This is a genomic window from Mesorhizobium sp. B2-1-8, from assembly GCF_006442545.2.
Classification (GTDB): Bacteria; Pseudomonadota; Alphaproteobacteria; order Rhizobiales; family Rhizobiaceae; genus Mesorhizobium.
In genome coordinates this window covers 1,723,454-1,779,251 of the sequence record NZ_CP083952.1, presented here as the reverse complement: position 1 = coordinate 1,779,251, position 55,798 = coordinate 1,723,454, and the positions used below count along the sequence as shown (strand labels likewise).

General features: G+C 63.6%; 56 protein-coding genes and 1 pseudogene (2 of these 57 cut by a window edge). 24 read left to right on the top strand and 33 right to left on the bottom strand.

All coding sequences use genetic code 11. From position 1 onward, the window contains the following. Both FJ970_RS08740 and FJ970_RS08735 read left to right on the top strand, forming a co-directional pair. Positions 1-736, top strand: partial view of a PAS domain-containing hybrid sensor histidine kinase/response regulator gene (locus FJ970_RS08740; protein WP_140756280.1) — the 3' portion only. The gene continues 1,559 nt to the left of window position 1, outside the view; the window shows 736 of its 2,295 coding nt (coding positions 1,560-2,295); its start codon lies beyond the left edge, outside the window; the stop codon is at positions 734-736. A 240-nt stretch (positions 737-976) separates the two neighbouring features. Beyond that, positions 977-1,852, top strand: coding sequence for a GNAT family N-acetyltransferase (locus tag FJ970_RS08735; protein ID WP_224613688.1), 876 nt, complete (start codon positions 977-979; stop codon positions 1,850-1,852). 100 nt (positions 1,853-1,952) lie between these two features. Here FJ970_RS08735 and FJ970_RS08730 read toward each other — a convergent pair whose 3' ends face one another. Then, positions 1,953-2,585 (bottom strand): trimeric intracellular cation channel family protein, encoded by a 633-nt coding sequence (locus FJ970_RS08730; protein WP_140756284.1) that lies wholly within the window; start codon positions 2,583-2,585, stop codon positions 1,953-1,955. A 99-nt stretch (positions 2,586-2,684) separates the two neighbouring features. Beyond that, complete coding sequence (gene grpE / locus FJ970_RS08725) at positions 2,685-3,317, bottom strand: nucleotide exchange factor GrpE (RefSeq protein WP_140756286.1); 633 nt, start codon at positions 3,315-3,317, stop codon at positions 2,685-2,687. Between the two features lie 239 nt (positions 3,318-3,556). Here grpE and FJ970_RS08720 point away from each other — a divergent pair, with 239 nt between their 5' ends. Next, on the top strand, positions 3,557-3,766 hold the full coding sequence (locus FJ970_RS08720) for a hypothetical protein (RefSeq protein WP_140756289.1): 210 nt from the start codon (positions 3,557-3,559) through the stop codon (positions 3,764-3,766). Between the two features lie 78 nt (positions 3,767-3,844). Beyond that, positions 3,845-4,867, top strand: coding sequence for a fatty acid desaturase (locus FJ970_RS08715; protein ID WP_140756292.1), 1,023 nt, complete (start codon positions 3,845-3,847; stop codon positions 4,865-4,867). 169 nt (positions 4,868-5,036) lie between these two features. On the opposite strand, the gene FJ970_RS08710 is transcribed toward FJ970_RS08715, so the two are convergent. The 6 genes from FJ970_RS08710 to cysG form a co-directional block, all read right to left on the bottom strand. Further along, positions 5,037-5,657 (bottom strand): DJ-1/PfpI family protein, encoded by a 621-nt coding sequence (locus FJ970_RS08710; RefSeq protein WP_140756294.1) that lies wholly within the window; start codon positions 5,655-5,657, stop codon positions 5,037-5,039. Positions 5,658-5,901: 244 nt separating this feature from the next. After that, on the bottom strand, positions 5,902-6,435 hold the full coding sequence (locus FJ970_RS08705) for a DUF934 domain-containing protein (protein ID WP_140756296.1): 534 nt from the start codon (positions 6,433-6,435) through the stop codon (positions 5,902-5,904). 170 nt (positions 6,436-6,605) lie between these two features. Then, positions 6,606-7,370 carry a phosphoadenylyl-sulfate reductase gene (locus FJ970_RS08700; RefSeq protein ID WP_140756298.1) on the bottom strand — a complete coding sequence of 255 codons (765 nt, stop codon included), beginning with the start codon at positions 7,368-7,370 and terminating at the stop codon, positions 6,606-6,608. Beyond that, entirely contained in the window at positions 7,345-9,015 is a 1,671-nt protein-coding gene (locus FJ970_RS08695; protein ID WP_140756300.1) for a nitrite/sulfite reductase, read from the bottom strand. Before FJ970_RS08695 ends, FJ970_RS08700 begins: the two co-directional genes overlap by 26 nt. A gap of 35 nt (positions 9,016-9,050) precedes the next feature. Then, the gene (locus FJ970_RS08690) at positions 9,051-9,344 is read right to left on the bottom strand and encodes a DUF2849 domain-containing protein (RefSeq protein WP_140756302.1); all 294 of its coding nucleotides are present in this window, start codon (positions 9,342-9,344) and stop codon (positions 9,051-9,053) included. Next, a complete protein-coding gene (gene cysG / locus FJ970_RS08685; protein WP_140756304.1) occupies positions 9,341-10,789 on the bottom strand; it encodes a siroheme synthase CysG in 1,449 nt (482 codons plus the stop codon). Before cysG ends, FJ970_RS08690 begins: the two co-directional genes overlap by 4 nt. Before the next feature lie 382 nt (positions 10,790-11,171). Here cysG and FJ970_RS08680 point away from each other — a divergent pair, with 382 nt between their 5' ends. After that, entirely contained in the window at positions 11,172-11,621 is a 450-nt protein-coding gene (locus FJ970_RS08680) for a host attachment protein (protein ID WP_140756306.1), read from the top strand. A gap of 102 nt (positions 11,622-11,723) precedes the next feature. Beyond that, a pseudogene (locus FJ970_RS08675) lies at positions 11,724-11,948 on the top strand (NAD-binding protein); the annotation flags it as partial. Positions 11,949-11,973: 25 nt separating this feature from the next. Here the strand turns inward: FJ970_RS08675 and FJ970_RS08670 are convergent. Beyond that, positions 11,974-12,783: an AraC family transcriptional regulator gene (locus tag FJ970_RS08670; protein ID WP_140756308.1), complete on the bottom strand. Its 810-nt coding sequence runs from the start codon at positions 12,781-12,783 to the stop codon at positions 11,974-11,976. A gap of 96 nt (positions 12,784-12,879) precedes the next feature. Here FJ970_RS08670 and FJ970_RS08665 point away from each other — a divergent pair, with 96 nt between their 5' ends. After that, positions 12,880-13,800 carry a zinc-binding dehydrogenase gene (locus FJ970_RS08665; RefSeq protein WP_140756310.1) on the top strand — a complete coding sequence of 307 codons (921 nt, stop codon included), beginning with the start codon at positions 12,880-12,882 and terminating at the stop codon, positions 13,798-13,800. A gap of 27 nt (positions 13,801-13,827) precedes the next feature. On the opposite strand, the gene FJ970_RS08660 is transcribed toward FJ970_RS08665, so the two are convergent. The 3 genes from FJ970_RS08660 to FJ970_RS08650 form a co-directional block, all read right to left on the bottom strand. After that, the gene (locus FJ970_RS08660) at positions 13,828-14,580 is read right to left on the bottom strand and encodes an SDR family NAD(P)-dependent oxidoreductase (protein ID WP_140756313.1); all 753 of its coding nucleotides are present in this window, start codon (positions 14,578-14,580) and stop codon (positions 13,828-13,830) included. Positions 14,581-14,658: 78 nt separating this feature from the next. Next, positions 14,659-16,932: a transglycosylase domain-containing protein gene (locus tag FJ970_RS08655; protein WP_140756316.1), complete on the bottom strand. Its 2,274-nt coding sequence runs from the start codon at positions 16,930-16,932 to the stop codon at positions 14,659-14,661. 116 nt (positions 16,933-17,048) lie between these two features. After that, a complete protein-coding gene (locus FJ970_RS08650) occupies positions 17,049-17,300 on the bottom strand; it encodes a hypothetical protein (protein WP_140756318.1) in 252 nt (83 codons plus the stop codon). Positions 17,301-17,391: 91 nt separating this feature from the next. Here FJ970_RS08650 and FJ970_RS08645 point away from each other — a divergent pair, with 91 nt between their 5' ends. After that, complete coding sequence (locus FJ970_RS08645) at positions 17,392-17,931, top strand: inorganic diphosphatase (RefSeq protein ID WP_140756320.1); 540 nt, start codon at positions 17,392-17,394, stop codon at positions 17,929-17,931. A gap of 42 nt (positions 17,932-17,973) precedes the next feature. Here FJ970_RS08645 and FJ970_RS08640 read toward each other — a convergent pair whose 3' ends face one another. From FJ970_RS08640 to FJ970_RS08615, 6 genes are all read right to left on the bottom strand, one after another. Next, complete coding sequence (locus FJ970_RS08640) at positions 17,974-18,984, bottom strand: lactonase family protein (RefSeq protein ID WP_140756322.1); 1,011 nt, start codon at positions 18,982-18,984, stop codon at positions 17,974-17,976. A 166-nt stretch (positions 18,985-19,150) separates the two neighbouring features. After that, positions 19,151-19,297, bottom strand: coding sequence for a hypothetical protein (locus FJ970_RS08635; protein WP_140756325.1), 147 nt, complete (start codon positions 19,295-19,297; stop codon positions 19,151-19,153). A gap of 25 nt (positions 19,298-19,322) precedes the next feature. After that, positions 19,323-19,577, bottom strand: a complete 255-nt coding sequence (locus FJ970_RS08630) for a GlsB/YeaQ/YmgE family stress response membrane protein (RefSeq protein WP_140756328.1) — start codon at positions 19,575-19,577, stop codon at positions 19,323-19,325. A 109-nt stretch (positions 19,578-19,686) separates the two neighbouring features. Then, positions 19,687-19,887, bottom strand: a complete 201-nt coding sequence (locus FJ970_RS08625) for a hypothetical protein (protein ID WP_140756330.1) — start codon at positions 19,885-19,887, stop codon at positions 19,687-19,689. A 41-nt stretch (positions 19,888-19,928) separates the two neighbouring features. Then, positions 19,929-20,549: a ribonuclease D gene (locus FJ970_RS08620; protein ID WP_140756332.1), complete on the bottom strand. Its 621-nt coding sequence runs from the start codon at positions 20,547-20,549 to the stop codon at positions 19,929-19,931. A gap of 148 nt (positions 20,550-20,697) precedes the next feature. After that, complete coding sequence (locus FJ970_RS08615) at positions 20,698-22,083, bottom strand: M20/M25/M40 family metallo-hydrolase (RefSeq protein WP_140756334.1); 1,386 nt, start codon at positions 22,081-22,083, stop codon at positions 20,698-20,700. A 434-nt stretch (positions 22,084-22,517) separates the two neighbouring features. On the opposite strand from FJ970_RS08615, the gene polA reads away from it, so the two are divergent. Then, complete coding sequence (polA, locus tag FJ970_RS08610; protein WP_181178343.1) at positions 22,518-25,475, top strand: DNA polymerase I; 2,958 nt, start codon at positions 22,518-22,520, stop codon at positions 25,473-25,475. 15 nt (positions 25,476-25,490) lie between these two features. Here the strand turns inward: polA and FJ970_RS08605 are convergent, their stop codons facing one another. The 8 genes from FJ970_RS08605 to FJ970_RS08570 all read right to left on the bottom strand — a co-directional run bounded on the left by FJ970_RS08605 (position 25,491) and on the right by FJ970_RS08570 (position 33,559). Further along, complete coding sequence (locus FJ970_RS08605; RefSeq protein ID WP_140756338.1) at positions 25,491-25,895, bottom strand: Fur family transcriptional regulator; 405 nt, start codon at positions 25,893-25,895, stop codon at positions 25,491-25,493. A gap of 237 nt (positions 25,896-26,132) precedes the next feature. Further along, a complete protein-coding gene (mgrA, locus tag FJ970_RS08600) occupies positions 26,133-27,179 on the bottom strand; it encodes an L-glyceraldehyde 3-phosphate reductase (RefSeq protein ID WP_140756340.1) in 1,047 nt (348 codons plus the stop codon). Between the two features lie 132 nt (positions 27,180-27,311). Beyond that, a complete protein-coding gene (locus FJ970_RS08595) occupies positions 27,312-28,469 on the bottom strand; it encodes a Gfo/Idh/MocA family protein (RefSeq protein WP_140756342.1) in 1,158 nt (385 codons plus the stop codon). 11 nt (positions 28,470-28,480) lie between these two features. Continuing rightward, complete coding sequence (locus tag FJ970_RS08590; protein WP_140756344.1) at positions 28,481-29,227, bottom strand: sugar phosphate isomerase/epimerase family protein; 747 nt, start codon at positions 29,225-29,227, stop codon at positions 28,481-28,483. A 76-nt stretch (positions 29,228-29,303) separates the two neighbouring features. Beyond that, positions 29,304-30,404, bottom strand: a complete 1,101-nt coding sequence (locus FJ970_RS08585) for an ABC transporter ATP-binding protein (RefSeq protein WP_181178344.1) — start codon at positions 30,402-30,404, stop codon at positions 29,304-29,306. Continuing rightward, the gene (locus tag FJ970_RS08580; RefSeq protein ID WP_140756346.1) at positions 30,404-31,336 is read right to left on the bottom strand and encodes a carbohydrate ABC transporter permease; all 933 of its coding nucleotides are present in this window, start codon (positions 31,334-31,336) and stop codon (positions 30,404-30,406) included. Before FJ970_RS08580 ends, FJ970_RS08585 begins: the two co-directional genes overlap by 1 nt. Then, complete coding sequence (locus tag FJ970_RS08575; protein WP_140756348.1) at positions 31,329-32,222, bottom strand: carbohydrate ABC transporter permease; 894 nt, start codon at positions 32,220-32,222, stop codon at positions 31,329-31,331. Before FJ970_RS08575 ends, FJ970_RS08580 begins: the two co-directional genes overlap by 8 nt. Before the next feature lie 98 nt (positions 32,223-32,320). Beyond that, the gene (locus tag FJ970_RS08570) at positions 32,321-33,559 is read right to left on the bottom strand and encodes an ABC transporter substrate-binding protein (RefSeq protein ID WP_015315675.1); all 1,239 of its coding nucleotides are present in this window, start codon (positions 33,557-33,559) and stop codon (positions 32,321-32,323) included. A gap of 403 nt (positions 33,560-33,962) precedes the next feature. Here FJ970_RS08570 and FJ970_RS08565 point away from each other — a divergent pair, with 403 nt between their 5' ends. Further along, the gene (locus FJ970_RS08565) at positions 33,963-35,015 is read left to right on the top strand and encodes a LacI family transcriptional regulator (protein WP_140756350.1); all 1,053 of its coding nucleotides are present in this window, start codon (positions 33,963-33,965) and stop codon (positions 35,013-35,015) included. On the opposite strand, the gene gndA is transcribed toward FJ970_RS08565, so the two are convergent. The 6 genes from gndA to FJ970_RS08535 all read right to left on the bottom strand — a co-directional run bounded on the left by gndA (position 35,012) and on the right by FJ970_RS08535 (position 40,841). After that, the gene (gene gndA, locus FJ970_RS08560; protein WP_140756352.1) at positions 35,012-36,439 is read right to left on the bottom strand and encodes an NADP-dependent phosphogluconate dehydrogenase; all 1,428 of its coding nucleotides are present in this window, start codon (positions 36,437-36,439) and stop codon (positions 35,012-35,014) included. The two genes, FJ970_RS08565 and gndA, sit on opposite strands and share 4 nt — an antisense overlap. A gap of 152 nt (positions 36,440-36,591) precedes the next feature. Next, on the bottom strand, positions 36,592-38,226 hold the full coding sequence (locus FJ970_RS08555; protein WP_140756354.1) for a copper resistance CopC/CopD family protein: 1,635 nt from the start codon (positions 38,224-38,226) through the stop codon (positions 36,592-36,594). A 55-nt stretch (positions 38,227-38,281) separates the two neighbouring features. Further along, positions 38,282-38,800, bottom strand: a complete 519-nt coding sequence (locus FJ970_RS08550) for a YcnI family protein (protein WP_140756356.1) — start codon at positions 38,798-38,800, stop codon at positions 38,282-38,284. Between the two features lie 39 nt (positions 38,801-38,839). Beyond that, positions 38,840-39,376 (bottom strand): copper chaperone PCu(A)C, encoded by a 537-nt coding sequence (locus FJ970_RS08545; RefSeq protein WP_140756358.1) that lies wholly within the window; start codon positions 39,374-39,376, stop codon positions 38,840-38,842. 95 nt (positions 39,377-39,471) lie between these two features. After that, entirely contained in the window at positions 39,472-39,828 is a 357-nt protein-coding gene (locus FJ970_RS08540; RefSeq protein ID WP_140756496.1) for a DUF2946 family protein, read from the bottom strand. A gap of 95 nt (positions 39,829-39,923) precedes the next feature. Continuing rightward, positions 39,924-40,841 carry a GntR family transcriptional regulator gene (locus tag FJ970_RS08535; protein WP_140756360.1) on the bottom strand — a complete coding sequence of 306 codons (918 nt, stop codon included), beginning with the start codon at positions 40,839-40,841 and terminating at the stop codon, positions 39,924-39,926. A 247-nt stretch (positions 40,842-41,088) separates the two neighbouring features. Here FJ970_RS08535 and FJ970_RS08530 point away from each other — a divergent pair, with 247 nt between their 5' ends. The 6 genes from FJ970_RS08530 (at position 41,089) to FJ970_RS08505 (ending at position 48,754) form a co-directional block, all read left to right on the top strand. Further along, positions 41,089-42,594, top strand: coding sequence for a UxaA family hydrolase (locus tag FJ970_RS08530; protein ID WP_140756362.1), 1,506 nt, complete (start codon positions 41,089-41,091; stop codon positions 42,592-42,594). A gap of 63 nt (positions 42,595-42,657) precedes the next feature. Beyond that, positions 42,658-43,656: an aldo/keto reductase gene (locus tag FJ970_RS08525; RefSeq protein ID WP_140756364.1), complete on the top strand. Its 999-nt coding sequence runs from the start codon at positions 42,658-42,660 to the stop codon at positions 43,654-43,656. Positions 43,657-43,998: 342 nt separating this feature from the next. Then, on the top strand, positions 43,999-44,991 hold the full coding sequence (locus tag FJ970_RS08520; RefSeq protein WP_140756366.1) for an ABC transporter substrate-binding protein: 993 nt from the start codon (positions 43,999-44,001) through the stop codon (positions 44,989-44,991). Between the two features lie 156 nt (positions 44,992-45,147). After that, the gene (locus FJ970_RS08515) at positions 45,148-46,701 is read left to right on the top strand and encodes a sugar ABC transporter ATP-binding protein (protein WP_140756368.1); all 1,554 of its coding nucleotides are present in this window, start codon (positions 45,148-45,150) and stop codon (positions 46,699-46,701) included. Continuing rightward, positions 46,698-47,666, top strand: a complete 969-nt coding sequence (locus tag FJ970_RS08510; RefSeq protein ID WP_140756370.1) for an ABC transporter permease — start codon at positions 46,698-46,700, stop codon at positions 47,664-47,666. The genes FJ970_RS08515 and FJ970_RS08510 overlap by 4 nt, the downstream gene beginning before the upstream one ends. 71 nt (positions 47,667-47,737) lie before the next feature. Next, positions 47,738-48,754 carry a zinc-binding alcohol dehydrogenase family protein gene (locus FJ970_RS08505; protein ID WP_140756372.1) on the top strand — a complete coding sequence of 339 codons (1,017 nt, stop codon included), beginning with the start codon at positions 47,738-47,740 and terminating at the stop codon, positions 48,752-48,754. A gap of 7 nt (positions 48,755-48,761) precedes the next feature. On the opposite strand, the gene phnF is transcribed toward FJ970_RS08505, so the two are convergent. Further along, entirely contained in the window at positions 48,762-49,511 is a 750-nt protein-coding gene (phnF, locus tag FJ970_RS08500) for a phosphonate metabolism transcriptional regulator PhnF (protein ID WP_140756374.1), read from the bottom strand. 118 nt (positions 49,512-49,629) lie between these two features. Between phnF and phnG the strand changes: the two genes are divergently transcribed. The 8 genes from phnG to FJ970_RS08460 form a co-directional block, all read left to right on the top strand. Beyond that, positions 49,630-50,091, top strand: a complete 462-nt coding sequence (gene phnG, locus FJ970_RS08495) for a phosphonate C-P lyase system protein PhnG (RefSeq protein ID WP_140756376.1) — start codon at positions 49,630-49,632, stop codon at positions 50,089-50,091. Continuing rightward, a complete protein-coding gene (gene phnH, locus FJ970_RS08490) occupies positions 50,091-50,702 on the top strand; it encodes a phosphonate C-P lyase system protein PhnH (protein ID WP_140756378.1) in 612 nt (203 codons plus the stop codon). Before phnG ends, phnH begins: the two co-directional genes overlap by 1 nt. Before the next feature lie 2 nt (positions 50,703-50,704). Beyond that, positions 50,705-51,817, top strand: a complete 1,113-nt coding sequence (locus tag FJ970_RS08485; RefSeq protein ID WP_140756380.1) for a carbon-phosphorus lyase complex subunit PhnI — start codon at positions 50,705-50,707, stop codon at positions 51,815-51,817. After that, positions 51,814-52,725 (top strand): alpha-D-ribose 1-methylphosphonate 5-phosphate C-P-lyase PhnJ, encoded by a 912-nt coding sequence (locus tag FJ970_RS08480; protein ID WP_140756382.1) that lies wholly within the window; start codon positions 51,814-51,816, stop codon positions 52,723-52,725. Before FJ970_RS08485 ends, FJ970_RS08480 begins: the two co-directional genes overlap by 4 nt. Next, positions 52,722-53,498: a phosphonate C-P lyase system protein PhnK gene (gene phnK / locus FJ970_RS08475; protein ID WP_140756384.1), complete on the top strand. Its 777-nt coding sequence runs from the start codon at positions 52,722-52,724 to the stop codon at positions 53,496-53,498. The genes FJ970_RS08480 and phnK overlap by 4 nt, the downstream gene beginning before the upstream one ends. A 208-nt stretch (positions 53,499-53,706) precedes the next feature. Next, complete coding sequence (gene phnL, locus FJ970_RS08470; RefSeq protein ID WP_140756388.1) at positions 53,707-54,414, top strand: phosphonate C-P lyase system protein PhnL; 708 nt, start codon at positions 53,707-53,709, stop codon at positions 54,412-54,414. Then, positions 54,411-55,028 carry a DapH/DapD/GlmU-related protein gene (locus FJ970_RS08465; protein WP_140756390.1) on the top strand — a complete coding sequence of 206 codons (618 nt, stop codon included), beginning with the start codon at positions 54,411-54,413 and terminating at the stop codon, positions 55,026-55,028. Before phnL ends, FJ970_RS08465 begins: the two co-directional genes overlap by 4 nt. Before the next feature lie 134 nt (positions 55,029-55,162). Continuing rightward, positions 55,163-55,798 carry the 5' portion of a DUF1868 domain-containing protein gene (locus tag FJ970_RS08460; RefSeq protein WP_140756392.1) on the top strand. Its footprint extends 75 nt past the window's final position, so the window shows 636 of its 711 coding nt (coding positions 1-636); it begins with the start codon at positions 55,163-55,165; its stop codon lies beyond the right edge, outside the window.

Here is a 55,798-nt window from a genome sequence, read left to right as displayed (position 1 = left end):
TGGCGGCGTGGCCGGCATCGCCACCACCGTGGCTCAGGCCGCTTCCTTTGCCGACGGCTGCGACGTGCTTCTCGTCGACGCGGCCATGGAAGAGAGTGACGGAAGGCTGCTCAAGCGGCTTCGCCAGCATGGATTCTCCAATTGCGAAGCCATCACGCTGATTGCCCCCACCGAACGCGGCATGCTTGGCGAGTTTCGCGCCAGCGGCTACGCGACATTCCTTGCCCGGCCAGTGCGCGGAGGAACACTTTTGCGTGTCCTTTTGAGCAGCCACGCACCGGTCCTCGCCCCGCCGCAGCCGGAAAAACGCCGCGCACCGGCACTTCGTCCGTCAGGCGGACGCCAGCAGGGCCTGTCAGTGCTGATCGCCGAGGACAACGACATCAATGCCATGCTGGCCCGCGCAACGCTGCTGAAGGCCGGGCATCGCGTCAAGGTGGTCGGCAACGGCAAGGCCGCCGTCGAGGCGGTCACCGGCGCCAGCCACAACCGCCGCTTCGACGTGGTGCTGATGGATCTGCATATGCCGGTCATGGACGGGCTGGACGCCATTGCCGCGATCCGCCGCCATGAAGAGGAGACATCCGTCCCGCCCGTGCCGATCATGGTGCTGTCGGCCGACAGCCAGGAAAAGACCCGCCATGCGGTGCTTGCCCACGGCGCCAGCGGCTTCGTCACCAAGCCGCTCGACCCCGATGCGCTGGTCAGCGCCGTCGAAGGCCAGGTCGCCGCCTGAGCCGCCTTTTCCCGGTGCGTGGCTGACGAAGACCACCAAAAAAGCAGCCCGGTTTCGGCGCCCGCGAAGGCGACGCGCCCAGGGACTTGTGACGCAACGTAGCCGGTTGACCGTTTTCGCCAGCCGACGAAGTATTGCCCGCGACGCCGTATCACGGTACTGTCACAATCCTGTTGCACCTACACCGTATCCCCGTGCCAAGAGGGATGGCTCGAAGGAGAATCACTCGTGCATACAGTTATGCCGGAATGTGACACTCGGCCGAACGCCAGCAGCGCCTTGCTCGCAGGACGTAATGTCGATTCCGTCATAAAAGGCGCAGCGCTCGGCCGTATCGGCAACCTCGAAGTGCGGCTCGCCCGCAACGAGGCCGAGATCGCGGCTGCGCAGGAAGTGCGTTACCGTGTATTCTATGACGAGCTTGGCGCCAGGAAGGATCTGTTCCAGGCGCATGACCGTCGCGACGCCGACCGCTTCGACCCGCTCTGCGACCATCTGCTCGTCCTCGATACCACGCTTTCCGGCCCTGAGCACCGCCGCATCGTCGGCACCTATCGCTTGCTGCGGCAAGAAATCGCGGCAACCGCCGGCGGCTTCTATTCCGAAGGCGAATTCGAGCTGACCAAGCTCATCGCCCGCCATCCCGGACAGCGTTTCCTCGAACTCGGCCGTTCCTGTGTCTTGCCCGAATACCGTTCGAAGCGCACCATCGAGGCGCTATGGCAAGGCATCTGGGCCTATATCAATCACTACGAAATCGGCGTGATGACCGGCTGTGCCTCATTCCACGGCACCGTGCCGGCCGCGCATGCCGAGGCGCTCACCTATCTCGCCCATCATTGCCGCACCAACTCGGCCTGGGACGTGCGCGCGGTGTCCGGGCGCTATTGCTCCATGGACCTGATGCCGATCGAGGCGGTCAACACCAAGGCGGCGATCGCGGCGATGCCGCCTCTGGTCAAGGGATATCTGCGGGTAGGCGCTCGCATAGGCGATGGTTGCGTCATCGACCGCGAATTCTCCACGGTCGACATTTTCGTCGTGATGCCGGTCAAGGAGATCGGCGCCCGTTACGTCAACTATTATGGCGGGGAAGCGCAGCGCTTCGCCGCGTGAGCGAGTAGGCAGTAGGCAGTAGGCAGTAGGCAGTAGTGAAGACGCCACGATTCACGCTTCGGCGACTACTGACTATTTCCCTACTCCCTACTCCCTTCTTTCACGGAATGTCTTCCGGCCGCCGGCCGGGCCGGCTCTTGTAGGATGGAAACGTCCAGCCGAAACGGAGCGCACCGCCGCGCACCGCGAACGCCGCGGCGAAGCCGGCCAGCTCTGAAACGATCGGCGGCAATCCTGTGACGTCGCCAGCCGTGAAGATTGCAGCGCCCGCGAGAGCGGCCGTAACATAGATTTCCGGTCTCAGCAGCACCGAGGGTTCGCCGGCCAGCAGATCGCGCAGGATGCCGCCTGACGTGGCGGTGAGCACGCCGGTAATGACGGACACGACCGGCGAACCGGTAATGGCCAGCCCCTTGGCAGCACCCATCACCGAAAAAGCGGCCAGTCCGATGGCGTCGAGCCAGAGCAGCCATTTCCAGCGGGACTCGACACGGTGCGCAGCAAAGAACACCAGCACCGCGACCGCCGCGCAGATCAGCACGTAGCTGGAGTTGGCGACCCAGAAAACCGGTAGATTGAGGATGACGTCGCGAAGCGTGCCGCCGCCGATGCCGGTGACACTGGCCAGGAACAGGAAGCCGATAATGTCGAGCTGTTTGCGCGAAGCCGCCAACGCCCCCGTCGCCGCGAAGACGGCAACTCCGGCATAATCGAGAAGGGCGATGGGGTTCATGGGCTGAGTGAGTAGTGAGTAGTGAGTAGTGAGTAGCGGAATAGCACGAAGCCGCAGCTTAGTGTCAGGCCCCTATTCACTACTCACTACTCACTATCCTCACGCATCCTTCTCGGCCTGCTCATTGACCGGCCCTGGCTCGACCGGCGCGTCGGCGGCAATTTTCGGGCCGCCCTTGGCGACGCCGACCATGGCCGGGCGCAGCACCCGCTCGCCGATCGAATAGCCCGGCTGCACGACCTGGACCACCGTGTTGGCCGGGACATCGGGATTGGGTACCTCGAACATCGCCTGGTGGAAATTGGGATCGAACTTCTCGCCTTCCGGAGCGAGTTTCTTGACCCCATGCCGTTCCAGCGCCGACAGCATGGCACGCTCGGTCAGATCGACGCCTTCGATCAGTGCCTTGAAGCCAGCATCCCCCGACGCCTTGGCCTCGGCGGGAATGGCATCCAGCGCGCGGCGCAGATTGTCCGACACCGACAGCATGTCGCGGGCGAAATTCGCCACCGCATAAGTGCGCGCATCATGCACATCGCGCGCGGTGCGGCGGCGCAGGTTCTCCATCTCGGCCGCTACGCGCAGCGCGCGGTCCTTCAGCTCTTCATTTTCCTTCAGCAGCCGCACAAGCGCTTCATAGTCGCCGTCGATGCCGCCTTCCGTACGCTCGGTATTTGCCTCGGCCGCCTCGGCTTCACTGGGCGCGCGTTCGTCTTTTGCCTGGTCGCTCATCGCCGTTTCCCGTCATCTCGAATGGTGTGGATTTGTGCCCGATATCGAGGTTCGCAGGCCAAAAATCAAGGGGAAAGCGACCGCAAGGACCTTTTGACAGGACCTGGAAGGCGCCAACGCCGCAGTTCGATTTTAATTCAAATTTTACCGTGCTTGCCGGCTTTGCTTGCCACAACGCCGTGATGCGGGAACCATTCCGTCGCTGGAGGAGTTTCGGAACCGACGCAGGATTTGAACCCATGACCCGCAACAAGCTCGAAAAAACAGAAAGGCTCGCTGCGGAGGTTCGGCGCCAGATCGGCGCCGAGGCGATGAAGCGCTTTCTGCGCACCTTGCCAGCCTTCCGCACCGAAGCCGACATCCCGGACCGCTTCGGGCAATTGCTCGATCACCTCGACCGGGTCGAGGATGGCGACGTCGGCTGGCGACGGGCAGTGAGGGTCGACTAGCCTTACGCGACAATTACGCACAGTAACTTTACGTGATCATCGTCTTGCGGTGGCGGCACACCCTGCCTATGCTTTCTGATGAACATGATTTCCCCCGAAGAGGCGGCCAAGAGCAAGCGCGCCTGGCTCAAGGTCCTGGCGCGCTACAAGAAGCCTGACAGGCGGCGCAGCGCACTCGAACTCGCCATCACCCTCATTCCTTTCGCCACGCTGTGGGCTCTGTCTTCCGCGGCCTATGCCTATGGTCATTGGTGGGGACTGATCCTCATCCTGCCCGCGGCCGGATTCCTGGTGCGGATTTTCATGATCCAGCACGATTGCGGCCATGGCTCCTTCTTTGCCAATCGCCATGCCGACGACTGGATCGGCCGCGCGCTGGGCATCCTGACGCTGACGCCCTACGACTGCTGGCGGCGTGCCCACGCCACGCATCATGCCAGCGCCGGCAATCTCGACGAGCGCGGCATGGGCGACATCAGGACGTTGACCGTCGCCGAGTACCGGCAGATGTCCTGGCGGGGTCGCCTGGCCTATCGTCTCTACCGCCATCCGCTGGTGATGTTCGGCCTGGGGCCGATCTGGCTGTTCATCTTTTCGCAAAGGCTGCCCATCGGCATGATGCGCGGCGGCTTGACGCCCTGGGTGTCGTCGATGACCACCAATCTAGGCATCGCGCTTGCCGCGGCCATCCTCATCTGGGTCATCGGTCCCGGCGCGTTCCTGATCGTCCATCTGCCGATCGTCATTCTCGCCGGTTCGGCCGGCATCTGGCTGTTCTATGTCCAGCACCAGTTCGAGGAGACCGAGTGGGCGAAGGATGAGGAATGGGAGTTCCAGCACGCCGCTCTGCACGGCTCGTCCTACTACGACCTGCCTCCGGTGCTGAACTGGCTCACCGGCAATATCGGCGTTCACCACGTCCACCACCTCTCCGCCAGGGTGCCCGGCTACCGGCTGCAGGAAGTGCTGCGGGACTATCCCGAGCTGCGCGGCATCGGCCGCATCACGCTGCTTGAGAGCCTGCGCTGCGTCAAACTGGCCTTGTGGGACGAAAGCCGCAGCAAGCTGATATCGTTCCGCGAGGCGCACGCGGCGCTGTAGCGCCTGCCTTTTCCCGGTTCGCGGGGACGAGGTGAGGCGTGGTCCGCACAGCGGACGAAAAGCCAATTGCTTGGCTTTTCGAACAACGCCCGAAGGGCCGGCGTGGAAACAGCACCAAGCTTTCCAACCTGAATTGAGAAGCGTGGACGAGCAGCCGGTTCTCAGAGCCTCAGGCCGCTTGCCGCTCGTCACGCATCAGGATCTCGCCATGGCGGATCTCGGTGCCCAGCACCTTCAGGCATTCGCGTATGAAATTGGACAGGCCCGGCCAGCCCTTGGCCGAAACGAGATTGCCGTCGACATGGGCCCCGTTCGGCGCGACGTCGATATAGATGCCGCCCGCCAGCGTGACTTCCGGCTCGCAATAGTGAAGCGCCGCCACCTCCCTGCCCCGCACCACGCCGTCGACCGCGATCAGGATCTGCACGCCATGGCAGATGGTGAAGATGGGCTTGCCTGCTTCATGGAAGTGCCGCACCAGCGCCTGCACGCGCTTGTCGATTCGGATGTATTCGGGGCCGCGCCCGCCCGCCGCGTAGACGGCATCGTACTGGGCCGGATCCACCTCGGAAAACGTCTTGTTGAGGATGTAATCGTGGCCGGGCTTTTCGCTGTAGGTCTGGTGGCCTTCGAAATCGTGCAGCGATGTCTTCAGCACATCGCCAGCCTTCTTGTCCGGGCAGACGACATGCACGGTGTGGCCGACGGCATGCATGGCCTGTTCGAAGACGAAAATCTCATATTCCTCGCTGAACTCGCCAACGAGCATCAGTATCTTCTTGCCAGCCATTTCCGGTTCCTCCCTTTTGGCAATTTATTTTCGGCCGCGAAATAACAGCATTATCCTAAAGGCGGGATCACGTGGGGAAAAGCGCAAATCGCACAATTGGTACGACCAGTTTACGCCGTCCCCGATTGAAGGGGCCTTGGGGCCCTTCATAGAAAAACGAAAATAGTCCCACTGGTTCGACCAGCAGCGCAATCAGGCGTCAGCCCTCATCATATCGATTACGGTATAGGCGTGCAGAACTGAGTCAGTTGCCGCGAACCCGGCGCCAGGAATATTTCGGGCCTTTGGGCTCCGCTATGGCGGCCGGCTGGTAGTAAAGCCCCAACCCGCCGGTACGTCCCTCTTCCAGGCGCTTCAAGAGCACTGGATTCGAGATCTCGAACTCGTCGAAGCCAAGCCGCAGCATGTGCGGCAACGGATCGACCAGAACCTGCCCGGTGGCACGCAGCGCGCCCGTGAAATGATAGCGGCCGCGCAGCAATTCGCCCTTGGAGAAAGAGCGGCCGTCGCCGAAGGCCGGAAAGGCCAGCGCCACCAGCGACAGCTGGTCGAGCAGGTCGACGATCTTCTCCAGCTGATCGCCGGGCTGCAGCAGGACGCCGAGCCGCTCCTTCGCCGAGTGGCGCACCTCCGGGTCGAGATCGAGGAACGCCTGCAACGGCAGGATGAAGCGGCCATTGCCGGAAAGCGCATCGGCGCTCTCGGCATGGGTCCACTCGTCTTCGCGAAAACCCTCTGGGGTCCAGAGCCGGGTCTCCGGTGTCGTCGGTTCAGTCATCAAAATTCCTAAAATTCGAAGAGCTCGAGGGTGTGTTGAAATTCAGGTCAGGCCGCGTCGAAAACGGCTGCTTCCGAGAACCGGAGCCGAGCGTACTTGAACTACGCGAGCAGCGGAAGCGCAGGAAACTGCCGTTTGCAGGGCCGGCCTCACCTGAATTGCAACATACCCTACAGTGATGCGTCGGTCAGCGACACTTCCAGTCCCGACAGGTGAATGCCGCACTCGGTCTTGGCGTGCCCGGCCCAGCGGCCGCTGCGCGCGTCCTCGCCCGGCTGCACCGGCTGCGTGCAGGGAAAGCAGCCGATCGACAGATAGCCGTAGGCGACCAGTGGATTTTCGCGCAGCGCATGCGCGCGCATGTAGTCGGCCTGGTCCGATGTCGTCCAGTGCGCCAGCGGATTGATGCGGATGCGCGGGCCGACCGCCTCGAACACAGGGAGTGCCGCCCGTGTCGAGGCCTGGAAGCGCTTGCGGCCTGTGAACCAGGCGCGGAAGGGTGCGATGCCACGTGCCAGCGGCTCGACCTTGCGCACGTCGCAGCAGGCGTCGGTGTTGTTCTGGTGCAGATTGCCGGTCGGGTCGATCCGTTCGAGCGCCGCTTCGTCGGGCTTGATCACCCGGATGTTGGTCAGCCCGAAATCGGCGACCAACGCGTCGCGATAGCCGAGCGTCTCCTCGAAATGCTTGCCGGTATCGAGGAAGATGACCGGCAGCGTGCGGTCGATCTTGGCGATCATGTGCAGCAGCACCGCCGAATCCGCGCCGAACGAAGACACGGCGGCGATCTCGTCGTGAAACAGTTCCTTGGCCGATCGTTCAATGATCTCGATCGGGCTGAGATGACCGTAGAGTGCGTCTAACCCCGCCGCCTTGGCGGCGATGCCGTCATCGACGTCGACGATATGGTCAAGCGGCCTTGGCTTCGCCAGCATAGAGCGCCTCCTTGAACGGCGCGGGACCGACACGGCGGTAGGCGTCGATGAATTTTTCCTGCGGGTTGAGCCGAAGGCCGAGATAGGTGTCGACGATCTGCTCGATGGCATCGGTGATTTCTTCCGAAGAGAAGCCGCGGCCGATGATCTCGCCGACCGAAGTGTTCTCGTCGGCCGAACCGCCCAGTGTCACCTGATAGAGTTCGGAGCCCTTCTTCTCGACACCGAGGATGCCGATATGGCCGACATGGTGGTGGCCGCAGGCATTGATGCAGCCCGAGATTTTCAACTTCAGCTCGCCGATCTCGCGCTGCCGCTCCAGCGAGGCGAAGCGACGCGAGATTTCCTGTGCGATCGGGATCGAGCGCGCGGTCGCCAGCGCGCAATAATCGAGGCCCGGGCACGAGATGATGTCCGAGATCAGGTTGGAATTGGCCGTCGCCAGCCCGATGTCGACCAGCGCGTCATAGACCGCCTTGAGGTCGGCGCGCGCCACATGCGGCAGGATGAGGTTCTGCTCGTGGCTGACGCGAAGTTCGTCGAAGGCATACTTCTCGGCGATGTCGGCGACCGCTTCCATCTGGCTGTCGGTCGCATCGCCCGGCACCTCGCCGATACCCTTGAGCGAGATCGTAACCGCCGCGTAGTCGGGGTGGCGGTGCGTCACCACGTTCTGGTCGAGCCAGTCCGAGAAGCCCTTGGAATCCAGCCGCGCCAGCTTGACGGCCGCATCGCCGTCCGGCCGCCCGGCCAGCGCCGGCGGGGCGAAATAGGCCTCGATGGCGCGGATGTCCGCCTCCGGCAACTTCAGCTCCGCGTCCTTCAACTCCTGCCACTCGGCCTCGACCTGGCGGGTGATTTCCTCGGCGCCGGTCTCGTGGACCAGGATCTTGATGCGCGCCTTGTACTTGTTGTCGCGGCGGCCATAGAGATTGTAAACGCGCAGGATCGCCGTGCAGTAGGACAGAAGGTCGGCCTCCGGCAGGAAGTCGCGGATCTTGCGCGCCACCATCGGCGTGCGGCCCTGGCCGCCACCGACATAGACGGCGAAGCCGAGCTCGCCGGCGGCGTTCTTTTTCAGGTGCAGGCCGATGTCGTGCGTCTGTATGGCGGCGCGGTCGCGCTCGGCTCCCGTCACCGCGATCTTGAATTTGCGCGGCAGGAAAGAGAATTCCGGATGCACCGAGGACCATTGCCGCAGGATTTCCGCATAGGGACGCGGATCGGCGACCTCGTCGGCGGCCGCCCCGGCAAAATGGTCGGCGGTGACATTGCGGATGCAATTGCCGCTGGTCTGGATGGCGTGCATCTCCACGCTGGCCAGGTCCGCCAGGATCGCTGGAATATCCGACAGCGCCGGCCAGTTGAACTGGATGTTCTGGCGCGTGGTGAAGTGGCCGTAGCCCTTGTCGTATTTGCGGGCGATGTGGCCGAGCATGCGCAGCTGCTTGCCGTTCAGCGTGCCATAGGGCACGGCGATGCGCAGCATATAGGCGTGCAGCTGCAGATAGACGCCATTCATCAGCCTGAGCGGCCGGAACTGGTCCTCGGTGATCTCGCCGGACAGCCGGCGCTCGACCTGGTCACTGAACTCGGCGACGCGGGCCTGGACAAAATCGTGGTCGAACTCATCGTAACGGTACATGCTTCGTCTTTCAGGGCGCGTCCGCCCGTGTCTGGCTAGGCTGGCCGCGCAGCCTGCTTGCCGAGATCGTTGCGGATGGTGGGACCGGCGGCGCGGATCTTCTCGCGCAGCCGCACCGGCTCGACGACGCCGTCGACGACTTCCGCATCGATCAGATTGACGTCGACCACTTCATTGTCGGCGTGGGCCTTGGCGCCGATCGCCTCCAGCCGATCCTCTGCCGCCTTGTCGTGGGCAAGGTCCGCATGGTCCACCGTTTCGGCCCAGCCGCCGTCGGCGTACCAGACGGCAATGCCGTCGCCGAGGCGATTGGCGGTCAGTATCTTCATGGCTGGACTCCCTCGGCGGCCGCTACGGGCGCACTCTCATGCCTGTGTGCCGCGAGCGGCTCGGATCGCTCGAAATTGGCACCGGCGACGGCGTCGCCGATGATGGTCATGACCGGGCCCGACAGATCGGCGCGCGCTTCCAGCGACGGCAGGTCGGCAAGCGTTCCGTGGAAGCGTCGGCGATTGGTCAGGCTGGCATTCTCGACCACGGCGACCGCCGTGTCCGGCGACAGGCCGGCCTCGATCAGCCGGCCGGCGACTTCGGCCGCGACCGAGCGGCCCATGTAGACGGCGACGGTGGCGCCGGAAATGGCGAGCTTGGCCCAGTCTGGCAACGAATTGCCCTTGAGATCGTGGCCGGTGGTGAACACCATCGAGGAGGACACACCGCGCAGCGTCAATGGCAGTTCGAAATCTGCGGCAGCGGCGAAGGCCGCGGTGACGCCCGGAACCACCTCATAGGCGATGCCGGCATCGCGAAGCGCCGCCATCTCCTCGCCGGCGCGGCCGAACACCAGCGGATCGCCCGACTTCAGCCGCACGACGCGCTTGCCCTCACGGCCAAGCTCCACCAGCAGCGCGTTGATTTCGGCCTGGCTCTTGGTATGGCAGCCCTTGCGCTTTCCCACCGGCAGGCGCTCGGCATCGCGGCGCCCCATGGCGACGACCGCCTCCGGCACCAGCGCGTCATGGACGATGACGTCGGCCTCCATCAGCAGGCGATGCGCCCGCAGCGTGAGGAGATCCTCGGCGCCGGGACCGGCGCCCACCAGGGCGATGTGGCCGCGAACGGGCGCGTCGGACAACAGCAGATCGGTGGCGGCTTCGTGCGCCTGCGAAAAATCGCCGGCCTCGATGGCGCGCGCTGGCGCTCCGCCGAAGAAGTCACTCCAGAAACGGCGGCGCACATTGCCCCTGGGCAATCTCTCGGCGGCATTGCGGAACGACGCGGCAAGCGCCGCCAGCGCGCCAAGCGACGGCGACAGCATGCGGTCTATGCGGCCGCGCAGCATCTGCGCCAGCACCGGACCCGCACCTTCGGTGCCGATGGCAATGGCGACTGGTGCGCGGTTGACCAGCGCCGGGGTGAAGAAATCGCAGAGGTCCGGCCGGTCGACGGCATTGACCGGAATGCCCAGCCGGCGCGCGTCGGCGGCTACGCGCCGATCGAGCGCCTCGTCGCCGCTGGCGGCGAACACCATCACGGCGCCTTCGAGTTGCGAGGCATCATACGCGCGGGCCACATGGTTCGCGCCGGTTTCGGCGATGAAGGTCAACAGCTCCGGCTCGGCATCGCTGGCGATGATGTGCAGAACGGCACTCGACTGGGCGATCAGCCGCGCCTTGGCCAGAGCCTCCTCGCCCCCGCCGACAATGGCCACGGCTTCGCCCTCGACCCGCATGAAGACGGGAAAGGCGTTGAGCTTGGTGGTGGCTTGCGGCATGATAATAGCAATCCGGGAACAGTTTCGCAGTTTTACGCCCAGGCAAAAAAAAGCAGAAGCAAAGCACTCGCGCATCCGGTGATGGCAGGCAATCGCTTTTTCGCAACCGCGAAGGGCAAGAGAAAAATATTCCACGCCCATGCCTTTGGCCAGGCCGGGTCGCCGAAATCGACCTTGATTTCAGGCGCTTTTAGCTGCCTGCGACCTGTCCCGCAAAACAGTTTTTTCCAATTTCTACCAATTTAGTAGATTAAAGTCGTCTGATGACGATTTCATGTTCGGCGCCCGGTCTGCACCGCTATTCGGTCCGTGGCGGGGGTTGGAACGTTGACGGGCGGAAACGCGTTCCCGGTATAGCCACCACGCAACAAGGAGCGTCCTCATGAACACGATCAAACTGAAGCATGGCATTTGGGTTCTGGTGGCCGATGGTGAAAAGGCGCTCCTGCTCAAGAACGCCGGCGACACCAAGTTTCCCAATCTTGAAGTCGTGCAGGTGATTGAACAGGAAAACCCGCCCACACGCGAACAGGGAAGCGACAGCCCCGGCCGATACAATGATGGCCCATCCATGCACCGCAGCGCGGTCGAGGATACCGACTGGCATCGCATAGGCAAGGAACGCTTCGCCGAGGAGATTGCCGCCCGGCTCTACAAACTCGCCCATGACGGCGAGTTCGACAGCCTTGTGCTTGTCGCCCCACCAGTGGTGCTCGGCGCCATGCGCAAGAAGCTGCATAAGGAGGTAGCTGACAAGGTGACGGCCGAAATCCCGAAGACCATGACCAACCACGGCATCCCCGAGATCGAGGCGCTGTTGCAGGCAGCCTGATCGCCAGCAACGGATTGGTCGTCAAGGCGAATATCATAGCCGGCTCAAGCAGATCGGCGGCGTCCCGGTCGCCGGTCCAGCATTTTGTCGCCGCGCCATCGCCTTGCCATCCCCAACGCCTTCGAGGCCGGCCAGATCGTGCTGCGGGCACGCACTGCCAATCCCAACATCAGTGTCATCGCCCGCGCCCATTCCGACGCCGAGGTCGAGCATCTGAAGGGGCTCGGCGCCGATACCGTGATCATGGGCGAACGCGAGATCGCGCGCGGCATTGTCGAAGAGGTGCTTGGCCACAAGCCGCGGGTCGCGGAACCGTCCGCTGCCTGAGCCGACGTGCCCACAGGCCGGTCAATCATGCCACGAATGCCGAACCGCCGTTTTGCGCGGCGCTGCCGAGGTATTTTGCCGGGGGCTTGCCAAGCGCCTTCTTGAACATGGTGATGAAGGCAGTAACCGAGCCATAGCCGAGATCGCCCGAGACTTGCTGCACGCTGGCACCGGACGCCAGCTCCCGAATGGCGACGATCAGGTGCAATTGCTGGCGCCAGCGCCCGAAGCTCAAGCCAGTCTCCTTGACGATGAGACGCGCCAGACTGCTTTCGCTGAGCGCGACGCGGTTGGCCCATTGTGCCAACGTACTGCGATCGGCAGGGTCTTGCGCCAGCGCCTCGGCGATCCGCCTCAAGCGCGGCTCGGATGAAATCGGCAGATGCAGCTGCTGGACAGGCATGCGCGGCAGTTCTGCAAGCAGGGTCCTGGTCAAGAGATCATCCCTTGCCTGATCGTCCAGCACGCTGTCGGACAGCTCGACGATCAGTTCGCGCAGCAGCGGCGAGATCGAAAGCGTGCAGCACCGGTCCGGCAATTCGGCGGCTCCCGGCTCGATGTAGACGAAGAATATCCGGGCATTGGCCGTCGCGATGTTGCTGTGCTCCATGGCGCCGGGGATCCATACCCCGCAATGCGGCGGCACCATCCACAAGCCGCTCGGAACGCGGCATGTGACGCCGCCTCCGAGCGCAAAGACGAGCTGGCCCTTGCGGTGCCAATGGGCGGGTACCTCCGCTCTGGTCTCGGTGACGTCGACACGCACGGCGATGGCCGGCGCCAGCACGTCATCGACATCGAAATTGGGCCATGGGTAGCGAAGAGGCTGTCTCATGATTGACTGCTTTTAGCGATTAAATGCCAGGATAGCTAAATTCTTCAAGCGGGGAGGCCGATAAAGTTCCGGCCTCCAGCAAGAAGGTCCGTAACCATGCTCGCCTTAGTCATATCTTCCGACAGCGCCACGGGATTGAGGCTCGCCGAGGTGGAAGAACCTCGGCCCCTTGAGGACGAGGCGCTCGTCTCGGTGCACGCAAGCTCGTTGAATCGGGGGGAACTGCGCCTGCTGACCATCCGCTCGAACGGCTGGATACCCGGCCAGGATATCGTTGGGATTGTCGAACGCGCGGCCGCCGATGGGTCCGGGCCGGCCGCTGGCACCCGGGTCGCGGCTCTGGTCGACCAGGCAGGCTGGGCCGAACGGGTCGCCGTTTCAACCGACCGTCTCGCCGTCCTGCCGGATGAGGTCAGCTTCGTCTCGGCAGCTACGCTTCCGGTGGCGGGCACGACGGCGCTCAGGACCTTGCGCCATGGCGGTGACCTAGCCGGCCTAAAGATCCTGATCACCGGTGCAAGCGGTGCCGTCGGTCGCTTCCAGATCCAGATCGCCCGCGAGCAAGGCGCGTCGGTGACGGCCATCGCCGCCGCCCGGCACCACGAGGAGCTGCGTGGACTGGGCGCCGATCGGATCGTCGAGTCGATCGAGTTCGCCGAGGGACCGTTTTCGCTGATCACCGAGTCGGTCGGCGGCAAGAGCCTCGCACACGCCATCGAACGCGTCGCCCCTGGCGGCACAATCGTCATGTTCGGTTCGAGCAGTGGCGAACTCACGCCGGTTGGGTTCCGTCAGTTCGTTCCGGGTCACGAAGGGGCGAGGCTTCAGACGTTCGCCTACTACGCGTCCGGTTCGGCCATCGGCGCCGATATCGCCACGCTGCTCGACCTGGCCGTCGCCGGCCGGCTGGATACCCGCATCGCCTTGACCGTGCCATGGACGGACATCGGACAGGCCCTGGACGCACTGCGCCAGCGCGGCATCAGCGGCAAGGCCGTTCTCACAATCGGCAGTTGAGCCGGCCCCAGCCTGAAGTCGACCAGTTCAAACGTGCTGGCCGCCATTGATGTGGATTTCCGAGCCCGTGACGTAGGACGCCTGACCTGAGCAGAGGAAAAAGATGATGTCGGCGACCTCCGCCGTGGTGCCCAGGCGCCGCAGTGGGATGGTCTCGACGATCTTTTCCGTGCCCGGCGATAGGATCGCGGTATCGATCTCGCCCGGCGCGATGGCGTTGACGCGGATGCCGTGCGGGCCGAAGTCATGCGCCATCTCGCGTGTCAGCGAGCCGAGCGCCGCCTTCGACGTCGCATAGGCAGTGCCGGCGAAGGGATGCACGCGGGTGCCGGCGATCGACGTCACGTTGACGATCGAGCCCTTGGCCGCCGCCAATTCCTTGAACAGGCCGCGCGCCAGCATGATCGGCGCGAAGAAATTGACCTGGAACACGTCGCGCCAGACATGCATCGGCGTGTCGATCGAGTCCATGCGGCTGTTGCCATCCCCGAGCTTGGGCGAAATGCCGGCATTGTTGACCAGCGCGTGCAACTGCCCGCCATGCGCTTCGAGCCGATGACGGATCTCGGACACCGCAATACCGACATCTTCCTGATCGGCGAGATCGACCTTGATGTGGTCCTCGGGACCGGCCGGCCACGGGCAGTCCTCGGCGAAGGCCTGGCGCGAACAGGTGATGACGCGCCAGCCCTCGCGCGAAAAGCGTTTGACCGTGGCATGGCCGATACCGCGGCTGGCGCCGGTCAGCACGATGGTCTTTCTGGTGTCGGTTTCGGTCATGTCGCGGTCTCCGGGCTGGACATGTAGCCGAACGCAGCCGGGGTGGCGAGAGGCGGATTGACGCCGCTAGCCGGTTGCTCAGCCGCCGCCAAGAATATCCAGGATCGAGGTCTGCCGCTTCTTGAGCGGACCGCCGACGCTGCCTGGCGGCACCGGATGCCCGACCGAAGCGGTGGTGCCGCCATCCGCCGGCATGTTGAAGCCATCGGCATCGACGGTCTGGGCAGGCCGCGCCGCACGGACCGGCGCTGGCGTCGCTGGTGCTGCCGCTTGCGCGGCCGGCGCTTGCTGGCCAACCGACGCCGATGGAACCGGTGCCGGCTGGTTGTTGTCTGCCGAGGGAATGTCGTCGGGTACTATCGTGTCCGCCGGCGTCGACTTCCAGGTGCCGGGCAGCGGCCGCACCGGCACGCCCTCATGCGCGGCGACCATGAATTCATGCCAGGCCTGTGCCGGCAACGCACCGCCGGTGACCTTCTTCATCGCCGTGCCGTCGTCATTGCCGAACCACACGCCGGTGGTGAGATTGGCGGTGTAGCCGACGAACCAGGCGTCGCGCGAATTCTGGCTGGTGCCGGTCTTGCCGGCCGACGGCCAGGCGAAGGCCGCCTTCTTGGCGGTGCCGATCTCGACCGTGCCGGTCATCATCGAGTTCATCATGCCGACGATCTCGGGTTTTACGACACGTGGCGCGGCGCCGCCGGCGGCGTCGTAAAGCACCTTACCCTCGGCGGTCGTGATGCGGCGGATGAAATGGATATCGGGCTTGTAACCGCCATTGGCGAAAGGCACATAGGCCGAGGTCAGTTCCAGCGGCGTCACTTCCGACGTGCCGAGCGCGATCGAGGTATTGGCCTGCAAATCGGACTGGATGCCCATGCGGTGCGCGGCTTCGACCACCGCGTTCGGCCCGACCTCCATGGTCAATTGCGCCGCAACCGAGTTCAGCGATTTGGCCAGCGCCGTCGCCAGGGTGACCTTGCCAAAGTACTTGCCGCCGTAATTGTCCGGCGTCCAGTTGCCGATCTTGATCGGCGCATCGTTGCGGATGCTATCGGGCGTGCGGCCGGCCTCGAGCGCAGCCATGTAGACGAACGGCTTAAACGCGGAGCCTGGCTGCCGGCGCGCCTCCGAGGCGCGGTCGAACTGGCTGGTCGAATAATCATAGCCGCCGACCATGGCGCGCACCGCGCCGGAATCGTCGATCGACACCAGCGCGCCCTGGGTGACGTTGAGCTTCTTGCCGCTGTCGTCGATCAGCCGGCGGATCGACTGTTCGGCGAGTTTCTGCAGGTTCAGGTCGACGGTGGAGTCGATGACGATATCGCCGCGCACGTCGCCGATCAGGTCGGGCAGTTCTTCCATGATGGTGTCGGCGACATAGTTTTCCGAGCCGGTCCAGTAGGATGGCGAGCGCGTCGCCGGCGCGCTGAGCGCCGTCTTCAGTTCCTTCTCGCTGATCTTGCCCTCCTCGCGCATCGCTGCGAGCACCAGTTGCGAGCGCTCTTCGGCGGCCTTGGGATCGCGCGCCGGCGACAGCCGCGACGGTGCCTTCAGCAGGCCAGCCAGGAGTGCGGCTTCCGACAGAGTGACGTCGCGCGCGCTCTTGCCGAAATAACGCCGCGAGGCCGCCTCGACACCATAGGCGCCGGAGCCGAAATAGACCCGGTTGAGGTACATTTCGAGGATCTGGTCCTTGGTGTGCTTGTGCTCCAGCCACAGCGCCAGCAGCACCTCCTGCACCTTGCGTTCCAGCGTGCGGTCAGGCTTCAGGAACAGGTTCTTCGCCAATTGCTGCGTCAGCGTCGAACCACCTTGCGAGAAGTGCCCGCCGATGAGGTTGGTCACCATGGCGCGCGACAGGCCGATAGGATCGACGCCGAAATGCGAATAGAAACGGCGGTCCTCGATGGCGATCACCGCCTCGGGAATATAAGGCGACATTTCGTGCAGGCCGACGGCTTCACCGCCGCTCATGCCGCGATTGGCCAGCAACTGCCCGTCGGCCGAGACGATCTTGATGTTGGGTGCACGGTCGGGGATCGACCAGGTCGTGGCCGCGGGCATCTTGGCGCCGTAGTAGATGACGACGCCCGCCACCGCGATGCCGCCCCATATGGCGAGCACGAAGCACCAGTAGACCAGCCGGCCGAGCACGCCGAACAGGCCGCGTCCGCTTCCGCCGCGCCTCCCCCGCGACGATTTCCCCTTCGATGATTTGCGTTTGGCGGAGGCTTTGCGATTGGTCGGCACGACGCGGTCCTCCTCGCTCACCGAAAGACCCGTCTGGGATCTCGCTCGTGGCGGCCCTTCGAAGCTGGGCTCGATGCGACTGTCTCTGCGGTTCGCCATGCGCTGCGCTTGATGTCCCCGGTGCCAATGGCGCTTGGGTTGAAGAGTAGATGCGGCGATTTAAGGGCGGGTTAAGCAGGCCTCCGGCCAAACCGTTGAAATCCGTTAGGAATTTGTTAATCCTCTTCTCCCGTCACCTGGTGATCCCAACGAGCGCCCTTATTGTCTTCCCTGCGTTTTTCGATCTCATAGGTCAGCCATCGGCAGAACATGCCGGCAATCGACGTCGCCGCGCCGACAAGCAGACAGGTGGTCAGCAGCGGGCTTTTGGAAGCGCTTGACCAACTGACGATGGCCAGCAGCACAACGCTCAGAGTTGAAATCAAATAACCCACGCCCTTGAGCAAGTGCAAAGAAGCCTTTGTCATCTCCTGGAACCTCCTCGGCCTGTTCCTCGGAACATTCATTGCGCCTTGGAGTTCCAATCCCGGACCAGCCGGAACGCGACAGAGGCACCTCATGCCCGACTATCTCAAGCTGCCGACGACGACGAAGGGCCTTGTCAGAGTCGTCATCGAAACCCCGCGCGGTGCAGCGGCCAAGGTAGCCTATGAGCCGGCTACCCAGGTATTCGGCTATGTCCGCCCTTTGCCGGTCGGAATGACGTACCCCTACGATTGGGGGTTTATTCCCTCCACATTGGGGGACGATGGCGATCCCCTGGATGGACTTGTCATCCATCAGGCCGCCACGGGTTCCGGCACCGTCATCAAATGCGACCTTTTGGGTGCGCTGCGGGTCAAGCAGAAGGATCAGGGCGGCGAGGCCCTGCGCAACGACCGTTACGTCTTCTGTCCTCACCGGGAAGACGCTGCGGACGAGCCGGTGGCTGCGGACCATGTGCCCGAGCGTCTCAGGCGCGAGATCGAACAGTTCTTTCTGTCGTCGGTGCTTGGGACCGGCAAAACCATCAAGTTCAAAGGCTGGCAGGATGCCGATGAGGCGCACAGGGCAATCAAGAAGGGGATGAAGGCCTTTGCTGCCAGGTCGCGGAAGTAGGCATGGCCACTTTCTGGTGCCTTGTTCCGCTCGATCAGGCGCTTAAGGATGCGCCACGCCTGGCTCGATCCCCGACATTGTCTTTCCGACAATCGACGCCAGCGGATAGAAGGCCAGCGCCTGCTCCTCGCAGGTGACCGCAACGACACTGTTCGAACGGTCGATGTCGAGACCCTTCGGGCCGCCTTCCTCGACACTGGCCCTGCCCCGCAGAAAGGTCTCCTCGTCGAGCACGCCGACCGAACGCACAGGGCCGCGTCGCCCGGTCCAGCCGTCGCCGCATTCATAGACATGCACCGCCGGGCTGCCGGCATCGGCCACGAGGACTTGCCGGTCATCCCTGGTGAAGCGCAGGCCATGTGGAAAGCCGGCATCTTGCAGGATGCCGACAGGCTCGCTCTTCGGCCCAAGCGATGAGGACATCCGGTAAAGCTTCACGTCCCTCGTGCCATGGCTGCTGACGGCAATCCATTTGCCGTCATGGCTGATTGCGATCCCGTCGGGTATGTCGAGGCCGTTCCTGAGCAATGGCTGGTTCCTGACTGTCCGATGGCCCGGCCAGCGGATAGCCACGTGCCGGGTGACCAGATGCGTGTAGTTGTTGCAGACCAGCAGGCTGACGCGGCCGCCGGACTCGCGCCGGACGACGACCGAGCCCGGTGTCCTGAGTTTGCAGAAAGGCTTGCCGTCGATCCGCCGAAGCGCGGTGATCTCCCGATGCTGGCCCGCCATGCTTTCCATGGGCAGGGCAAATATCGCAAGCTGCCCATCGCGGTTGGCAACCACCAGGGTCTTGTCATCGATGAAATCGAGGCCATGGACCTCGCCTATGCCGTCCGATCTCAGTTCCATGAAATCATGGATGGTGACGTCAGGACCATCAGGCCGCATCTCGACATCGATACGCAGGAGCAGGCAGCGTTTGCGCGCGAAGGCCGCGATCGCCAGCAGCCGGTTGTCGGGCGAAAAGCGCAGATCCTCGGTGCGTCCCATAGCCGAAAGCGCTGCCCGAACGGCTTGGCTGGCCCTGAATGCGACGGGAGGTATCGTCATGCAACCCCCACCGAGCTCGGGCATTGGAAGATCCGTCTTGCAGACCTCGACCACGGACGAACCCCCGCACAGCCCCTGGATTTCGGGCCGACCTTGCCCTCGCGCTTGTCGATCAAAGGCTGCCCGCCATCCGGAGAATCAAACGACATGCCAGTCGGGCGTAGGCTCAGTTCTGCTGGATCGAAATGCCCTTGTCGTCGATTTTGAGTTCGACGCCTTTCGGCCTGGTCTGCTCGCGATAGACGTAGACGCCCAGCGCGATGACCACGACGATGAGCCCGCCAATGATGAGATAGAGCGTGTTCTGCTTCATGGCGCGCCTTTTGCCGTGCCGAGCCTCAGGCTCGTTTCAGGACCTTGACCAGCACCAAAAGGATGATGGCGCCGATCGTTGCGTGGATGATGGAGGCGATGATGCCGCCGCCGATGGAGAAGCCGATCCGCGGGAACAGCCAGCCGGCGATGAACGCGCCGACGATGCCGACGATAATGTTGCCGATCAGCCCGAAGCCGAAACCCGAAACGATAAGACCGGCGAGCCAGCCGGCGATGGCACCAATGATGATGAAGACGAGAAGGCTTTCGGCACCCATAGCAGTTTCCCCCGAGCAAGAGCGCGTGCGGAGCGGAAGGGTCCGAATCGGCCCCGATATCAACGGCTTCAGCCTATGCGAAAGCCCCCAGCCTCGCCAGCGGGCGCGCTCACTGGTCGTCGTCGCCGGCGGTGGGCCGCCAGCTGGTCGGCTCGACCTTCTTTTGCGTGTGGCTGTCGGTGTAGACCCACCAGCCGCCGTCGCGGTATTGCGCTATGGATTCATTGAGGACGCCATCACTGTCCTTCCAGGTGACGGTGACCTTGGAGCCGTCGGTCGGCGCGGTCGATATCGGCTTTCTGTCCGCCATCTCATCCCCTTCTTCCAGCCGGTTGATCGCCACGAGGGCCATCAGCTGTGAGCGAAGATATCCTCTTCGTCCCAGCCCATCAGGTCAAGCTTGGCCCGTGTCGGCAGGAAGCGGAAACAGGCGTCCGCCTCCTTGGTGCGCCCCTCGCGCGCCAGCCGCCCGGCCAGCACGTCGCGCAACCGATGCAGATAGAGCACGTCCGAGGCCGCATATTCGAGCTGCTCGGGCGACAGCGTTTCGGCCGCCCAATCCGACGATTGCTGCGCCTTGGACAGGCCGACGCCGAGAAGCTCGAAGCAGATGTCCTTCAGCCCATGCCGGTCGGTGTAGGTGCGCGTCAGCCGTGAGGCGATCTTGGTGCAGAACACCGGCTCGGACATTACGCCAAACGCGTTGTAGAGCACGGCGAGATCGAAGCGACCGTAGTGGAACAGCTTGGTGATGGTGCGGTTCCTCAACAGGCTGACAAGGTTCGGCGCCTTCTTCTGGCCCGGCGCGATCTGGATGACATCGGCGCTGCCGTCGCCAGGCGAAATCTGCACCACGCAGAGCCGGTCACGGTGTGGGTTGAGGCCGAGCGTTTCCGTATCGATGGCCACTGCCGCGACATCGTAGCGGGAGAGGTCAGGCAGATCGTTTTTATGGAAGCGGATATCGCTCATCGTCTTCTCCGGGTCGCGGCCTTCGGCGTCGCGCATCCATCGAAGAAGCGCACACGCGCTCCGACACATTGCGCTGTCGACCCGTCCTCGCCGTGATCGGCGGAAAAATCAACAGAAAGTTGTTTTCCGCCGTCCAGGGTTGTCCGCCTTACCGTGTCAGCGCGTCCAGAATGCGCGCCCAGGAGCGCTGGCCCTTGTGGAAGGAGCTGAGCTCGTATTTCTCGTTGGGCGAGTGGATGCGGTCGTCGTCGAGGCCGAAGCCGACCAGCAGCGATTCCATGCCGAGATACGTCTGGAAGTCGCCCACCACCGGAATGGAGCCGCCGCTGCCGGTCGTCACCGCGGGCTTTGGCCATTCGTCCGAAAGCGCGGTCTTGGCCTTGGCCAGGAACGGCGAGTCGTAGGAAAGCTGGATTGCCGGTGAACCGCCATGAGCATGGAATTCGACCGAGCAATCGGCCGGGATGCGCTCCTTGACGAATTTCTGGAAAGCTGCGCGGATCTTCTTCGGATCCTGCTTGTGGACGAGGCGGAAAGACACCTTTGCCGAGGCTTCCGCCGCGATCACCGTCTTGAAACCTTTGCCGGTGTAGCCGCCGATGATGCCGTTGAATTCGGCGGTCGGCCGCGCCCAAGTCAATTCCAGCACCGAGCGGCCTTTTTCGCCCGATGGGATCGACAGTCCGACAGGTCCGAGGAAGGTTTCGGCCGTCTCGCCCAGCGTCTCCCATGATTTCAGCACCTGCGATGGCGTTTCCTCGACACCGTCATAGAAGCCCGGGATGGTGATATGACCGTCCTTGTCGTGAATGTCGGCAAGCACCTTGGCCAGGATGCGGATCGGGTTGGCGGCAGCGCCGCCATAGAGGCCCGAATGCAGGTCGCGATCGGCGGCCTTCACCGTGATCTCCTCGCCGACCAGGCCGCGCAGCCCGACGCAGATCGACGGCGTGTCGCGGTCCCACATGCTGGTATCGCAGACCAGCGCGAAGTCGGCCTTGAGCTCCTCGGCATTGGCCTCGAGGAACGGCTTCAGCGAGGGCGAGCCGGATTCCTCCTCGCCTTCGAACAGGATGGTGACCCGGCATGGCAGACCGCCATGCACCTGTTTCCAGGCACGGCATGCCTCGACGAAGGTCATCAGCTGACCCTTGTCGTCGGCCGAGCCGCGCCCGGTGATGATCCTGCGACCAGCTTCGACCTCCTTGATCGCGGGGGCGAAGGGGTCGTTTTCCCACAGTTCGATCGGATCGACCGGCTGAACGTCATAGTGGCCGTAGAACAGCACATGCGGCGCGCCGGCCGGCCCGTCGTGATGCGCAACCACCATCGGGTGTCCAGGCGTGTCGCGCACGCTGGCGTCGAAGCCGATCAGCTTGAGTTCCGCCATCAGCCATTCCGCCGCTTTGCGGCAATCGGCGACATAGGCTGGATCGGTGGAGATCGACTTGATCCCGAGCAGGCCGAAGAGCCGTTCGAGGCTCTGGTCGAGGTTCTGGTCGAGACGGTCGAGGACGGGGGAAACTGCGGACATTTGCATAGCCTTTCGATTCAGTGCCGGAACCGTAAAGGCAGAGCGGCGAAACGAAAAGCCGGGACGATTGGACCACGGCCCAGGACGGTCGCCGCAGACAAAAAAAGCCGCCGTGGTGGAGGGGGAACCACGGCGGCCTTTTACTCGAAACGATGCGGCAGCCCGGAGAGGGGGGATAGGCTGCCGCAGGTGTCCGGTATAGGCGGGGGACGGGCCTTGCTCCGGACTTCGGCGAAAATTGCCGATGAGCGGTATTTGGGTCTCTGAACATGGCGATTCAAGGGCACGAACGTTACACTTTTGTAACGTGCCCGTGAGCGGGCTTGTATAGGCCGATCTGTCAGGGTCCCGATCTGCCAGGGTGTTGACGGAACCTGTATCTGGCGATGTCTTTGGCATGGACCAAGCCATCGCGCCGCGCTATCCCTGCCGGCATGAAAAAAGGCGATCATCTCTTCCTCATTGACGGCTCTGGCTACATCTTCCGGGCCTATCACGCACTGCCGCCGCTGACCCGCAAGTCCGACGGCCTGCCGGTCGGCGCCGTTTCCGGCTTCTGCAACATGCTGTGGAAGCTGATGCAGGATGCCCGCAACACCGATGTGGGCATTGTGCCGACGCATTTCGCCGTCATTTTCGATTATTCCTCGAAAACCTTCCGCAACGACCTCTATCCCGAATACAAGGCGAACCGTTCGGCGCCGCCCGAGGACCTGATCCCGCAATTCGGCCTGATCCGCCAGGCAACCAGGGCCTTCAACCTCCCTTGTCTCGAGATGGAAGGCTTCGAGGCCGACGATCTCATCGCCACTTACTGCCGGCTGGCCTGCGAGGCCGGTGGCGACACCACCATCATCTCATCCGACAAGGACCTGATGCAGCTGGTTGGCGACACGGTCGGCATGTACGACCCGATGAAGGATCGCCAGATCGGCATCCCCGAAGTCGTCGAGAAATGGGGCGTGCCGCCGGAAAAGATGATCGACCTCCAGGCGCTGACCGGCGACTCCGTCGACAATGTGCCTGGAGTGCCCGGCATCGGGCCAAAGACCGCGGCGCAACTGCTCGAGCAGTTCGGTGATCTCGACGGATTGCTCGCCCGCGCCGGCGAGATCAAACAGGAGAAAAGGCGGGAATCGATCATCGCCAACGCCGACAAGGCGCGCATCTCGCGCCAGCTGGTGACGCTGAAGAACGATGTGCCGGTGGCCGAGGGGCTGGACGATTTCGTGCTGCATGCGCCCGACGGGCCGAGGCTGATCGGTTTCCTCAAGACCATGGAATTCACCTCGCTGACCCGCCGCGTCGCGGAAGCGACCGGCACCGAGGCCGGCGACGTCCAGGCCGTCGCCGTGGCCGTCGAACGCGCCGATAACGCGCATGGCCCCGATGTCGGCGCCGGAACGCCGCCCGTTGTCCGAAACGGGGCGGGCTCCGAGCCTGGCCAGACTGCTGAAGCCGAGACGGCGGAAAAGCCAAAACAGGGTGACACCCCTTCGCTGCTCGCTGCATTGCGGCTGGAGAGCGCGGCGACACGCAAGATCGATATCTCAGCCTATCAGTGCATCCGCGATATCGCGACGCTGAAAGCCTGGGTCGCCGAGGCGCGCGAGGCGGGTATCGCTGCCTTCGACGTCCGAGCCACCTCCACCGATCCGATGCAGGCCGAACTGATCGGCATGGCAATGGCCACGGCACCCGGCCGCGCCGGCTACATTCCCTTCACCCACAGGAGCGGCAACGGTGACCTGCTCGGCGGCGGCACGCTCGAAAACCAGATACCGCTTCGCGAGGCGCTGGCGGTGCTGAAACCGCTGCTTGAGGACAGGTCGGTCCTCAAGATCGCGCAGAACCTGAAATATGATCTGGTCATCATGAGCCGCTACGGCATCGATGTCGCGCCCTTCGACGACACCATGCTGATCTCCTACGTGCTCGACGCCGGCACTCCGCACGGCCACGGCATGGATGCCCTGGCCGACAAATGGCTTGGCCATACGCCTCTTCAGCTCAAGGACGTGACCGGTTCCGGCAAGAGCTCCGTCGGTTTCGACCAGGTCGACATCGACAAGGCGACCGCTCACGCCGCCGAGGATGCCGACGTGACGCTGCGGCTGTGGCTGGTGCTGAAGCCGCGGCTTGCCGCCAAGGGCCTGGTCTCGGTCTATGAACGCCTCGAGCGGCCGCTGGTGCCGGTGCTGGCGCGCATGGAACAGCGCGGCATTTCGGTCGACCGCCAAATCCTGTCGCGGCTTTCGGGCGAGCTGGCGCAAGGTGCGGCCCGGCTCGAAGAGGAAATCTACCTGCTCATCGGCGAGCGCATCAATATCGGCTCGCCCAAGCAGCTCGGTGATATCCTGTTCGGCCGCATGGGCCTGCCCGGCGGCTCCAAGACCAAGACCGGCCAGTGGTCGACCTCGGCGCAACTGCTCGAAGACCTTGCCGCCGAAGGCCACGAACTGCCGCGCAAGATCGTCGACTGGCGCCAGCTGACCAAGCTGAAATCGACCTACACCGACGCACTGCCCGGCTTCGTCAATCCCGACACCAAGCGCGTCCACACCTCCTACGCGTTGGCCGCGACGACGACCGGCCGTCTGTCGTCTTCCGACCCGAACCTCCAGAACATCCCCGTGCGCACGGCTGAAGGCCGCAAGATCAGGACTGCCTTCATCACCGACAAGAGCCACCGGCTGGTGTCGGCCGACTACAGCCAGATCGAACTGCGCGTGCTCGCCCATGTCGCCGAAATTCCGCAATTGCGGCAGGCCTTTGCGGATGGCGCCGACATCCACGCCATCACAGCGTCCGAAATGTTCAACGTGCCGGTGCAGGGCATGCCGTCGGAAGTGCGCCGCCGCGCCAAGGCGATCAATTTCGGCATCATCTATGGCATTTCGGCTTTCGGCCTTGCCAACCAGCTGTCGATCCCGCGCGAGGAGGCGAGCGCCTACATCAAGAAGTATTTCGAGCGCTTCCCCGGCATCCGCGACTATATCGAGGAGACCAAGGCCTATGCTCGCGAGCACGGCTTTGTCGAGACGATCTTCGGCCGCCGCATCCACTATCCCGATATAAGGTCCTCCAACCCCTCGATCCGCGCGTTCAACGAACGCGCCTCGATCAACGCCCGCCTGCAAGGCACCGCCGCCGACATCATCCGCCGCGCCATGATCCGCATGGAGGAAGCCTTGGACAAGGCCAAGCTGTCCGCCCGCATGCTCTTGCAGGTGCATGACGAACTGATCTTCGAGACGGTCGAGGCGGAAGTCGAGGCGACGATCCCCGTCGTGCGCCACGTCATGGAAAACGCGGCGATGCCGGCGGTGTCGATGTCGGTGCCGCTGCATGTCGACGCACGGGCCGCCAACAACTGGGACGAGGCGCACTGACGGTAGCGAAGGCCTTCAGGCTGCTTGCGCCGAACACTTCGCGCACGTCCCGCGAAATTCGATCACCGCCTTCCTGGCGGCGAAGCCGGTCGAGTTGACCCATTCGTTCAACCGGTGGTCGACGTCGTGATCGGACATTTCGGTTACTTGCCCGCAGCTGTCGCAAATGGCGAAGGCAGTCATCGAGTGGCTGTGGTCGTGCGGCTCGGCGCAGGCGACGAAGGAGTTGATGCTTTCCAGCCGATGCACGAAGCCTGACTTCACCAGCGTGTCGAGCGCGCGATAGACCTGCAATGGCGCGCGAAAACCGCGCTCGCGCAGTTGGTCGAGCAAGGTGTAGGCGCTGAGCGGCCCGCTGGCGGTCTCGAGTTTCTCGAGCACGCACAGCTGGTTTTTCGTCAGCACATCCCTTGCCGCCATGGCTCTGTTCCAACCTGTCCTGCGCCATCCATGGGCTGTTTGCTCACGCAAACGGCCTGATCCCATTCAGATAGCGACGAACCGCCTTCTTTGCTACTCTTCTGTTGCTATCCCGAGCCGGTCGATGACATGCCGGCACAATGGTGGCGGCAGGATTGATAGCGGAGCGACGTTCCGCTTCCATGCAAAACGGCGGGACAGGTCCCGCCGTTTTGCTTTGCCGCCTTGCGAGGCGGACTATTTCCTCGGCGGGCCTTTGCGCTCGGCGGAGGCAGCCCACAGATTGATGTCGGACTCGCGCGCGTAAGTGTCGATTTCGGCCAGCTCGGCATCGCTGAAGTCGAGCACCTTGAGCGCGCCGACGCAGTCCTCGACCTGCTCCGGCCGGCTGGCGCCGATCAGCGCCGACGTCACCTTGCCCCTGCGCAGCACCCAGGCCAGCGCCATCTGCGCCAGCGTCTGGCCACGCTTGTCGGCGATCGCGTTGAGCGCCTTGATGTTGGCGATGGTGCGGTCATTGATGAAAGCAGTCTTCAGCGACTTGCCCTGGGACGCCCGGCTGCCGTCGGGAATGCCGCCAAGATATTTGTCGGTCAGCATGCCTTGCGCCAATGGCGAGAACACGATGGAACCGACGCCGAGCCCTTCGAGCGTGTCGAGCAGCCCGTCTTCCTCGACCCAGCGGTTCAGCATCGAATAGCTCGGCTGGTGGATGACGCAGGGCGTGCCGAGTTGCCTCAATATGTCGGCGGCCTCGCGGGTGCGCTGCGAATTGTAGGACGAGATGCCGGCATAGAGCGCCTTGCCCGAACGCACCGCATGGTCGAGCGCGCCCATGGTTTCTTCGAGCGGCGTGTCGGGATCGAAGCGGTGCGAATAGAAGATGTCGACATAGTCGAGACCCATCCGCTTCAAGCTCTGGTCGAGGCTGGCCAGCACGTATTTGCGCCCGCCCCATTCGCCGTAGGGGCCTGCCCACATCTCGTAGCCGGCCTTGGTCGAGATGATCAGTTCGTCGCGATAGGCGGAAAAATCGGTGCGCAGGATCTCGCCGAAAGCCGTCTCGGCCGAGCCGGGCGGCGGCCCATAATTGTTGGCCAGGTCGAAATGGGTGATGCCGAGGTCGAAGGCCTTGCGCACAATCGCCTGCTTGGTCCGATGCGGCGTGTCGTCGCCGAAATTGTGCCACAGCCCGAGCGAGATCGCCGGCAGCTTGAGGCCGGACCGCCCGCAGCGGCTGTAGATCATTTTCTCGTAGCGGTTTTCAGCGGCGATATAGGGCATGGAAAATCCTCGAATCTGAACGGATGGGGCACCGTCATCGCAGAGGCGATGAGCATGCCCGTACCCATCCTTTACCCCCTCCCCGGAGGAACGGGGAGAGGGGCGGGCAAAATTATCGATAATCCCCGCGACCTATTTCTTCTTGGCCAGAAGATCCTTGGCTTGCTTGACGCCAAGCGCGGCCGGGCGCTCGCAAGTGGTCTGCATGGCGACGAACTTGCCGGTTTCGCCTGAGCTCAGGAGGCCGGTCATCACATCGACGGCATGCAGCGCGAGTTCCATCGAGCAGCGGTGCGGCCGCCCTTCGGCGATCGCCAGCGCCATGTCGGCGAGGCCCGCCGTGCGGTAGTTGGCCATCATGCCTTGGCTGTGCATCTCATTGGGGATGCCAAGCGGATGCTTCCATTTCGGCAGCTTCTTGACCGGCTTGCCTTCTTCGGTGAAGCGCACGTCGCCGCCGAAGAAGTTCGGATCCGGCACGAACACCGTGCCGGCCTCGCCATAGAGTTCCATCGGCGCGTGGCCGTGGGCCCAGACGTCCCAGCTGGTGTTCAGCGTCACCACGGCGCCGTTCTCGAATTCCAGCAGGCCGTGAATGGTGGTCGGCGTGTTGACCGGGATTTTTTCCCCCGCGCGAGGCTTTGAGCTGATCGTCCGCTCCTTGGCCGGAGTCGTCGCGAAAGCCGCCACCTGCTTTACCGGCCCGATCAGCTGGATCAAATTGGTGATGTAGTACGGTCCGATGTCGAGCACCGGTCCCGCGCCCGGCTGGAAGAAGAAATCCGGATTGGGGTGCCAGTGTTCCATGCCGTGGCCCATGACATGGCAAGTGCCGCTGGTGATCCTGCCGAGCTTCCCCTCGTCGATCAGGTCACGCACCAGCTGGTGCGCGCCGCCCAGGAACGTGTCCGGCGCCGAGCCGATGCGCAACCCCTTCTTCTCGGCCCGTGCCTTGAGGTCCTGGCCCTCCTTGAGCGACAGCACGAACGGCTTTTCCGAATAGACATGCTTGCCGGCATCGAGCACCTGCTTCGACACCTCGTAGTGCACGGCCGGAATGGTCAGGTTGACGATGATGTCGATATCGTCAGCCTTGAGCAGATCCTCGACGGTCTCGGCACGGAGCTTGAATTCCTTCGCCCGCGCCTTGGCCACATCCATGTTGATGTCGGCGCATGCGCGCATCTCGATGCCGCGAAACAGCGGCGCCAGCGAGAAGTACGCCTTCGAGATGTTGCCGCAGCCGATGACGCCAATACCCAGTTTCCCATTACTCAGCTTCTTTGCCATGGTGATTGTTCCTAGTAGCTCTTGACGGTTGCGATCGAGCGGCGGGCGAAACGCTCGATGTCGTTGGGATTGTCCTGTTCCATGACAAAGTATTTTGCCGCGCTCTTGGCCCGCAGCACCTTGATCAGGCCGGCCCAGTCGATCGTGCCATGCCCGACATCCGACCAGCCATCCTCATCCAGCCCCTCGCCTGGCTTCGCCATGTCCTTGACATGGACGGCGACGATGCGCTGGCCATGCTTTTCGATCCAGGGCAGCGGGTCGGCGCCGCCGCGCACCACCCAGGCAACGTCCATTTCCCAGCCAATATTGGGGGCGGACGACAGGATATGATCCTGCGGCACCGAGCCGTCGGCGAGTGTCTTGAATTCGAAATCATGGTTGTGCCAGGCGAAGCCATAGCCGGCCTTCGAGGCCACCTCGCCGACCTTGGCCAGACGCTCTCCGAAGCCGCGCCAGCCGGCGGCGTCGGACGGCCTGTCCTCGGCCATCAGATAGGGGCAGATCAAGAGCTTGACGCCGAGCGTTTCGGCGATCCGGCGCACACCGTCGAAATCCTTCTCCAGCGCGTCGATGGAAAAATGCCCGGTCGGCATGGCAAGACCGTTCTTGTCGAGTTCGGCGCGGAAGGCCTTGGGATCGTCATAGACGCCGCCGAAGCCTTCGACCTCGGCGTAACCGAGCTTGCCGAGCATTTCGAGCACATCGGTCCAGGGCAAGAAATTGCGGGCGCTGTAAAGTTGGAATGACCAGTTCATCGTCTCTGTCCGTTCTGCTTGGGATTGTCCTTGGGAGGATGGTTTGGGGAGAATGGTTCGGGGAGGGTCTGGTAAGCTACATGCGGTTGCCGCTCGCCAACTCGAACAGCGAAGCCCGCATCGGATCGAAGCCGATGCTCACGGTATCGCCATTGCCCGGCGTGCGTTCGGCCGTTACCCGCACGGTGAAATTCTGTTTGCCGAGCTTCAGCCAGACCAGCGTGTCCGAGCCCATCGGCTCGACGACCTCGACATTCGCCGTCGCTGTAAACGGCCAGCCGGTGCCGCTGTTCAAGGCGACATGTTCCGGCCGGATGCCAAATACGGCTGGCCCAGTCACCGGCTCCTTGTCGAAAGCATAGGTCGAAAGCGGGACGCGGGCATTCTCGACGGCGAAGTGCCAGTCCCCGCCGTCCTTCTCCAGCCGGCCCTCGATGAAATTCATCGCCGGCGAGCCGAGGAACCCTGCAACGAACCGGTTGACCGGACGGTTGTAGATGGTCTGCGGCGCGTCGAGCTGCTGGATGACGCCACCCTTCATCACCGCTATGCGATCGGCCAGCGTCATCGCCTCGATCTGGTCGTGGGTGACGTAGATCATGGTGTTCTGCAATTTACGATGCAGAAGCTTGATCTCGACGCGAAGTTCCGAACGCAGCTTGGCATCGAGGTTGGACAGCGGTTCGTCGAACAGGAAGACGTCGACATCGCGCACCAGCGCCCGCCCGATCGCCACGCGCTGGCGCTGGCCGCCGGAGAGTGCGGCGGGCTTGCGCTGCAGCAGCGGCTCGATCTGCAGGATCTCGGCTGCTCGCGCGATGCGCTTGGCGATCTCGTCCTTGGCGATGCCGGCGACACGCAGCCCAAAAGACAGGTTCTTCTCCACCGTCATCTGCGGGTAGAGCGCATAGGACTGGAAGACCATGCCGATGCCGCGGTCCTTGGGCTCTTCCCAGGTGACGTTCTTGCCCTTGATGAAGATGCGGCCTTCCGAAATATCGAGCAGGCCGGCGATGCAGTTGAGCAAGGTCGACTTGCCGCAGCCAGAGGGCCCGAGCAGCACGATGAACTCGCCTTCGGCGACATCGAGGTTGAGCGTCTGCAGCACCGAGATAGCGCCGAAGTTCAGCGACAGGTCCTGGATCGAAACACTGGTGCCGTTCGCCGCCATCGCCATCACCCTTTCACCGCGCCGGCGGCGATGCCGCGCACGAACAATTTGCCGGAAATGAAGTAGACGACCAGCGGCACCAGCCCGGTCAGGATGGTGGCGGCCATGTTGACGTTGTATTCCTTCACGCCCTGCACCGAGTTGACGATGTTGTTGAGCTGCACCGTCATCGGGTAGGTGTCGGGCCGGGTGTAGACGACGCCGAACAGGAAGTCGTTCCAGATGCCGGTCACCTGCAGGATGATGGCGACGACGAAGATCGGCAGCGACATCGGCAGCATGATGCGCAGGTAAATGCCCCAGAAGCCGGCGCCGTCGACGCGCGCCGCCCGGAACAGCTCCTCCGGCATGGAGGTGAAATAATTGCGGAACAGAAGCGTCAGGATCGGCATGCCGAAAATGGAGTGCACGATCACCAGACCGGTAAGGCTGCCATAGAGGCCGATCTCGCGCAGGATGATGACGATCGGATAGATCATCACCTGGTAGGGAATGAAGGCGCCGACGATCAGGATGACGAAGAACGTGTCGGCGCCTTTGAAGCGCCAGTTGGCCAGCGCGTAGCCGTTCACCGAAGCGATGGCGATCGACAGGATTACCGAGGGAACGGTGATGCGCACCGAATTCCAGAAACCACGCGAAAGTCCGTCGCAATTGAGGCCGGTGCAGGCCTGCGACCATGCCTTGACCCAAGGCTCGAAGGTGATCTCGAGCGGCGGCGAGAAGATGTTGCCGAGGCGGATCTCCGGCATGCCCTTGAGCGAGGTGACGACCATCACATAGAGCGGCAGGAGGTAGTAGAGCGCCACCACGACGAGCGTGCCGTAGAGGAAAATGTTGCGGCGCGAAAACATGTGCCGCGGCTTTGGCCCGCTCGGTCCGGAGGCATCATCCCGCAGGTTTGACGTGGCGGACAAGGAGACGGCATGGTCAGACACGCTTGCGGCCTCCAAATTCGAGATAGGCCCACGGCACGATGACGATCATCACCGACAGCAGCATCATGGTCGAGGCGGCAAAGCCCTGGCCGAGGTTCTGGGCGAAGAACATGTAGTCGTAGACATACTTGGCCGGCACTTCGGAGGCGATGCCCGGCCCGCCGCTGGTCTGCGCGACGACGAGATCGTAGACCTTGACGATGCCGGACGCGATGATCACAAGCGTGGTGATGAAAACCGGCCGCATCATCGGGATGATGATGAAGAGATAGGTCTTCCACATGGGTATCCCGTCCACCCGTGCAGCCTTCCAGATATCCTCGTCGATGCCGCGCAGACCCGCCAGCATCAGGCACATGATCAGCCCCGTGCCTTGCCAGAGCGCCGCGATCGATATGCCGTAGATGACGATGCTGGAGTTGTAGAGCGGATTGAAATCGAAGCTGGTCCAGCCGAGGCTTCGCACCACGCCCTGGACGCCGAAATCCGGATTGAGCAGCCATTGCCAGACAAGGCCGGTGACGATGAAGGACAGCGCGAAGGGATAGAGGAAGATGGTGCGGAACGTATCCTCGAAACGGATTTTCTGGTCGAGCAGAGCCGCGAGCAGAAAACCGATCACCAGCGAGAATACCAGTGAGATCACGCCGTAGATCAAAAGATTCTCGATCGAGATCAGCCAGCGCGGCGTCGCCCACAGCCGGTAGTACTGGTCGAGCCCGACGAAATTCAGCCGCGGCAGGAGCTTCGAATTGGTGAAGGAATAGAGAACCGTCCACGCGGTGCCGCCGACGAAGACCACCATTGCGGTGAGGACCATCGGGATCGAAGCGACCTTCGCATTGAGATTGCGGAAGAGTTGGCTCGGGCGTTCGCTCTTGCTCATCGGTACAGCCGTGCTGGATCGGATAAGGGCGGAAAGTCAGCGCGCCTGGGCTCCCGGCCCTGCCTGGCAAGGTCGGGAGCGAAGCGGCTCGTCAGTCGTCAGTCAGCCGAAGCGATGATGTCGGCGAAGCGCTTCTGCGCCTCTTCGAGGCTCATGTCGGGCTTGGCGAAGAATTCGGAGAAAAGATCCTCCTTCTGCTTCTGGCTGTCCTGCGAGAGCAGCTGGTCCGTCCATGGGATGACCGCGCCCTTGGCTAGGATGGCAAGGCCCTTCTTCATGCAGTCGTTGGCCGCGTTGAGGTCGACGTCGCCGCGCACCGGCAGCGAACCCTTCTTGAGGTTGAAGGCAACCTGGGTCTTGGGATCGAGCAGTGTTTCGGCCAGCACTTCCTGCGCCTTGGCCTTGTCGGCATCCTTGAGCAGTGGGAAGTAGAAGGCGTCGCCGCCCGTGGCAATGACCTCGTTCAGGCCAAGGCCGGGAAGGCAGGTATAGTCCTTGCCGGCGGTCTTGCCGGCGACCTGGAACTCGCCTTGCGCCCAGTCACCCATGATCTGGCCGCCGGCCTTGCCGGTGATGACCATGTTGGTGGCCTGGTTCCAGTCCTGCACATTTGTGTTCTTGGCCATCTTGCGGGCGTCGTCGGCTGCCTTGAAGACCTTGGCGACTTCGGGACCGGCGGCGAACTTGGCGTCCTTGTCCTTGTAGACCTTGAGGAAGGTGTCGGTTCCTCCGACCGCGGCAAGCAGCACGTCGAAGGCGCCCGATGCCTGCCAGGCCTGCCCACCGACCGCGAGCGGCACGATGCCTGCCTTCTCCAGTGCCGGGGCCGCGGCCACATACTCATTCCAGTTCTTCGGCACCGGAACGCCGGCCTTCTCGAAAGCCGCGTTCGACAGCCACAGCCACTGCCAGGAATGGATGTTGACCGGCACGCAATAGATCTTGCCGTCGATCGTGCACGAGTCGAGCAGGCTCTTGGGCCGTACCACCTCCGTCCACTTGCCCTTGGTGGCGACGTCGGTGAGGTCGCGCATCAGGCCGGCCTGCACCAGCTCTTCCGCTTGCCTTCCATGATTGAATTGGGTGGCCCCCATCGGATCGCCGCCGGTGATGCGGCTGATCATGATCGGCCGTGCCGTGCCGCCGGACCCGGCGATGGCGCCGTCGACCCAGTGGTTGCCGGTGGCGTCGAATGCCTTGGCGAGTTCGGCGACCGCTGCCGCCTCGCCGCCGGAAGTCCACCAATGGGTGACTTCCAGATCGGTCGCGGCCGCCGGGCCGGCGAAGTTGAGCGCAACCGTCGCTGCAAACGCAGCGGTCAGGAATTTGTATCGCATTTCGGCTTCCTCCCAGAAATCTGAAACGTTACAGATTTTCGATACGGCAATTGAGGACCATGCGCAACCCCTTCCGGCAAGCTCGCTTTGACATTTTTCGAGTCGCGAACAAAATCCTTTCGCTGCGGTGGCATTGTGCGGCGCAACGCGCAAGAGCGCGCCGCACAACGAGCAAAAACAGCAAAAAAACTTGCTGGCAGCATGCTTCCCACTGAATCCCAACGATTTTTCGCCACACGGTCGACGACGTGTTTTCCGCGTCGCCAGCACCCGTTTCTACACCGATCGTGACAAGCTGTAACGTTTCAGTATACTGCTTCCATGCAGGTGACGCGCCCTGGGGAGCGGCCGCAAACATTGCCGGGCTGCCCGGCGGCTGCTATGCGCCTGATGGGCGGGACGGATGGACAGACAACGCACGGACAAGGATGACGAGGCGACGGCACAGGAACGGCCGACGCTGAAGACGCTTGCCTTCATGACCGGGCTTGGCGTCACCACCGTCTCGCGCGCCTTGAAGGACGCGCCCGAGATCGGCGCCGAGACCAGGCGTCGTGTCCAGCTCGTGGCCAAGCAGATCGGCTATCGGCCGAACCGTGCCGGCGTGCGTTTGCGGACCGGCAAGACCAATGTCATCAGCCTCGTGCTCAACACCGAGCACGAACTCATGAGCTTTGTCTCCGACATCATCTACGGCGTGACGGAAGTCATCGCCGACACGCCCTACCACCTGATCGTCACACCCTATTCGCGCTCGCAGGATCCACTGGATCCGGTGCGCTATCTCGTGGAGACCGGCTCGGCCGACGGCGTCATCATCTCGCGCACCCAGCCGAACGATCCGAGGGCCCGCTACATGCTGGAGCGCGGCATTCCCTTCGCCACGCATGGCCGCACCGAGATGGGGCTGGTTCATCCCTATCATGATTTCGACAACTACGCCTTCGCGGCCGAGGCGGTGCGGCATCTCGCCGGCATGGGCCGCCGCCGGCTCGCCTTGGTGACGCCGCCGGTCGGTTTGAGCTACTACCGCCATACGGTTGACGGCTTTGCCGACGCTCTGAGCGAAGTCGGCGCCAGCGAGGTGCCGTTCAACACCGTTTCGATCGACCATTCGATCGAACAGATCAGGATGAGGACCGCGCAGCTGATGCGGCGCGACATCAGGCCGGACGGTATCATCAGCAGCGCCGCGGCGGCGACGCTCGCCATCGTCGCCGGCATCGAGGATGCCGGCCTGAAGCTCGGCCGCGACGTCGACGTGGTGTCGAAGCAGTCGTCGGAACTGCTGCATCTGTTCAGGCATGAATTGCTGGTCGTCAACGAAGACTTCCGGCTGGCCGGCTCCGAACTCGCCCGCTCGGTGCTCGGCTGGATCGGCGGTGCCTCGCCCGGCACGCTGCAGAGCCTGAGCGAGCCGAAGGGCGTCGTGGCCTATCGGCCCTCCGGCGATTAGCCAGCCGCGCCGCTGCCCCACGGCCCGTGGAACGCACCCTGCTCGCCGATGCGCTCGAAACCATGCGCACCGAAGAAGTCGCGCTGCGCCTGGATCAGGTTCGAGGTACCGCGGCCCTGGCGATAGCTGTCGAAATAGGCAAGCGCCGAAGACAGCGCCGGCACCGGCGCGCCGGCTTCGGAAGCCCTCGCCACGATGCGCCGCAGCGACGGATGCGCCTCCTTCATCAAGCTGATGAAAGCCGGCGCCATCAGCAAGTTGGTCGAAGCGCCGCCACTGCTGAAGGCCTCGGCCATCGTGTCGAGCATCTGCGAGCGGATGATGCAGCCGGCGCGCCAGATCTTGGCGATGGTCGGCATCGGCAGGTTCCAGTTGAACTCCTTCGAGGCGCCCGCCATCACGGCAAAGCCCTGCGCATAAGCTGATATCTTGCCGGCGAACAGCGCCAGTTCGAGGTCTTTCAGCACCCCCTCCTTGTCGCCAGAAATTTTCGTCACGCCGATATTGCCATAGGCTTTTTCGGCTGCCTGCCGCTCGTCCTTGATCGACGACAGCACGCGTGCCGCCACCGCCGCCTCGATCGCGGTCGCCGGAATGCCGAGCTGCTGTGCCTCGATGACGGACCATTTGCCGGTGCCCTTCTGGCCGGCGCGATCGAGGATGATATCGACCACCGGCTTGCCGGTCTTCGGATCATCGGCGGCGAGCACCTTGGCGGTGATCTCGATCAGGTAGGAATTGAGCCGACCCTTGTTCCAGTTGGAAAACACCGTGCCGATGTCCTTCGGCCCCATGCCCATTCCATCACGCAGGATGCCGTAGATCTCGGCGATCATCTGCATGTCGGCGTATTCGATGCCGTTGTGGATGGTCTTGACGAAATGGCCGGCACCATCGGTGCCGAGCCAGGCGGCACAGGGCTCGTCCTTGAACTTGGCGGAGATGGCGGTCAGCACCTTCTCGACACGCTTCCACGAATCCTCCGTGCCACCGACCATGATCGACGGTCCGTGGCGAGCGCCCTCCTCGCCGCCGGAGACACCCATGCCGATGAAGGTCAAGCCCGAGCCGGAAAGTTCGGAGAAGCGCCGCATCGTATCGCGGAAATTGGCATTGCCGGCATCGATGACGATGTCGTTGGCCGACAGCACGCCGCGCAACGCTTCGATCTGCTCGTCGACCGGCTTGCCGGCCAGCACCATGATGACGATCGGGCGCGGCGGCCGGATCGCGGCCGCGAGTTCCTCCAGGCTGTAGCAGGGGACGACCATGTCCCTGAGCGCACCGGCATTCTCCACGAAGGCGTCCGTGCGAGCCTTGGTACGGTTGAAGACGGCGATGCGGTGCCCGTGCTCGGCGATGTTCAGCGCCAGGTTGGAGCCCATCGTGCCAAGGCCGATCAGGCCGATTTCGGCTTTTTCCATCGTTTCTTCCCTGTTTCCGGATCGCTTTGTTGAGGCCGTGTTTTGTGGGCGATGATTGACGAGCGTTTCGGGCCGCGTCAACCGCCTCGCCGAATTGTGTTATAGTCGCACGCTGACGTTTCCCGTTCGACAACGGGTATCACATCCGTGAGTTACGGCCTGATGTCGATCGGCGCCTCGATCTTCACCATGTCGAAGTCCGAGACCAGGATGTCTATGCGCGCCATCCAGCGGCCGGGAACCGGGATGATGAGGTTGTCGACACGCCAGCTGCCGTCGCCGGGCTTGGTTGCCGCGCGCTTCAGCGGCTCGATGCCGGAATCGGGTTTCGACAGCACCAGCGTCACTTCCTTGGCGTCGAGTGGCCCGAAATCGCCGGTCATGATGATCATCGAGGCGGCGACCGGCCCGGCATGGCCAGGCGTGATGCTGAGATCGGCCATCGCCTGCAGCGCATGAATGTGGACCGAAACCGGCTGCGCCGCCGCGATCGCCAGCGCCCGTGGTGGCGGCGTGAAGCGCCAGCCGGCGGCGACCCCGAAAATCGCCAGCACGATCAACACTTCGACGCCGACCGAGCGGGTGAGCCTGCGTTGCGCCTCGGTCGCTCCCGCCTCGGCCGAGGCGGTGAGCTTCCAGCGATTGACGCCGGCAAGCGTGAACAAGAAGACCAGCAGCGCGAGTTTCAGCAGCAGCAGCCGGCCATAGGCTGTGTCGACCAGCGCCGAGGGTGTCTGCACCTGGATCACGGCCAACACGATGCCAGCCGCGGCAAGCAGGACGACCACAGGCAGGATTGCCCCTGAGAAACGGCGCAGGAATTCAACGGCGCCGTTCGCCTGACGCTTCAGCGCGAGGCCGAGCGGCACCAAAGCACCGGCCCAGAAGGCGATGCCGACGCCATGGACGAAGACCAGCGGCCGTGTCAGCCATTGCGGTTCGGCCGCACTGGCATGGCCACTGGCGGCAAGCGCGACGCCAACGCCGGCGAGGGCCGCAAGAGAAAATGGCCTGGCGGTCGCGCGCGGTCCGGCCAGCGACAGCAGGCCAAGCCCCAACGCGATCAAGGCGATCAGCACCGTCCAGCCGAAGCTGGTGCCGAGCCCGGTGCGCCAGGCTACCGGCTGCGCCAGATGGGAGAGCGGCGTCCCTAGCGCATCGAGACCTTGCAAGCCGAGCGACAAGGGTGCCGCCACCAGCCCGCACAGGATCGCGGCCGTGACAAAGCGCTGACCGGCACGGCCATCCCCGGCCAGCCAGGCAAGGGCGAAAGCGCCGCCAATGCCTAGGAAAAGGCCCGCATAGAGAAGAACCTTGCCGATCCAGATCGCCGACCGCAACGGCCAGTCAATCGCTTCGGAGACGGCCGGCGGCTCGCTTGGCGCGCCGATCGAAAACAGGAACGAGCCGCCGACCGGATGGCCATCGGCGGAAATGACACGCCAGCTCAGCACATGCGTGCCGGATTTGAGCGCCCGCGGATTGTCGATCTCGACGGTCTGGTCGCTCAGGCGGAAGGAAGTCAGCGGAACCGGCGTGCCGTCGGGCGTCACCAGCGTCAGCACCAGCGGCGAGACCGGCTCGCCGAAAGTCAGCGAGAACTGAGCCGGCGCCTGCGCCAGCACGGCGCCGTCGGCCGGGTCGGTCTTGATCAGCGCTGCATGGGCAAAAGCCTGGCTTGTCGAGGCCATGACGATGAGCGCCATGAGCACCGCGAAAAGCCCACTAGCCCAGCCGAATCGCTTGCCGGTCCTTGCAGGCCCTTGAAGTGGGGATGTCGCGTTCATGCTGCCGCCAAGGAGTTGGCGGCGCACTTTGCGGACCGGGCGCGCCGCCAGAAAATCATTTCTTCGGCGTGAGCTTGATGCCGGGCGCCGGGGTCTCCAGCGCGTCCTCATCCTGTCCGGCGGCCGGAATCTCGATCCAGCGGGCGGCGGCATCGCCGCATTCCTGCACCACCGGGAAGTAGAGCTTCTTGCCGGCGGGCAGATCAGCCGTCAGCGTCGCCCGGAAGACGAACTCGTCGTAGAATTCATCCGGCAGATTGCCGCCGCTCCAATCGACTTCCTTCACCCCATCGGCCACCGCCTGGCCATAGAGCTGGTAGGATTTTTCGTACTTGCCCTTCTTGGTCTGCAGCGTCCAGCCGGGCTTCGGCATCGGCTTCACCGCGATCACCCCTTCCGGGATCTGCACGCGCACGGCGGTCGTCGCCTTGCCGTCGCAGCCATGCGGCACGCGCAAGACGGCCTTGTAGGTCGAGCCGACGGCCGCCTCCTGGGTTTCGAGCGTGATATGCGCCAAGGCGGCATTTGTCCCCAGCACGAGAAATGCGCCAGCCGCCAAAAGATACTTGTTCATGATGGTCCCTCTGATTTCAAAATTGGTGGATCGGCGCGATCAATTGGCGTGGTCGTCCATGCCGCCCATTTCGCCCATGCCTTCGACGGCGAACTCGACGCTGACCGTACCGGCCTTCTCGAAGGTCAGCGTGGCGGCGAATTTTTCACCCTGCTTGGGTTGCCGCTTCAGGCCGATGAACATCAGGTGATAGCCGCCGGGCGCCAGGGCAACTTTGCCGCCTGCCGGGATTTCCAGGCCACCGTCAACTGGCCGCATGGTCATGACGCCGTCCTTGACGCCCATTTGATGCAGCTCGGCCTTTTCGGAGACGTCGGAGGAAATCGACAGCAGCCGGTCCGCGGCACTGCCCTTGTTGAGGATGGTGAAATAGCCCCCGGCCACCTTGGCGCCGGCCGGTGTGGCGCGCGACCAGGGATGTTCGATTTCGAGATCGCCGACCTTGAATTCATGCGCCAGGACTGCCTGGGCGCCAAGGAACACAAGGGCTAACGCCGCAATGCCGAGATCGGCTCTGAAGCGAGACAGGGCGTGGCCGAACACAGTGCCCGCCGACATACGGAAAGAATGGGACATGATTGCTCCATGACGTGATGATCGCGCCGTCGCCGGTCACGAATGGTTTGATCTTGGATGAGTACGCTCGCGAAAGGTTCCGCAAGCAAGCAGGCTCAAGCCGCCAGTGGCGGCGCGCGCGGGTTCGACGGGGACCGTTCACGGGCGAAGTCGAGATGCGTGGTCGCCGGGAAGACGAAGGCGACGGCTTCGAAGGAAAGGGACGCAAGCGCAAGCCCGGCATCGGGCGGCGGCGCATAGGTTGGAGAAAACATGCTGCAGCCGAGTGTGCAGCAGGCCGGCAGATGGGATGGATGCTGGTCGCCGCCGGGAAGCTGGGTGGCGCCGTCGTGGGTACAGATGACGTTGCCGAAGGCATCGAGTTGCGCGGCACTCGGCCCGGTGCTGAAAGCGAACGCGCCAAGTGTAGACTGGAGCAACAGCAGATAGGCCGCGACAAGCGCGACCGGTATGCTCCACGGTCTCCCCGGGCTGTTCAAACCATCTGCCTCTAAAGCAATCCTGAAAGGATACCTATCACGGGAGCGGCAGGTCGAAAATCGGCAATTCAATGCTGCGGCAACGCGGCACTCAAGGACGGCCGGCTTTCCGGGATCGAGGTCAGCAATGTCTGGCGTGCCGACTTCAGGTGCTTGCGGCAGGCTGCATCGACCTTGCCGAGGTCGCGCGACTTGAGTGCCTCGATATAGGCGAGATGCTCGCCGATCGCGACTTCGTTGCGCTCGCGCTCCTGCGCCTTGTTCCACTGGTAGTGGTAGTGGAAGATCATGGCGATGACGTCGTAGAAATCGACGATGAAGCGGTTGCGCGAGGCGCGATGGATGAGCCGGTGGAGGCGCTCGTCCAGTTCCGAGAACTCATTGAAGCGCGTCGCGATCTCGCGTGCCAGAACGCGGTGTTCCTCCTCCAGCCGGTCGAGATCACCCCAGACCGGACTGTCCTGCGGCAGCGCGGTGAAGGCGGCAGCCGAACGCAATTCGAACATTTCGCGGATCTCGGTCAGTTCCAGCGCGAAGGCCCGCGTAAAACCCTTCAGCACCCAATGGCTGTTGCGGCGTTTTTCGATCAGGCCGAAACGGGAGAAGCGGATCAGAAACTCGCGCACGCTGGTGGTGCCGACGCCGATCTCGCGCGCCAGTTCGAGCTCGTTGATCTGCATGCCGGCCTCGGCGCCGCCGGCCAGCAGCCTGCGCATGAACGACCGCTCGATGATCTCGGCCAGTGTGTCGGTCTCTTCCTCGGGAAAGAAGTCGTCGGAACGAGGATCGCGCAGCACCGTCTTGGCGCGCTTGTTCCAGGCGATCAGCCCGGTTTCCTCCATGCGCGCCAGGATGCTGCGCACAGTCGTGCGGCTGACGCCGAGCAGCGCACCCAGCTCAGGTTCCGACGGCAGGCTGCGCGTCTCGTCGAGCAGCCTGAGGCAGCGGTTGTAGGCGTCCTTGTAGACGTTGTTGCTCTTCGACATCCCCTGACCCATTCATGCCGGCGCTTGCAGCGGCCGGCTTGAAGCGCAATATGACGTTCCCAGAACCCTGAAAAGCAGGAATCTCTTTCTCCGGGTCCGGCTCATTGTTTCCAGCGCCACCACTTGCCGAGGGCGGAACCGCAGCGAAAAAACAATTGACGCAAAACTGTTTTTTCACGATAAAAGACATTAACTCTTAACAGGCGCGTGTCAATCCGCGCATCCCAGGATCACCCAGGAAACGCCCGTGAACGTCTCGAACACCATTCTTCTGTCTCCCGCCGACAATGTCGCCGTTGCCAATGGCCGTATCGAGATAGGTACCGCGCTGCCGGGCGGCGCGCTCGCTGCCGCCGTCATCGAGCCTGGCCACAAGGTGGCGATCAAGCCGATTGCCGCGGGTGAAGCCGTGGTCAAATACGCCCAGGCGATCGGCCGCACCACACAGGACATCGCGCCGGGCGAGCATGTCCATTCGCACAATCTGGTCTTCGAGGCCGGCCGCCTGCCGGTGGTGCCGCCGAGCGAGGCCGAGCACGCAACCGAAGCCGACCGCGCCCGCACCTTCATGGGCTATCGCCGCGCCGACGGCCGCGCCGGCACACGCAACTTCATCGGCATCATCGCCAGCGTCAATTGCTCGGCCACCGTCTGCCATTCGATCGCCGACACCGCCAACAGGACCTTGCTGCCGAAATATCCCGGCATCGATGGCTTCGTGCCGATCGTCCATGGCCAGGGTTGCGGCATGAGCGCCACCGGCGACGGCATGATGGTGCTGCACCGGACCTTGGCCGGCTATGCCCGCCACCCGAACTTCGGCGGCGTGCTGATGGTCGGCCTCGGCTGCGAGGTCAACCAGCTTACCCTCTACGGCCAGAAGGGTGCCGCCGCCGGTAAGCGCCACTTCAATATCCAGGATGCGGGCGGGTCGCGCAAATCGGTGGAAAAAGCGATGGGCGTGCTGGCCGAGATCGCCGAGGAAGTTGGTCAGTTGAAGCGCGAGCCGATTCCGGTCAGCGAGATCGTCGTCGGCCTGCAATGCGGCGGCTCCGACGGTATGTCGGGTATCACGGCCAATCCGGCGCTGGGCGCGGCCGTCGACATCCTGGCCGGCGTCGGCGGCATCGGCATCCTTTCCGAGACGACGGAAATCTACGGCGCCGAGCACCTGCTCGCCTATCGCGCCGCAAGCCCCGAGATCGCCAAGAAACTCGATGGCTATGTGAAATGGTGGGAAGATCACGTCGCCAAGCATGGCGCCTCGATCGACAACAACCCGTCGCCCGGCAACAAGCGCGGCGGCCTCACCACCATCCTGGAAAAGTCGCTCGGCGCGGTTGCCAAGGGCGGCCAGACGCCGCTCAACGGCGTGTTCGGCTATGCCGAAAAGGTCACCGGCAACGGGCTGGTGTTCATGGACACGCCCGGTTACGACCCGGTCTCGGCTACCGGTCAGGTGGCGGGCGGCGCCAATGTCATCGTCTTCACCACCGGTCGCGGTTCCTGCTTCGGCTGCCGGCCGACACCCTCGATCAAGGTCGCCACCAACTCGACCATGTATCACCAGATGGAAGAGGACATGGACGTCAATTGCGGCGTCATCGCCTCCGGCGAAAAGACCATTGCCGGCATGGGTCGCGAGATCTTCGAACTGATCGTCGAGACGGCTTCAGGCCGCAAGACCAAGAGCGAGGATTTTGGCTACGGCGATAACGAGTTCGTGCCCTGGCATCTCGGCGCGACGCTCTAGTTTTCGACGCATGTCTGGTAAACTTGCCGAGCCGCACAACGGTCGGCCACGGGGAGGTTATGCATGAAAAGACGCCGCATCGGCCAGACGGCACTGGAGGTCACCGAGATCAGCTTCGGCGGCGCTGCGATCGGCGGCCTCTACCGGGCCTGTTCGCGCGAAGCGGCGATGGAAACGCTGCAAGGCGCGTGGGAAGCCGGCCTGCGCTATTTCGACACCGCGCCCTTCTACGGTTTCGGCCTGTCGGAGCGTCGCTTCGGCGATTTCCTGCGCTACAAGCCACGCGATTCCTACGTGCTGTCGACCAAGGTCGGCCGCCTGTTCCGCCCGGTGCCGGAAGACCAGGTGCCGGACCATTCCTATGTCGATCCGCTACCCTTCGCGCTCGAGTACGACTATTCCTATGACGGCATCATGCGGTCGGTCGACTTCAGCTATGCGCGGCTTGGGCTAAACAGGATAGACATCCTGTATGTGCACGACATCGGCGTTTACACGCATGGTGTCGAGAAGACCAAACTGCACTTTCGCCAGTTGATGGACGGCGGGCTCAAGGCGCTCGAGGAGCTGAAGCGGGCCGGCACGATTTCGGCCTACGGGCTCGGCGTCAACGAAGTCCAGATCTGCCTCGACGTGATGCGCCGGGCGCCGCTCGACTGCATCCTGCTCGCCAGCCGTTATTCCTTGCTCGACCGCAGCGCGGAAGCCGAACTGCTGCCGCTGTGCCGTGCGCAACAGACGTCGCTGGTCATCGGCGGCGTTTTCAACTCGGGCATATTGGCGACCGGGCCGGTGCAGGGCGCGCATTTCGACTACCAACCCGCCAGCCGCGACGTTCTCGACCGTGTCGACGCCATGGAGAAGATCGCCGGTGAAGGCGGTTATCCGCTGGCGGCGGCCGCGTTCCAGTTTCCTTTGCACGAACCTGCAGTTGCCACCGTGCTGACCGGTACCGCAAGATTGGCGAACCTGACACGCAACCTCGAGCTGCTCGATATCGACGTGCCGGAGACGGAATATGCCAAGTATCGTCCCTACACGGTGGTGCAGAAACTGTCTTGAAGCGCGCACCGTCGCAATGTGCACAGGGTCGCGGGTCGGCTTCACAATGTTGCGACCTCAGAAAAGAATGAACATTCCATGTTGACTGCTGTATGGAATTAATATTCCATGCTTCCGTAGAACGGAAACGGGAGCGCCTGACTAAGACTGGAGAGGAGCCGCGCCGGTAGGTGAATCGTTGTCAGGCCTTTGGGAGGACTGACTGGAAACACCGCTTGCATCGGCCGGAACGATGCACTATCAAAACAGTGCAACTGTTTTTTATTGATAAAGTTCTGTTTGGGCCACGCCTATCCGAACCGAGCTTCCGTAACGTTCACCAGGCGACTTAGGGAGGATCCCATGAAATTCGTGACCAGCATTCTCAACCGCCGCGCCGTCATGGCCCTGGCGGCAGCCTCGATGCTCGCCGGCGTCATGCATACCGCACCGGTTTCGGCGGCGGACGTGACCATTCCGATCATCGTCAAGGATACCACGTCCTTCTACTGGCAGATCGTTCTGGCCGGCGCCCGCAAGGCCGGCAAGGACCTCGGCGTCAACGTGCCGGAACTCGGCGCCCAAGCTGAGACCGACGTCAACGGCCAGATCTCCATCCTCGAGAACGCCGTCGCCGGCAACCCGGCCGCCGTCGTCATCGCGCCGACCGAAGCCAAGGCGCTCGGCAAGCCGATCGACGAAGCCGCGACCAAGGTCAAGGTCATCGGCATCGACTCGGGCGCCGACTCCAAGGCCTTCACCTCGTTCCTGACCACCGACAACGTGCAGGGCGGCCGCGTCGCCGCTGACGGTCTCGCCGCCGCGATCGGCGCCGCCAACGGCGGCAAGGTCGAGGGCAAGGTTGCGCTTATCACCGCGCTCCCCGGCGCTGGCTCGCTCGAACAGCGCGCGCAAGGCTTCAAGGAACAGCTCAAGGCTAAATATCCCGGCCTCGAACTGATCGCCGACAAATACGCCGACGGCCAGGCCACCACCGGCCTCAACATCGCGACCGACCTGATCACCGCCAATCCGGACCTGAAGGGCATCTTCGCGTCAAACCTGATCATGGCGCAAGGCGTCGGTCAGGCGATCGCCGAGAACAAACTTGCCGGCAAGGTCGGGTTGATCGGCTTCGACAGCGACGAGAAGCTGATCAAGTTCCTCAATGACGGCGTCATTTCCGGCCTCGTCGTCCAGGATCCGTACCGGATGGGCTATGACGGCATCAAGACGGCGCTCGCCGCCTCGAAGGGCGAGAAGGTGGAGGCAAATGTCGACACTGGCGCCAATCTGGTGACCAAGGCCAATATGAAGGACCCCAAGATCGACGCGCTGCTCAATCCGAAGCTCTAAGCAGCCGGTGTTCAAAACCGTTTCCGGGGCATCGCGCCCCGGAAACATCCGCCGCCACGAGCGGCTTGGCAATCGGCTGGCTTTGGCTAGGCTGTTTGAAAAGACGATCACAGCCTCGCCGGGTGCCAGCCGCGAGGCAAATCTGGGAGGATCGCCATGACGCCGACGGCGCACGAACTGCATCCGGCTCCCGCGCTGGAGCCCGGAGGGACCATCCTCGAATTGCGCGGGCTGGAAAAGCGCTATCCCGGCACTCACGCCTTGAAGCCGGTGGACCTTGCCTTCAAGGCAGGCGAGATCCACGCCATCGTCGGCGAGAACGGCGCCGGCAAATCCACGCTCATCAAGCTTTTGACCGGCGTCATGCCGCGCACCTCCGGAGAAGTGATCTGGGAGGGCCAACCGGCTGCACTGGCGACCCCGCATGAGGCGATGGCCCTCGGCATCAACGCCGTCCACCAGGAGGTCGTGCTCTGTCGTCATCTGACCGTCGCCGCCAACATGTTCCTCGGCGAGGAGAATTCGCGCTTCGGCATCCTGCAGCAGCGCGTCATGGTCAGGGAGGCGCAGAAGATCATCGACGATCTCGGCTTCGACTTGCCGGCGCATGTCACATTGGGCGATCTGACCATCGGCCAGCAGCAGTTGATCGCCGCCGCCCGCGCCACCGTGCGCGGCACCAAATTCCTGATCTTCGACGAGCCGACCGCCTACCTGACTCGCAAGGAGGCCGACCAGCTCTTCACTCTGATCCGCCGCCTGAAGTCCGAGGGCGTGACGATCATCTACATCAGTCACCGCATGGAGGAAGTGTTCGAACTCGCCGATCGTGTTTCGGTGCTGCGCGACGGCACGCTGGTCGGCACCAGGAACATCAGCGAGACCAATGACGCCGAACTCGTCAAGCTGATGATCAACCGTTCGATCGAGCAGATATATCACAAGGAGCATTTCACTCCCGGTGCCGCGATCGTCGAGGCCAGGAACCTCTCGGGCAAGGGCTTCGAAAACGTGTCGATGACAGTCCGTGCCGGCGAGATCGTCGGGCTCTACGGCCTGATCGGCGCTGGACGCAGCGAATTCGTCACCACGCTCTACGGCCGGCACAAGAAGTCGGCCGGCCAGGTCCTGTGGGAAGGCAAGGATGTCCAGATCAACTCCGAGCATGACGCCATCAAGCTCGGCATGGCGCTGGCGCCGGAAAGCCGCCGCGACCAGGGCCTTTGTCTCAACCTGCCGGTCGGCCTCAACCTCAACCTGCCGATCTACAAGCGCATCTCCAGTAATCTCTTGATATCGAACGCCAAAGAGAAGGCCGAGGCCGAACGCCAGATCGCAGGCCTCAGGATCAAGACGCCGACGCGCCATGCGTTGGCTTCCAGCCTGTCGGGCGGCAATCAGCAGAAGATCGTCATCGGCAAATGGCTGGCGCACGGCGCCAAGCTGTTCATCTTCGACGAGCCGACGGTCGGCGTCGACGTCGGCACCAAGGCGGAGATCTACCGCCTGTTCAGCGCGCTCTTGTCGAAGGGCGCGGGCATCATCCTGATCTCGTCCTATTTGCCGGAAGTCTATGAACTGGCCGACACGCTGCACGTGTTCCGCCGCGGCAAGCTGGTGGCCACGCACGGGTTCCACACCGCCGATCACGAAGACATTCTCACACAGGCGCTCGCCGAGAAACAAGAAAAGCTGGGAGGAAAGACATGAGCACCGAGGCGATTCCTGCCGAAAAACCGAAGCGCAATTACAACGCACTGTTCGGACTGACGCTGCTGGCGCTGCTGGTGCTGCTGTGGGTCATTCTGTCGTTCTCCACGTCGAGCTTCGCGTCGGCCAACAACATCTCGAATCTGCTGCGTCAGGGTTCGATGATCGCCATTTTGGCTGTCGGCCAGACCTTCGTCATCATCACCGGCGGCATCGATCTGTCCGTCGGCGCCGTGGTCGGCTTCGCAACCGTCATCGCCGCGATGCTGATTAATGCCGGCCTCCCGGTCTTCCTCGCCATCCTGCTCACCCTGCTGGTCGGCGTCGCCATCGGCCTTTTCCATGGGTTTGGCATCGTCAAGATGGGCCTGCCGCCCTTCATCATCACGCTGGCGACTCTGACCTCGCTGCGCGGCATTGGCCTTTTGATGACCAACGGCAATTCGATTTCGATCAACAATGATGCTTTCCAGGAATTCTCGCGCAACTCCTTCGTCGGCATCCCCAATCTGTTCTGGATGGTGCTGCTGGTCGGCATACCCGCCTATGTCTTCCTGCATCACAGCCGCTGGGGCCGGTACCTGTTCTCGGTCGGGTCGAACGCCGAGGCCTCGCGCCTGTCCGGCGTCAATGTCCAACGCACCATCTTCATGGCCTACACGCTGTCGGGTCTCTGCGCGGCGTTCGTCGGCGTGCTCTTGGCTTCGCGCATCGGCATCGGCAATCCGACCCAGGCCGAAGGATGGGAACTGCAGGCGATCGCCTCGTCGGTGATCGGGGGCACCTCACTGTTCGGCGCGGTCGGCTCGGTGCACGGGCCACTGCTCGGCGCCTTCATCCTGGCGACCATCAACAACGGCGCCAACCTGCTCAACGTCAACGCCTTCTGGCAGCGTGTCATCACCGGCGCGCTGATCATCGTCATCGTCTATTTCGATGGCCTGCGCCGCCGCGGCGGCAAGTAGCGGCAAACCAAAATCGATCGCCGGCCCTGTCGGAAACGGGCCGGCGATTTCGTGACAGAGTGGATTGAAGCATGAAAGCCGTCATCTGCCGCTCGCCAGGTGAGCTTATCCTGGAAGACCGCCCTGCTCCCGGCTCGCCGCCTCCCGGCTGGGCGCTGGTCGCGGTCAGCCATGTCGGCATCTGCGGCACCGACTATCACATCTTCGAGGGCAAGCATCCTTTCCTCGCTTACCCCCGCATCATGGGCCACGAAGTCTCCGGCACCGTCGTCGAAGTCGGCGAAGGAGTCGGTCTTGCGGTCGGCGAACCGGTGATCATCAACCCCTATCTCTCCTGCGGCAAATGCATCGCCTGCCGGCACGGCAAGCCAAATTGCTGTGTCAGGATCGAAGTGCTCGGCGTGCATCGCGACGGCGCCATGTGCGAACGGATCCTGGTGCCGGCGCAGAACCTTTATCCCACAAACGGGCTGTCGCTTGCCGACGCCGCCGCCGTCGAATTCCTGGCCATCGGCGCGCATGCCGTGCGCCGTGCGCGTTCCGAGCCCGGTGGACGCGCGCTGGTCATCGGCGCCGGCCCGATCGGGCTTGGCACCGCCATCTTCGCACGCATTGCCGGGCTCGAGGTGACACTTCTCGACATGAGCACCGAAAGACTGACCTTCGCCGCGAGTGAGCTCGGCTTTTCGATTCTCGACGGCTCGCAAGCACCCGTGTCCGATCTGGTGCGTGATGCGACCGACGGCGAAGGCTTCGACGTGGTCTTCGACGCCACCGGCAACACCCGGTCGGTGCAATCGGCCTTCGCCCATGTCGCGCATGGCGGCACGCTGGTACTGGTCAGCGTCGTCAAGGACGACATCGTCTTTTCCGACCCTGAGTTCCACAAGCGCGAAATGACATTGATCGGCAGCCGCAATGCGTTGCGCGCCGACTTCGATCATGTCGCCGCCTCGATTCGGAATGGTGCCGTGCCGCTTGCCAAGCTCGTCACCCACCGCACCACGCTGGCCGATACGCCAAGGGATCTCGCACGCTGGGCGCACGAAAAGTCGGGCCTGATCAAGGCCGTTATCGAGATCGGATAGCCAGGGCCTACAGCGCCGAGAGCTTCAGCTCCACTCGCTCTGCAGGAAAACGCGACTCCGAAAACTGGATCGGCTGGCCGTCGGGCGTGACGTTGACCGCCACCGTGACCAGGACTATGGCGCCCGGCTGCAGGTCGAGGTCGGCAAGGTCGGCGGCGTCCGCGTGGCGCGCCGACAGCACGGTCGATTGCCTGAGATAATCGTCTATACCGAAACGGGCGAGCGACGCGGTGATCGAACCGGTCTGCGCCATCGCTTTGTCGATGCCTGCAAAGCGCCTCGCCTCGAACCAAGCGGCGGCGCGCGACACCGGCCGCCCGTCGGCCTCGCCGCGTGTCTCCAGCCGTATCATCTCGGTGCCACGGGCCAGACCGAGCCCTTCGGCAACGCGCTGGCTGGCGGGCTCGATCGATGAGGAGAGCAGCACGATGTGCCGTTCCGACGTCTGCCCCTGCAGGCCAGTCGAAAAGCGTGTCCGCGCGCCAATCGGATAAGACAGCCGCTTGCGCGACAAGACGAAGGTGCCTCGCCCCTGCTCGGCCCGCAGCACGCCCTCCTGCACGAGGGCCGATATGGCGCTGCGTACGGTGTGACGGTTGACGCCGTAGCGCTCGGCCAGAGCGACCTCGGGCGGCAGCGCGGCATTCTCGGCGAAATCACCGGTGGCAATCGATTGCAGGATCCTGTCGGCGATCTGGCGCCACAGTGAAACACCGCTGCGCCGCTCGATGCTGTCGACCACCTGCTGCCCGATCATGTTTTTGCCCCCCGGCCAATCCTGTCACGCACCCGTCATGGACTCGCGTTAGGTAGTATGTATAATTTGTATAGTTGTCTATATCAATAGACAAATTTAGCAAAGAGGAAAGTTGGCGATGCGAGGACAGGAAGCCCGGGACCAGGCCGAGCGCAAGGCCGCCATGGCGACGCTGGCGCAATCGAGCGGCGACGACATCGTGCGGCTCTGGAACGAGGCCGGCCTGCCTTCGCAAGCCGAATTGCTGCGCGGCCCCGAGACCGGCCTGGTCACCCTGCGTGGCCGCATCGGCGGCGGCGGCGCGCCCTTCAATGTCGGCGAAGCGACCGTCACTCGCGCCACCGTCCGGCTGCCATCCGGGCAGGTCGGTCATTGCTACGCGCTTGGCCGCGATAAGCAGAAGGCGAAGCTGGCAGCCATCGCCGACGCGCTCTGGCAGGACCCTGCCCGCCGCACCGAGGTCGAGACCAGGCTTATTGCGCCCTTGCGCTCCGCTCTGACCGCTGCCCACGAAAAACGCCGCGCCGAGACGGCGGCAACGAAGGTGGATTTCTTCACCATGGTTCGCGGAGAAGACTGATGGATATCGCTGCGCAATCGATCGAAGGCGGTTTCGCCGACCCGGTCTTCAACGCCCAGGCCGTGTTTCGGGCCGTCATGGATGCCATGGCGCGGCCGGGCAGCGTCCAGCCCTTACCGGCGCGGGCCCGTCCGCCGGCGCCGCTTTCGGCAACATCAGGCTCCATTGCCCTGGCGCTGTGCGACAACGACACGCCGCTCTGGCTCGACCCGGCACTGCATGCATCCGCGGCGATCAGCTCCTGGCTTGGTTTCCACACGGGCGCACCGCTGGCCAACACATCAGCCGACGCGCATTTCGCGTTTATTGCCATGCCCGCCGAGATGATGGCGATCGATGGCTTTTCGCAGGGCACGCAGGACTATCCCGACCGATCGACGACGCTGATCCTGCAGGTCGGCGACCTCGCTTCAGGGGCCCCGCTGTTGCTGGAAGGCCCCGGCATCGAAACCAGCGCCACGATCGCACCGGCCCAGATGCCGCGCCATTTCGTCGAGCAGTGGAAGCAAAACAACAAGCGCTTTCCTCGTGGCGTCGACATCATCCTCGCCACATCGGACGGCATAGCCTGCCTGCCGCGCACGACGCGCATCGAGACGATGGAGGCTTGAAGATGTATGTCGCGGTCAAAGGTGGCGAAGCCGCAATTGCCAACGCTCACAGCCTGCTTGCCGACCGCCGGCGCGGCGACCGCTCGGTGCCAGCGCTGCGCCTTGACCAGATTGTCGAACAACTGGCGCTCGGTGTCGACAGGGTGATGAGCGAAGGCTCGCTCTATGACCGTGAATTGGCGGCACTCGCCATCGTCCAGGCCCGCGGCGACATGATCGAGGCGATCTTCCTGGTGCGCGCCTACCGCACCACGCTGCCGCGCTTCGGTTACACCAGCCCGATCGACACCAGCGCGATGCTGGCCGAACGGCGCGTCTCGGCGACCTACAAGGATCTGCCTGGCGGCCAGTTGCTTGGTCCGACTTTCGACTACACCCACCGCCTGCTCGACCCGGAGCTTGCCGCCGGCGCCGATGTCGCCGAACCGTTGCAGCGCGCCGGCGAGGCCGAGGCCATGCCGCGTGTCTCGGCCATCCTCGCCCGCGAAGGCCTGATCGAGCCCGATGGCGACATGCCTCAGGACCACGTTCCCGGCGACATCACCCGCGAGCCGCTGGAATTCCCGATGGCGCGCGACATCCGCCTGCAGGCGCTGTCGCGCGGTGACGAGGGTTTTCTGCTGGCGCTCGGCTATTCCACGCAGCGCGGCTATGCCCGCAACCATCCCTTCGTCGGCGAGATCCGCATCGGCGAGGTCGAGCTGGAGCTCGACGTGCCCGAACTGCCGTTCGCCGTGCCGCTCGGCACGGTGCGGGTCACCGAATGCCAGATGGTCAACCAGTTCAAGGGTTCGGCCAAGGCGCCGCCGCAATTCACCCGTGGCTACGGCCTCGTCTTCGGCCAGAGCGAGCGCAAGGCGATGGCCATGGCGCTCTGCGACCGGGCGCTGCGCGCCTCCGAACTCGGCGAGGACATCCTTGCTGCCGCGCAGGACGAGGAGTTCGTCATCTCGCACTCCGACAATGTCCAGGCCACCGGCTTCGTCGAGCATTTGAAGCTGCCGCACTATGTCGACTTCCAGGCCGAGCTCGACCTCGTGCGCCGCATGCGCGCCGAGTATGAGGCCCGCGAAAATCCAGCAAAGGCGGAAGAAAAGAAGGAGGCAGCGGAATGACTGCGCAACCGACCGACATCGCCACCTACAACTTCGCCTATCTCGACGAGCAGACCAAAAGGATGATCCGCCGCGCGATCCTCAAGGGCATCGCCATCCCCGGCTACCAGGTGCCGTTCGCGTCGCGCGAAATGCCGATGCCCTATGGCTGGGGCACCGGCGGCGTCCAGGTCACGGCATCGATCATCGGCCCCGATGACGTGCTGAAGGTCATCGACCAGGGCGCCGACGACACCACCAATGCCGTCTCGATCCGCGCCTTCTTCAAGAAAGTCGCTAACGTCGCGGTGACGACCGATACTGCCGCCGCCACCATCATCCAGACCCGCCATCGCATCCCCGAACATCCGCTCACCGCTGGCCAGGTGCTGGTCTACCAGGTGCCGATTCCCGAACCGCTGCGCTTCCTCGAGCCGCGCGAGACCGAAACACGCAAGATGCATGCGCTGGAGGAATATGGCCTCATGCATGTGAAACTCTATGAGGACATCGCCAAACACGGGCGTATCGCCACCACCTATGCCTATCCGGTCAAGGTCGAGGGCCGTTATGTGATGGACCCGTCGCCGACGCCGAAGTTCGACAATCCCAAGATGCACCGCTCCCCGGCCCTGCAGCTGTTCGGCGCCGGCCGCGAAAAGCGTATCTACGCGGTGCCGCCCTTCACCGATGTCGTCAGCCTCGACTTCGAGGATCATCCGTTCGAGGTGCAGACTTTCGACCAGCCCTGCGCGCTGTGCGCGGCCGAGAATGTCTATCTCGACGAGGTCATCCTCGACGACCATGGCGGCCATATGTTCGTCTGCTCCGACACCGATTATTGCGAGAAGCGGCGTGAAGAGGGCCATCGCGGCCACCTTGCCCCCGAAACCGATCTTGCCCCAGGAAACATGGAGCCGGCGCAATGACCGACGAACCGCTGTTGCGCGTCTCGGCGCTGTCGAAATTCTACGGCTCGCGCGTCGGCTGCGACAACGTCTCTTTCGACCTGTGGCCGGGCGAGGTTCTGGCGGTCGTCGGCGAATCCGGCTCCGGCAAGACGACGCTGCTCAATTGCCTGTCGACGCGGCTGCTGCCCTCCTCCGGCACCGCCAGCTACCGCATGCGCGACGGCCACTTCCGCGAACTCTACCGCATGAGCGAGGCCGAGCGCCGCTTCCTGATGCGCACCGACTGGGGTTTTGTCCATCAGAACCCGGCCGATGGGCTGCGCATGACCGTGTCGGCCGGCGCCAATGTCGGCGAGCGTCTGATGGCGGTCGGCGAGCGCCACTACGGCAAGATCCGCGCCACGGCGGTCGACTGGCTGTCGCGCGTCGAGATCGAGGAAGACCGCATCGACGACGAACCGCGAGCCTTTTCCGGCGGCATGCGCCAGCGCCTGCAGATCGCCCGCAACCTCGTCACCGGGCCACGGCTGGTGTTCATGGACGAGCCCACCGGCGGCCTCGATGTTTCCGTGCAGGCGCGCCTGCTTGACCTCCTGCGCGGTCTGGTCACCGACCTTGGCCTTGCCGCGATCGTCGTCACCCACGACCTCGCCGTGGCGCGGCTTCTGTCGCAGCGCATGATGGTGATGAAGGACGGCCGCGTCGTCGAAAGCGGCCTCACCGACCGCGTGCTCGATGACCCGCGCGCGCCCTACACGCAATTGCTGGTTTCCTCGATCCTACAGGTTTGACGATGGCGCTTGAACACCCCCCTCTGGCCTGCCGGCCATCTCCCCCTCAAGGGGGGAGATTGGCAGTTTCCATGTCCCGCCTATTCTACAATGCAGCAGATTGGCGACGACGAATGCGACAGCCGATCTCCCCCCTTGAGGGGGAGATGCCTGGCAAGGCAGAGGGGGGCGCTGTCCCGCCGACGATTGACGGTTGGAGAACCTTCTGATGCCGACCCCTCTCGTTGTCTCCGACGTCGCCAAGAGCTTCACCATGCATCTGCGCGACGGCATCAAATTGCCTGTCGTTGCGGGTGTCTCGTTCTCGATCAAGGCGGGTGAATGCACCGTGCTCGGCGGCCCGTCCGGTGCCGGCAAGAGCTCGATCCTGAAGATGCTCTACGGCAACTACGCCGTCGACGAGGGCCAGATCATCGTCATGCACGAGGACGGGCTGATCGATCTCGCCCATGCCAGCCCGCGCACGGTGCTTTCCGTTCGCCGGCAAACGATCGGCTATGTCAGTCAGTTCCTGCGCACCGTGCCGCGCGTTTCGGCGCTCGATGTCGTCGCCGAACCACTGGTCGAACGCGGCGAGGAGCGTGAGGTCGCGAGGGGTAAGGCACGGGCCCTGTTGGCCCAGCTCAATCTGCCGGAAAAGCTCTGGATGCTGCCGCCGGCAACCTTCTCCGGCGGCGAGCAGCAGCGCGTCAACATCGCGCGCGGTTTCATCACCGAACATCCGATCCTGCTGCTCGACGAGCCGACCGCATCGCTCGACGCGACCAACCGCGACGTGGTGATCGAACTCATCGCCGCCAAGAAGGCGGCAGGCGTCGCCTTGCTCGGCATCTTCCATGACCACGAAGTGCGCGAGGCGGTGGCCGACCGCGTCATCGACGTTACCGCCTTCGCGCCGGGAAAGCTCGCCGCATGACCAGGAAATTGTCGGAGACGCCGCTGGTCCACCCGACGGCGGAGGTGCACAACTCGACGCTCGGCCGCTGGACCGAGATCGCCGACCGCAGCCGGGTTTCGGAAAGCGAGCTCGGCGATTATTCCTACATGATGCAGGACTGCGCCGTCTGGTGTGCGACGATCGGCAAATTCGCCAACATCGCGGCCAGCGTGCGCCTCAACGCCACCAACCATCCGACATGGCGGCCGACGCTGCACCACTTCACTTACCGCGCGTCGGACTATTGGGACGACGCTGAGCATGAGAGCGAATTCTTCGCTCAGCGTCGCGCCAAGCGCGTCACCATAGGCCACGACACCTGGCTCGGCCACGGCTCGACCGTCCTGCCCGGCGTCACCGTCGGTGATGGTGCCGCGGTTGGCGCTGGCGCGGTCGTCTCGAGGGACGTCGCGCCCTACACCATCGTCGCCGGCGTGCCGGCCAAGCCGATCCGCGAGCGCTTCGACCGGCGCACCGCCGAGCGCTACCAGGCACTGGCCTGGTGGGACTGGGACCATGCCAGGCTACGCGCTTCGCTCGACGATTTTCGGGATTTGTCGGCCGAGGCGTTCCTGGAGAAATACGAAGGATAGCGCAATTCCAGGAAAACTGGGAACCGGTTGCGTCAGGCAAAGAGACAGAGCCCTCACATCATCGTCGTAGAGCGAGCCTGTTCATATCCCTGACATAAGATTCGGACAGGACGCCATCTCCCAAGGAGATCGCCATGCTCGAAACTGTCAGGCCCTCGCTCGCCGGATTCTTTGCCGGCTCCAATCCGTCGCCGCCGACGCATCTCGGCACGCGCTACGACGCGTCGGGCAATTTTCTCCTCGAGCCCGGCAACACCGTCGTCAGCCATCTGGTCAGCGGCTCGCCATCCGAAGCGGTGGTGCTCACTGTACGCAATCGGATGATGGCAATGCCGGACGCCGATCGCCTCGCCTTCACGCCGGTCTCCAGCCTGCACATGACGCTGTTCCAGGGCATCATCGAATATCGCCGCCGGTTGCCTTACTGGCCGCGGGACGTCCCGCTCGACACCAGCATCGACGCCATGACCCGGCTCTATCTGGAGCGCCTCAAGGGTTTCGAGGGCGCCGGCCCGTTCAACATCGAGGTGCTCGAGATCGTGCCGACCGGCCTCACGGTTGCCGGCGCGACCGACGAGGACATGCGCATCATGCGTGCATGGCGCGATGCTCTGACTGTGCCGTTCGGCTACCGGCACCCCGACCACGACAATTACGTCTTTCACATCACCTTCGCCTACCAGATCCAGCGTCTCGCCGACGACAGCGCTGCCGCATGGCAGGCACTGTTCGACGATTGCCTGGCGCTTTTCGCGCGGCAGGCTCCGGTG

Coding starts and splice junctions, on each gene's coding strand:
- FJ970_RS08735 (WP_224613688.1), top strand. CDS start 977: ATGCCGGAATGTGACACTCGGCCGAACGCCAGCAGCGCCTTGCTCGCA.
- FJ970_RS08730 (WP_140756284.1), bottom strand. CDS start 2,585: ATGAACCCCATCGCCCTTCTCGATTATGCCGGAGTTGCCGTCTTCGCG.
- grpE (WP_140756286.1), bottom strand. CDS start 3,317: ATGAGCGACCAGGCAAAAGACGAACGCGCGCCCAGTGAAGCCGAGGCG.
- FJ970_RS08720 (WP_140756289.1), top strand. CDS start 3,557: ATGACCCGCAACAAGCTCGAAAAAACAGAAAGGCTCGCTGCGGAGGTT.
- FJ970_RS08715 (WP_140756292.1), top strand. CDS start 3,845: ATGAACATGATTTCCCCCGAAGAGGCGGCCAAGAGCAAGCGCGCCTGG.
- FJ970_RS08710 (WP_140756294.1), bottom strand. CDS start 5,657: ATGGCTGGCAAGAAGATACTGATGCTCGTTGGCGAGTTCAGCGAGGAA.
- FJ970_RS08705 (WP_140756296.1), bottom strand. CDS start 6,435: ATGACTGAACCGACGACACCGGAGACCCGGCTCTGGACCCCAGAGGGT.
- FJ970_RS08700 (WP_140756298.1), bottom strand. CDS start 7,370: ATGCTGGCGAAGCCAAGGCCGCTTGACCATATCGTCGACGTCGATGAC.
- FJ970_RS08695 (WP_140756300.1), bottom strand. CDS start 9,015: ATGTACCGTTACGATGAGTTCGACCACGATTTTGTCCAGGCCCGCGTC.
- FJ970_RS08690 (WP_140756302.1), bottom strand. CDS start 9,344: ATGAAGATACTGACCGCCAATCGCCTCGGCGACGGCATTGCCGTCTGG.
- cysG (WP_140756304.1), bottom strand. CDS start 10,789: ATGCCGCAAGCCACCACCAAGCTCAACGCCTTTCCCGTCTTCATGCGG.
- FJ970_RS08680 (WP_140756306.1), top strand. CDS start 11,172: ATGAACACGATCAAACTGAAGCATGGCATTTGGGTTCTGGTGGCCGAT.
- FJ970_RS08670 (WP_140756308.1), bottom strand. CDS start 12,783: ATGAGACAGCCTCTTCGCTACCCATGGCCCAATTTCGATGTCGATGAC.
- FJ970_RS08665 (WP_140756310.1), top strand. CDS start 12,880: ATGCTCGCCTTAGTCATATCTTCCGACAGCGCCACGGGATTGAGGCTC.
- FJ970_RS08660 (WP_140756313.1), bottom strand. CDS start 14,580: ATGACCGAAACCGACACCAGAAAGACCATCGTGCTGACCGGCGCCAGC.
- FJ970_RS08655 (WP_140756316.1), bottom strand. CDS start 16,932: ATGGCGAACCGCAGAGACAGTCGCATCGAGCCCAGCTTCGAAGGGCCG.
- FJ970_RS08650 (WP_140756318.1), bottom strand. CDS start 17,300: ATGACAAAGGCTTCTTTGCACTTGCTCAAGGGCGTGGGTTATTTGATT.
- FJ970_RS08645 (WP_140756320.1), top strand. CDS start 17,392: ATGCCCGACTATCTCAAGCTGCCGACGACGACGAAGGGCCTTGTCAGA.
- FJ970_RS08640 (WP_140756322.1), bottom strand. CDS start 18,984: ATGACGATACCTCCCGTCGCATTCAGGGCCAGCCAAGCCGTTCGGGCA.
- FJ970_RS08635 (WP_140756325.1), bottom strand. CDS start 19,297: ATGAAGCAGAACACGCTCTATCTCATCATTGGCGGGCTCATCGTCGTG.
- FJ970_RS08630 (WP_140756328.1), bottom strand. CDS start 19,577: ATGGGTGCCGAAAGCCTTCTCGTCTTCATCATCATTGGTGCCATCGCC.
- FJ970_RS08625 (WP_140756330.1), bottom strand. CDS start 19,887: ATGGCGGACAGAAAGCCGATATCGACCGCGCCGACCGACGGCTCCAAG.
- FJ970_RS08620 (WP_140756332.1), bottom strand. CDS start 20,549: ATGAGCGATATCCGCTTCCATAAAAACGATCTGCCTGACCTCTCCCGC.
- FJ970_RS08615 (WP_140756334.1), bottom strand. CDS start 22,083: ATGTCCGCAGTTTCCCCCGTCCTCGACCGTCTCGACCAGAACCTCGAC.
- polA (WP_181178343.1), top strand. CDS start 22,518: ATGAAAAAAGGCGATCATCTCTTCCTCATTGACGGCTCTGGCTACATC.
- FJ970_RS08605 (WP_140756338.1), bottom strand. CDS start 25,895: ATGGCGGCAAGGGATGTGCTGACGAAAAACCAGCTGTGCGTGCTCGAG.
- mgrA (WP_140756340.1), bottom strand. CDS start 27,179: ATGCCCTATATCGCCGCTGAAAACCGCTACGAGAAAATGATCTACAGC.
- FJ970_RS08595 (WP_140756342.1), bottom strand. CDS start 28,469: ATGGCAAAGAAGCTGAGTAATGGGAAACTGGGTATTGGCGTCATCGGC.
- FJ970_RS08590 (WP_140756344.1), bottom strand. CDS start 29,227: ATGAACTGGTCATTCCAACTTTACAGCGCCCGCAATTTCTTGCCCTGG.
- FJ970_RS08585 (WP_181178344.1), bottom strand. CDS start 30,404: ATGGCGATGGCGGCGAACGGCACCAGTGTTTCGATCCAGGACCTGTCG.
- FJ970_RS08575 (WP_140756348.1), bottom strand. CDS start 32,222: ATGAGCAAGAGCGAACGCCCGAGCCAACTCTTCCGCAATCTCAATGCG.
- FJ970_RS08570 (WP_015315675.1), bottom strand. CDS start 33,559: ATGCGATACAAATTCCTGACCGCTGCGTTTGCAGCGACGGTTGCGCTC.
- FJ970_RS08565 (WP_140756350.1), top strand. CDS start 33,963: ATGGACAGACAACGCACGGACAAGGATGACGAGGCGACGGCACAGGAA.
- gndA (WP_140756352.1), bottom strand. CDS start 36,439: ATGGAAAAAGCCGAAATCGGCCTGATCGGCCTTGGCACGATGGGCTCC.
- FJ970_RS08555 (WP_140756354.1), bottom strand. CDS start 38,226: ATGAACGCGACATCCCCACTTCAAGGGCCTGCAAGGACCGGCAAGCGA.
- FJ970_RS08550 (WP_140756356.1), bottom strand. CDS start 38,800: ATGAACAAGTATCTTTTGGCGGCTGGCGCATTTCTCGTGCTGGGGACA.
- FJ970_RS08545 (WP_140756358.1), bottom strand. CDS start 39,376: ATGTCCCATTCTTTCCGTATGTCGGCGGGCACTGTGTTCGGCCACGCC.
- FJ970_RS08535 (WP_140756360.1), bottom strand. CDS start 40,841: ATGTCGAAGAGCAACAACGTCTACAAGGACGCCTACAACCGCTGCCTC.
- FJ970_RS08525 (WP_140756364.1), top strand. CDS start 42,658: ATGAAAAGACGCCGCATCGGCCAGACGGCACTGGAGGTCACCGAGATC.
- FJ970_RS08520 (WP_140756366.1), top strand. CDS start 43,999: ATGAAATTCGTGACCAGCATTCTCAACCGCCGCGCCGTCATGGCCCTG.
- FJ970_RS08515 (WP_140756368.1), top strand. CDS start 45,148: ATGACGCCGACGGCGCACGAACTGCATCCGGCTCCCGCGCTGGAGCCC.
- FJ970_RS08510 (WP_140756370.1), top strand. CDS start 46,698: ATGAGCACCGAGGCGATTCCTGCCGAAAAACCGAAGCGCAATTACAAC.
- FJ970_RS08505 (WP_140756372.1), top strand. CDS start 47,738: ATGAAAGCCGTCATCTGCCGCTCGCCAGGTGAGCTTATCCTGGAAGAC.
- phnF (WP_140756374.1), bottom strand. CDS start 49,511: ATGATCGGGCAGCAGGTGGTCGACAGCATCGAGCGGCGCAGCGGTGTT.
- phnG (WP_140756376.1), top strand. CDS start 49,630: ATGCGAGGACAGGAAGCCCGGGACCAGGCCGAGCGCAAGGCCGCCATG.
- phnH (WP_140756378.1), top strand. CDS start 50,091: ATGGATATCGCTGCGCAATCGATCGAAGGCGGTTTCGCCGACCCGGTC.
- FJ970_RS08485 (WP_140756380.1), top strand. CDS start 50,705: ATGTATGTCGCGGTCAAAGGTGGCGAAGCCGCAATTGCCAACGCTCAC.
- FJ970_RS08480 (WP_140756382.1), top strand. CDS start 51,814: ATGACTGCGCAACCGACCGACATCGCCACCTACAACTTCGCCTATCTC.
- phnK (WP_140756384.1), top strand. CDS start 52,722: ATGACCGACGAACCGCTGTTGCGCGTCTCGGCGCTGTCGAAATTCTAC.
- phnL (WP_140756388.1), top strand. CDS start 53,707: ATGCCGACCCCTCTCGTTGTCTCCGACGTCGCCAAGAGCTTCACCATG.
- FJ970_RS08465 (WP_140756390.1), top strand. CDS start 54,411: ATGACCAGGAAATTGTCGGAGACGCCGCTGGTCCACCCGACGGCGGAG.